Raw genomic sequence first — 57,671 nt, forward strand, 5'->3', positions numbered from 1 at the left:
AAGGGAAAAGCAGCTTAATGATATACGAAAAATGGGGGAATATGAAATATAAGTATAGAAATCGTCAGTTTTGGTGTAGGGGATATTTTGTGGATACGGTAGGCAAGGATGAGAAGAAAATAGCAACATACATACAGGAACAGCTGAAGGAGGATGAGCTATCTGAACAGTTGACGCTAAACTTTGAGGACCCGTTTACGGGTAGCAGGCAGTAAGATGCAAGGGACGGACCGTACAGGCGCTGTAAAGCGCAGCTGGCAACGGTGAGGCCTTATAGGCCGTAAAACTAAAACCCCCGGCTGTGCCGGGGGATATTTATTTCTATAGAAAAGCTGTAGGTCTAAAGTACCAAAAAATATTAAGAATACATTGGAAAACAATTGCAAAGGGCATGGAAATTCATTAAAATATAATAGTCGGTTGTGACTTTGTAAAAAAAGAAAGGTTTAGAAGGTTAAAGAAAGGCTAAAGAAATGTGGAGACTAAGAAAAAAATATCTTGACGCTGGCATGATGGCATGTCTGGATGCGTTGGTGATTGCCCTGACGGCTTTTGCCAGCCTTTATTTAAGATTTGACAATGCGGATGCCGTGCAGGTAGTCTGGTTCTGGCAGTACGTGGATGTGCTCTGGTTCAGCCTGCCGGTACTGACAGCATGCTATTTGTCAGCTCTGGCTGTTACGCATATTTATGGCAGGGTCTGGCGCTATGCGGAGATGCGCGATTATCTGGTTCTGGAAGCGGCCTGCGTGTTGGGAATGGGGATGTTCCTCCTTTATACGAGGGTTTTTGAGGTCAGTTTCCCGCGCTCATTTTATGTGATAGACTTGTTGTTGACGACCCTGCTGCTGGGCATCGGCCGCAGGCTCATCCAGACCATGGAGCTCAGGGCTTCACGCAGCTATGTTGAGGAAAAGAAGCCGGTGCTCATTGTCGGGGCAGGTGATGCGGGGGTAATCCTGGCCAGGGAAATCATGAAGCTGCACACCGGTGAGAGAAGGGTGGCAGGCTTCGTAGATGATGCGCCACAGAAGCAGGGCAAGCGCATCGTGGGAATTAAGGTGCTGGGCGGTTGTGAGGATATTACCGCTCTGGTCGCCGAATACCATATCCGCGAATTGATCATCGCGATGCCTTCGGTACCGCCCAAGGATATCAACAGGATTGCGGACATCTGCAAGAAGACGTCCTGTGAGGTAAATATCCTGCCGGGCATCTATCAGATGATTGACGGCTCGGTCTCGGTGAAGTCCTTGCGTCCCCTGCAGATAGAGGATTTGCTGGAGCGTGACCCGGTCAAGCTGGACCTGAAGAGCATTGCCGGCTACCTGACAGGCAAGAGGGTGCTGGTGACGGGAGCCGGCGGTTCCATTGGTTCGGAGCTCTGCCGCCAGGTCATGCGCATGAAGCCTGCGCAGTTGGTGCTGTTGGGGCGCGGTGAGAACAGCATTTACCTCATCAATCAGGAGCTGACGGAGAAATACGGCAAGGAGAAGCTGGTGCCGGTCATTGCCAATGTCTGCAACAGGGACCGTTTGGAGGATGTCTTCCGTGCATACCGGCCGCAGGTCGTTTTCCACGCTGCCGCCCACAAGCATGTGCCGCTGATGGAAGTGAGCCCCAAGGAGGCTGTCTACAATAATATCTACGGTGGCATCAACGTGGGGGATGTGGCAGGACGTTACGGCGTGGAAACCTTCATCACCATATCTACGGATAAAGCGGTAAACCCGACCAGCGTGATGGGCGCTTCCAAGCGCGTGGTAGAGATGGTCATGCAGGTTATGGATAATCGCTATGCGACCAGATACGTCACGGTGCGCTTCGGCAATGTGCTGGGCAGCCGCGGCAGCGTGGTGCCGCTCTTCAAGAAGCAGATTGCCGCCGGCGGTCCGGTGACGGTTACGCACCCGGAGATGAAGCGCTATTTCATGACTATTCCGGAGGCCAGCCAGCTGGTGCTGCAGGCTGGTGCCATGGGCAAGGGTGGCGAAGTCTTCGTGCTGGATATGGGCACGCCGGTCAAGATTGTGGATCTTGCCAAAAATATGATCAGATTGTGCGCGGGGCCGCAGCAGAATGTACCCATTCAGTTCACGGGGCTGCGCCCGGGTGAGAAGTTGTTCGAGGAACTTCTGACTGCCGAGGAAGGCACAGAAGCAACCAAACACAAGAAAATCTTTGCTGCCAGATTGAAAGAGGTCGATGAGGAGTCCTTTAAGGCTTATCTGGCGGAATTTGCGAACTGCCAGACTGATGAGGAGTTCATAGCAGTCTTTAAGAAGCTGATACCGACTTATCACCCTAACCATCTGGGTACGGAACTGGTAGACGAGAAGAGACAGAGCGAGTTGCTGGAATCCATGGAAGAGAAGGAGCTTCAGGATAAGCTGGCGTGGGAGTGCTAGGTAAATGATACATAAGAAAAAAATTGTATTTGCGGGGTTGCTCCTCTCCTTGCTGCTGATGCTGCCGCAGGCAGAAGCGCGGGATGAGGGGTACCTGATGACACCGGGCGATGTGCTGGACATCAGCGTGGCGGAGCAGGAGGATCTGCAGGAAGATAACAAGCGCCATGGCTATATGGTCCGCCCGGACGGCATGGTGGATTTTCCGATGGTCGGCACCATAGATACCAAGGGGCTGACCATTGAGGAATTCACGGCAGAGCTTGAGGTCCGCCTGTCCAGATATTTCGTGGACCCCAAGGTCAGCGTGAATATCGTGAAGCTCGGCACGGTTCGCGTGCACGTGCTGGGAGAGGTAAGCAAGCCAGGCACTTATGAGCTGACCAAATCACACCGTCTGGCGGATGCCATCGGCGCTGCCCAGGGATTCACCCGCGACACGGCGAAGAAGAAAATTTTCCTGATACATAAGAATCAGGAAGGCGAGCCGGTCAAAATCAATTTGAATGACCTGCTGAAAAAGGGCGATGTGAGTCAGAACGTAGAACTGGCTGAGGATGATATACTCAATCTGACCCGCAATGGACGCATTGATTTCTCCAGGGATATCCTGCCGTTCATCAGTGGTACTTACATGATTGATAACATCGTCAATAATCATGATTATGGCAGTCGTTGAGGCAGAGCGAAGGGGAAATATTGTTGAACAAGAGCATGATTAACGTGCGCGGGCTGCTTTTCCAGCTTAGGCAGGGCTGGAAAAGGATACTGGGCTGCGTGCTGGCATCCTGCCTGCTGTCACTGGCATATCTCGCCATGGCGGAGCCAGTGTATGAGTCTGACGCCTTGCTGCGCATCAAGCAGCAGCAGGGCAACCCGTCCGTGACGGGGCTGGTGGAGTCGCTGGGGGGAGGCACTGTGCCCACGCGCAAGGAGCGCATGAGCACCTATGCGGAAATCCTCAGGAGCCGCAATGTGATGGAGCCGGTCATCGAGGCAAACGGCGGGGGCAGCTATGAAGCCTTTACCGGCCGTGTCATGACTACGCCGCTGAAGGATACGGAAATCCTGAAGGTGACAGTCAGTGATACCGACCCTGCCAGGGCTCAGGAACTCAATAAGGAAATCATGGACAGCTTTCTGTCACGCTTGACGGTGCTTTCACATGAAGAAAAGAAAGTCACGAAGGAATTTCTGGAGGGACGGGTGACAGAGGCTGACACGGCGCTGACAGAGGCGGAGGACAAGCTACAGAAATATCAGCTGGACCAGAAATTTGTGTCGCCGGAGGAGCATCTGAAGGAACTTATCAGCAGGCTCTCCAGCATCAAGAAGGAAGAAGAGGCAAACAAAGTCGATTTGGCGGCGGCGCAGGCGGGCTACCAGAGCGTCAGCGGGCAGCTGTCGAGCTACGGCAGCGCGCTGGCGGACAATGCGACCATCAGGCAGTACAACACTAAGCTGGCTGACCTGGAGGTGGAGCGCATCGGCTATCTGGAGAAATATACCGCTGAACATCCGAAGATGGTGGCCATAAATGAGAAGATTGCCGAGGCGCGCCGCGCGCGTGATGCGGAAGTGTCCCGTGTAGCTTCGCAGGCAGGCCCCTCAGAGAACTCTGTGCAGCAGTCGCTTTTAAGGGACGCGCTGATGAATCAGGCAAAGATAGCGGTGGACAACAGCAAGGCGGCGGCGTTGGCAGCAGCCAATGCTTCGGCAGAAGAAGAGCTTTCCGCCATGCCTGCCAAAGAGCAAGGCTTTGTCAGGGCGCAGAGGGATGTCAACGTGGCGCAGGATATCTACACCATGCTGTATAAGCGCCTTGAGGATGCCAAGATTGCTGAGGTCATGGTCCCTAATGAAGTACAGCTGATTGATGAGCCGACCCTGCCGGAATCACCAGTGCGCCCGCATAAGCGCAAGGTAATTATGCTCTTCGGCGTGCTGGGGTTGCTGGCTGGGTTGCTCTCTGTTATCGTGCCGCTGATGCTGCGCAGACGCATCGACAGCCCTGCGGATGTGGAGGCGTTCCTTGAGATGGAGGTTATCGGTTCTGTGCCGGACTTTGATTCGCTGGGACAGCCAGAGATAGGGCAGCCTGCCTGGTATAAGGGGCTGAGGAGGAAATGATGACAGATATAGAGCTTGTCACCAAGACGCAGCCGGATTCCTTTCTGGCTGAGGCGTACAGGAAAATCTGCGTATGGCTGAGCACCAGCCTGCAGGCAGGAGAAGGGCAGCGGGGCAGGGTTATACTTTTGACCAGCGCTCTGCCTAGGGAGGGCGTTTCTACCACCGCCGCCAATCTGGCGGCGGCAATGGCGCAGAATGACCGCAGGACGCTGCTCCTGGAGGCGAATTTCCGCAATCCGGTGCAGATGGGGGTGTTCCAGAACGCTTCCGTGGCGCAGGGCAAGGACAGCCTTGGCAGTTACCTTGCCGGGGAGATAGACTCGCTGGAGACGTTGGGCATCCTGGAGAACCTCTGGCTGCTGCCGGCTGGCAGAAAGCTGAAGCATGCGGAAACCTACCTGTCTGGTGGCAGGATGCGCGACCTTTTGGAGGAACTCCGCACTCAGTATGACTGCATCTTTCTGGATGTGCCGGCGGTTTTGCCGGTACCCGACGCGATGGTGCTGGCGGGGCTTGCTGATGAGGTCGTCATGGTGGTCTCTCCTGGTATCGAGGCACCGCATGTGGCTATGGAGGCCAAAAAGCGGTTGCTGAAAGCGGGAGCGTCCCTGCGCGGGGTAGTTATGAACCGTGTGCCCCATGGCTTTGACAGCGGCTACGAGGACTATGAGTATTACCGCAAGATGTAAGAGATTATGACAAGGAAGAAAAATCCCCCGCCTACATAGGCGGGGGCGCGGATTAGGGCGTGTTGATTAATTCACTCAGCCCATCTTCACGGGTCTTGACTGTCCCTGCGTCGTTGACAAATCCTCGACATAGCACCGCCCTAAAGGACTAGCTTTGCGTCGCTATGCCTGCGGTTTGTCGCCTAGCAATGGACAGCCAATCCCCGCAAATCTGGGCGAAGTTCATTTAATCAACACGCCCTAATATGTAAATTGGAGGAATTTTGGGATGTATCCTTTTTGGAAAAGGTTCCTTGATATAGCCCTGTCCCTGACAGGCATTATCATGACCTTGCCTTTGCAGCTGTTGCTGGCCCTGCTGATAAGGCTGGATTCGCCGGGTGGCGTTATTTTCAGGCAGGAGCGCCTGGGACGCGGCGGCAAGGTGTTCAAGATGTATAAATTTCGCTCCATGTGCGTGAATGCCGAGCATACGGGCAGCGGGGTCTATTCCTCGGAGGGAGACAGCCGTGTGACCAGGGTGGGCAAGTTCATGCGGGCAACCAGCCTTGATGAGCTGCCGCAGCTATTTAACATGCTCAAGGGAGATATGAGCCTGATAGGGCCCCGGCCGCCTCTTACCTATCATCCGTGGGAATTTGAGAAATACACAGAGGAAGAGCGCCACATGTTCGATGTGCGCCCCGGTCTCACCGGCTACGCGCAGGTGCATGGGCGCAACAATGTGCCCTGGCCTGAGCGCATAGCGCTCAATGTCTGGTATGCAAGGCATATGTCATTTGCTCTGGATGCGCGTATCTTCCTGACGACCATCTTCAAGGTCGCCCTGATGAAGGACCATTACTCCAAGGCACGGCAGTTAGAGGAAAGGTGAGAAATATGGCCTTGAAACTTATGTATATTACCAATCGCCCGGATGTGGCGAAGATTGCCGAGGAAAACGGCGTAGACCGGATTTTCGTCGATATGGAATATATCGGCAAAAAAGAGCGGCAGGGCGGCATGGATACCGTGCAGTCCCATCATACGGTGGCGGATGTAGCGAGGATGCACAAAGCTGTCAGCAAGGCAGAGCTTCTGGTGCGGGTCAATCCGATACACGCCGCCACAGAGGAATACTCTTCCTCAGAGGAAGAAATCGAAGCCGTTATCAAGGCAGGGGCGGATATAGTGATGCTGCCCTTCTTCAAGACCCCTATGGAGGTGGCGCGTTTCCTGCGCCTGGTCAGGGGGCGCGCACGCACCATGCTGTTGTTGGAGACGCCGGAGGCAGTGGATTGCCTCGACGAGATTCTGGCTCTGCATGGCATAGATGAGATGTTCATCGGACTCAATGACCTCAGCCTCGGTTACGGGAAAAAATTCATGTTCGACTTGCTGGCGGATGGGACGGTGGAGTCCCTGGCCGTAAAATTCCGGAGGCATCATCTGCCCTTTGGCTTTGGCGGGATTGCAAGGCTGGGGCAGGGGGCCCTGCCTGCCGAGCGCATTCTGGCGGAGCATTGTCGTCTGGGCTCCTCGGCGGTCATTCTGTCCCGTTCCTTCTGCAACGTGGATAAGGTAGAGGGCATCTTTCAGGTAAGGGACATTTTTGCCAAGGGCGTACCGGCTATCCGTGCCTGTGAGGCAGAGAACGAGAAGCACTTTGCGTTTTTTCAGGATAATATCCGGGCTATCAGGGAGATAACGGAGATGATAGGATGAGCAAAGTATTATACCTCAGTTCTAAATATATTCCCGGTGCCGTGGGCAATATACATGTGGACCTCGTAGATGAGTTCCTGCGCCACGGGCACTCGGTGACCGTCATCACGCCGGTGGAGCGCAAATACAAACAGCAGACCAGCGTGTCAGAGGACGGGAACCTTACCCTGATACGCGCCCGCAGCCTGAATTTTTTGGGCGCGGTCTCGCTGGCAGAGAAGGGGATAGCCACGCTGCTCTTTGGCTACTGGTACCGCCGTATTGTCCGCAAGTACCTGCGTGGCAAGGACAATTTCGATTTGGTTATCTGCGCGACCCTGCCTATCACCTACGCGCCGGTGATGGATTATTTCCATCAGAAATATGGCAGTTACGTCTATCTGCTGCATAAGGATTTCTTTCCGCAGAATGCGGTGGATTTGGGCATCCTGAAAAAGGGCTCGTTGCCCTACAAACTGTTCCGCCATATCGAGAAGGGGCTGTATCGCAGGAGCGACATGATTGGCGTCATCTCCCCGAAGAACATTGAGTTCATCTACGAGCAGAACCCGGCGCTTCCTGAGGGGAAAGTCGAGGTCTGCCCAAATGGCATGCGGCCTACGCTCTGGGAGGAGATTGAGGCGATGCGTGCAAGGCGCGCAGAGGTGCGCCGCAAGTACAGTCTGCCTGAGGACAAGGCGATTTTTGTCAACGGCGGCACCATCAGCCGTGCCCAGAACATCGAATTTATCGTGCAGGTGGTGCAGAGGGCGGCGGAGGTGCCGGAGGCATTCTTCCTGTTCGTGGGCAGGGGTGCTGCCTTCAAGCGCCTGCAGGCGGCAGCGTCTGCGGCAGCTGCCGAAAATGTCAGGATTCTTGAGTACCTGCCCAAGGCGGATTACGACACGCTGCTTGCCGGCTGTGATGCCGGCATGGTCTTCCTCGACGAGCGCTTCCGGGTTGCCAACATACCCTCCAAGACCCTCAGCCACATGAATATGGGGCAGCCCATCGTCAGTGCTACCGATACCTACACTGATTACCGTGAGCTGCTGGAGGAAAATGAGATGGGTCTGTGGTCTTCGGCTGATGATGTGTCGAAGTTCCTCGCCAATGTGCGTCGCCTGTCAAGGGAGCCGGAACTTCGGCAGCGCTTCGGCAGGAATGCCCGCAGGTATCTTGAGGAGTACAGCACGGCGGCGGTTACTTATGAGACTATTATCGGGCATATTGCCTGAGCAGGCATAGATAGTATTTAAGGCAAACTTCTGGAGGCAATGACTTTGAGTATTTTTCAGAATAAGACGCTTTTGATTACGGGCGGCACGGGTTCCTTCGGCCATGCGGTGCTGAACCGCTTTTTGGAGACGGATATCGGGCAGATACGCATTTTTTCCCGCGATGAAAAGAAACAGGATGATATGCGCCATCAGTACAAGAGCGATAAGATACAGTATTACATAGGCGATGTGCGCAAGGCGCAGAGCGTGAAGGACGCGCTGCACGGCGTGGATTACATCTTCCATGCGGCGGCGCTGAAGCAGGTGCCATCCTGTGAATTTTTCCCGATGGAGGCGGTGGAGACCAACGTCATCGGTACGAACAACGTGCTGACGGCGGCCATCGAGGCCGGAGTGAAGAAGGTTATCTGCCTGTCTACGGACAAGGCCGCCTATCCTGTGAACGCCATGGGTACCTCCAAGGCGATGATGGAGAAGGTCTTCGTGGCGAAATCCCGCACGGTGGACCCGGAAAAGACCCTCATCTGCGGTACCCGCTATGGCAATGTGCTCTGCTCCCGCGGCAGTGTCGTGCCACTCTTCATCGAGCAGATCAAGGCAGGCAAGCCCCTGACGGTTACGGAGCCGACGATGACCCGCTTCATCATGAGCCTTGAGGAGGCTGTGGAGCTGGTGCTGTTCGCCTTTGAGCATGCGGAGGCAGGCGACATCATGGTGCAGAAAGCACCCGCCTGCACCATCGAGACCCTCGCCAAGGCCACAAAGGAAATCTTCCATGCGGACAATCCCATCAAGGTCATCGGGATTCGCCACGGTGAGAAGATGCAGGAGACTCTGCTCACCAATGAGGAATGCTCCCATGCCATCGACATGGGCAACTTCTACCGGGTGCCGGCAGACAACCGCAGCCTGAACTATGATAAGTATTTCAACGTGGGCAATGAGCAGCGCGACAAGCTGACCGAGTTCAATTCAGGCAACACCGAGTTGCTGGATGTGGAGGGTGTCAAGGCGGCACTTCTGAAACTGCCTTATATCCAGCAGGAACTGGCTGCCTGGGAGGAAGAGCGCAGATGAAGATACTGGTGACAGGCGCCCGGGGCTTTGTGGGCAGCAATCTGGTTGCCACTCTGGAAAATATCCGCGATGGCAAGGACAGGTTCCATAAGATTCAGGGACTGGAGCAGCCGGAGAAACTGGAAATCGTCAGCTATGACTGTGAGAGCACGCAGGAGGAACTGGCATCCGCTTGTCGTGACTGCGATTTCGTTTTCAATCTGGCAGGTGTGAACCGCCCCAAAAATGAAGAGGAATTCATGGCGGGAAACTTCGGCTTTGCCAGCACTTTGCTGGAGACGCTGAAAAAATACCATAACAACTGCCCTGTTCTGCTTTCCTCCTCCATTCAGGCGTGCCTGCAGGGGCGCTATGCGGAGTCTGGCTACGGCAAGTCCAAATTGGCAGGGGAGCAGCTGTTTTTTGACTACGGCGCGGAGACCGGGGCAAAGGTGCTGGTCTACCGCTTCCCAAACCTCTTTGGCAAGTGGTGCCGCCCGAACTATAATTCGGTAGTTGCTACCTGGTGCCATAATGTGGCCCACGGCCTTCCTATACAGGTCAACGGCAGGAAGACAGAGCTGACCCTGCTGTACATTGATGATTTGGTAGATGAAATGCTCAGGGCGCTGAACGGGCAGGAGCACCATTGCGAGTGGGAGGGAACGACGGCGCTGCCGCAGGCAGAGGGACGTTATGCTTATGTGCCCACCCTGCATCAGGTGCAGCTTGGGGAGATTGAGGACTTGCTGCGCTCTTTCCATGAGGAGCCGGCGACCCGCCTGTTGCCGGAAATTCCCGCGGGAAGCTTTGCGGCGAAGCTCTACAGCACTTATCTTTCTTACTGCGAGCCTGTGGCGACCCCTATCGCGGGGAACGCGGACGCGCGCGGTGTCTTTACGGAAATCCTGAAGACCGGCAGCTGCGGTCAGGTCTCCGTGAACGTCAGCCTGCCGGGCATCACCCGCGGCGAGCACTGGCATCACAGCAAATGGGAAATCTTCATCGTAGTGAGCGGAGAAGCCCTGATACAGGAGCGTCGCATCGGCAAGGACGCAGAGGGAAAAAAATATCCCGTGCATGAATTCCGCGTGAGCGGCGAGAAACTGGAGGCAGTGGCGATGCTGCCGGGCTACACCCACAATATCATCAACCTGAGCCAGACAGAAAAGCTGGTGACCGTGATGTGGGCCAATGAGGCTTTTGATCCGGCACGCCCGGACACTTACAGGGAGGAAGTGGAGACAAAGTGAAGGAAATGAAACTTGACTATAGCGATGTGCATTTCAAGGATAATGGCAGGCTGAAGCTTCTGATTATGGTGGGCACCCGTCCTGAAATCATCCGCCTTTCCGCTGTCATCAAGTCCTGCAGGCGCTATTTTGATGTCATTCTGGCGCATACGGGGCAGAACTATGACTACAACCTGAACGGCGTGTTCTTCCACGACCTGGAGCTCGATGCCCCGGAGGTCTATATGGACGCCGTGGGCGACGACCTCGGCGCCACCATCGGCAACATTATCAACTGCTCCTATAAGCTGATGACGGCAGTTAAGCCTGACGCCCTGCTCATACTCGGCGATACGAACTCGGCCCTCGCGGCTATCCCTGCCAAGCGCCTGAAAGTGCCTATCTTCCATATGGAAGCGGGCAACCGCTGCTGGGACTGGAACGTGCCGGAGATGGTGAACCGCACCATCGTCGATCATATCAGCGACATCAATATGCCCTATACGGAGCACAGTCGCCGTTATCTTTTGAGCGAGGGTGTGGACGGCAAGACCATGTTCGTGACGGGCTCCCCCATGCGCGAAGTGCTGGCGGGGCATCTGGATAAGATAAAGAAGAGCGATGTGCTCTCCCGCCTGGGGCTGGAAGCCGGCAAATACATGCTGCTCTCCGCCCATCGTGAGGAGAATATCGACCAGGAGGAGCATTTCTTCTCCCTGATGCAGTCCGTGAACGAGATGGCAGAGAAATACCAGATGCCCATAATCTACTCCATGCATCCGAGGAGCAAGAAGTTTGTGGAAAAGCGCGGCTTCAAATTCCATCCGCTGGTGCAGGCGATGCAGCCCTTTGGCTTCCTTGACTACAACTGCCTGCAGATGAACGCTTTCTGCGTGCTCTCGGACAGCGGCACGCTCTCGGAGGAATCAGCCATGCTGAATTTCCCAGCGGTGCTGTTGCGCACCTCGACGGAGCGCCCGGAGGTTCTGGATAAAGGCACTATCGTCGTTGGCGGCATCAAGGGTGCAGACGTGGCTCAGGCGGTGGAACTGTCTGTCAGCATGCATAAGAACCATGAGCCGGTGGAAATGGCAGAAGACTACCATGATACCTGCGTCAGCACGAAAGTCGTGAAAATCATCCAGAGCTATGCCAAGATAGTCAAAATCACCACCTGGGGGCAGAGATGAATATTCTGGTCTACGATGTGGCGGCGAGCCGTTCCGGCGCACTGTCGGTGCTGAAGGACTATCATAGGAAGGTCTGCGAGCATCCTGATGGCAATCACTATTTCTTTGCCGTCAGCACGCCTGAGTTGGCAGAAACCGGACAGGTCACAGTCCTGCGCTTCCCGGGAATCAAGAAAAGCTGGCTGCACAGGCTGTTTTTCGACTATTTCAAGGCCCCGGGGCTGGTAAAGAAGTATAAAATAGACAAGGTGTTTTCACTGACAAATATCACCCTGCGCGGTGTGGAGGTGCCACAGGAGCTTTACCTGCATCAGCCGGTCCCGTTCGTGCCACAGAAGTTCAGCTTCTGGCAGAACAAGCGCCTGTGGGTGATAAAGAATATCATCAGCCGCATGATTTACCGCTCAGTGCGGGCGGCTGACAAAGTTATCGTCCAGACACAGTGGATGAAGGAGGCCTGCGTGCGCATCTGTCAGGTGCCCGCCGAGAAAATCGTGGTAGAGGCTCCGGAACTGGACAGGCGCCTGCTCGCAAAGTACAGGGAAAGCCCTGGGGCGAGGCGGACATTTTTCTTTCCGGCGACGCCTTTTTCTTACAAGAACCACCGCCTTGTCATAGAGGCGGCAAAGATACTGGCAGTCAGGGGCGTCTCTGATTACAAGGTTATCTTTACTTTTCGCGGGGATGAAAGCCCGCTTGCCATAAGGCTCAGGAAAGAGGCGGAGGGGCTGCCGATAGAATTCCACGGGCCCTTTCCGCGTGAGGAAGTATATGGGCTCTACGCGCAAAGCACCTTGCTGTATCCCTCGTATATCGAAACCTTCGGGATGCCGCTTCTGGAAGCGCGCCTGACGGGAGCGCCGATTTTAGCGGCCAGGACGCCTTTTGCTGAGGAAATCCTGTCCGGCTATGAAAGGGCGGGCTTTTTCGCAGCAGATGACGCGGAGGGGCTGGCTGACAGATGGATGGAATATTTAGGACAGGGGAAATGAATGAGTAAGCTATTTTGGGTCAAAGCCAGCATCAGAATACGTAATCTCTTATTGTCAGTACTGGAATTCCTTCTTTACAGGAAACCGGGAAAGGATTTCAAACCCAAAAACATTTGCGTCTACAGGATTGGCAATATCGGTGATTTCCTGTGCGTCATTCCAGCTTTATGGGCAATACGCCGCCAGTACCCTGAGGCGCATATCACCCTGCTGTCCAGCCCCGGGAGCCGTCAGGCAGTGTCAGCCCGTACGGTTCTGGGAAATATTGGCTGCATAGATGAGCTGGAACTTTATTATGCTGACGAGATGTCTACTTTTAGCAAGAAGAAGGAACTCTTCAAGCGATTGCGGGCATTCCATTTCGATTATCTGATTCAGTTGCCGCCGGTGGGCATACGCTTTGCCAGCCAGTTCCGGAACCTTGTTTTTTTTCGCTTGCTGGGGATTGAATATGCCACTGGCTTTTATGTCAGCGACAGCAGACTATTTCTGCATGCACAGCTGCCATGGGTACGTCCAAATGAGGTGGAGCGCTGCCTGCAGCACCTGCCCTTTGAGACTGAGGGGGCAGACTTTACTTATGACCTGAGTGAAGAAGACAGATGTGTCGTAAATCAAAAGGCTGTGGAGCAATTTGGCACGGCTGATGCACCTATCATGGCCGTGTCCGTAGTGGGCAAGATGGGGCATAAGGCGTGGCCGAATGAGAACTTTGCTCAAATCGTCAGTCAGTGGATAGCCGATAAAAAAGGGAAGGTTGCTTTTGTCGGTGGCAATGACCAGTTGCCCAGGGTGGAAAAAATCATCGGGATGCTTTCGGAAGAGGAAAGGAAGTCCGTCAGGGTCATGTGCGGCTGCTTTTCCATCAGGCAGTCTATTTATTTTTTGGAGAAATGTGCTCTGCTTTTGACTATTGACACAGGTACGGCGCACATGGCGCCGCTTAGCAATACGCCCTGCATTGATCTGATTTCAGGTGTGGGCATACCTTTCCAGTTCCATCCGTATGGTCAGAATGTACGCGTTCTGCGCAAGAATCAGGCATGTTCGCCCTGCATACTTACCGCCTGCCCATACGGCGACCCGGGCTTGTGCATGCAGGCTATTACACCGCAGGAGGTTTGGCAGAAAGTGGATGAATTGGTGGCAGAGATATGATAGACAGCAGGATGCTGGTAGTGCACGGCATAACCTTTATGCTGGTCTTTTTGTCCCTGCTGATGCAGGAAACGGCTGTGCTGGATGGCGAAAACGTGTTTATCAGCTTACACGTTATCATGGCGCTTTATCTGCCTGTAGTTTTGCATGATATGCGCCGGCAGTCGCGTACAGGCTTGTTTACACTTTTGGCTATCTTTTTTGTCTGCCAGTTCGTAGGACAGGTCTGGCTGGGAAATTTTTCCTACTTATGGGGGACTGAGGAGCATAACAGCTGGCACTATATGAATAAAGCCATGATGCTGTGCTTTTTGTCAGTGCTGGGGCTCAGTGCCGCTGCGCATGTCAGGAGATTTGCCGATTGGGGCAGCAGGCTGAACAGGCGTTTTTTCCCTAATCTGCAGTCAGAGGGCATCTATCTGGGGCGCAGCTTTTTGTTGTTTGCCTTAGGCATGGGCGTTTCCCTTTTCATGGTGATAAGCGGCTTGTCAGGCTATGGGCAGGGCGCTCCTGACGGCAGCGTCCCGTTAGGAGGCATGACGCAGTATCTCGGCTATTTGTCCGGCGGCGCGAATATAGTGCTTTATCTGCTCTTCTATGAATGCCTGTGCCGTCCCACCATTGCCAAAAAAATCATGTTCGTCTGCTTCCTGACTATGCAGATGGGGATGGCTTTGAGTTCGGGCATGAAGAAAGATACCCTGGCTATCTTTTTATGTATGTTCCTGATTTATTATCTGGTCAGAAATAAGGTCAATCTCTGGTTTATTGTGCTTATTGTGCTGGCTGTTATGGGGCTGTACCAATTTGTCAACATGTACAGGTCGGCTCTGATGTCAGAGTCATTTAATGGCGACCGCTTCCAGACCCTGATAGATGTCATTACCATCAGTGTGGATAAAAGCGGCCTGTACGATGAGGGCATGGCTGCCGGGGATGTTTTGGACGCCTTTATGGTACGCCTCAGCCTGGTGGACGCTTTTTCACTGATTGTTGAATATAATGATGAAGTCGGGCTGGGGGAGGATGATCCGACCTTCCTGCAGGATTTGCTGCTCACGCCGATTACAATTTTTGTGCCTCGCTTTCTGATGCCTTTCAAAGCCATGTCTACCTACGGGATGTGGGTATCACATACGGTTATGGGCATGTCTGAAACGATTATTTCGTCATCTTATGTGACGGTAGAAGGTTTCTTATATCTGGCAGGCGGTGCATTGATGGTCTTGGCAGGCTGCTTCGTGGTAGGGGCGGTTCTGCTCTTCTGGAGCGGTTTCTTCCGTCTTGAGGAGCGCAATCCGCTGATGGTCATCGTCTTTTTCCTGCTGGCGTTGCGCATAGTGGAGCCGTCCACACCAATAGATATGATTACGACTGTGACCCGTGGCGCTATCATCTTCACCTTGATGGGGTGGTTTTTGCTGAAATGGCGGGCTACAGAGTCTGTCCCTCAGTCAGAGGGGACCGAGGTTGTTATGCCTGCAGAAGCTGCGGCGGTCAGCCTGCCAGCCCCTGCCAGGCAGCCTGCGCCCCCCGCGGGCAGGCTGGTCAGGAGAGGCATCGCCAGTATCGGCGTTATGCCTGTCCTGCCGTCAGTCAGGCGCATTGGCCGCGCCCTGAAGCAGATTTTTGTGCCTGAGAAGCTTTCCGGAGAGCAAAAACGCCGGATAACGGAACTTCTGGAACAGGGGCTCGACAACAAGCGTGTGGCCGAACTCGCCTGCCAGAGTGAGACAGTGGTAAGGAATCTTGACCTGGAGCGCCTGAAGAGCAAATACACTGTGGATGGCAGGAAGCTCAGGATGCCAGAGCGACAGGCAAAATATCTGGGAGTCGAGGAATTTGTGCTTGCCGGGCGCAGGTTAGCCACGCATATCATAGATTTGGAAACTGGCAGTATACTCTGGGTCGGCGGCGATAAGGCAGCGGCTGTGGCTGATTTCCTTGAATATGCAGGCAATGACTGGCTGGGCAGGGTCGAGGCTGTAAGCTGCGACCTGAGAGCCCGTGAGGTATTGAGCGAGCACGCTCCGCAGCTGCATGTATTTCTTGACCGTGCGAGCATTGGCAGGGATCTGGAGGAACATGTCATCGAAGGGGCGCGCCTTGATGAAATCAGGCATCTCGAAAGGGAAGGTTGGCACGGCGTTGCCGAAGAGCTGGAGAACAGCAAGTACATTCTCAGCACAGATGATTTGCGGAGACATGAGAAAAATAAGAGTGTGCTCGGCAGGTTGAAATCCTTCCTCAGGTTCTGCCGTGGCAGGGATTGTGATGAGCATTTCAGAACCTTGATGGAAATGAACCAGATTTTATTCAGCGCAGACCTTATCAAGGCAAAGCTGGAAGAGGCATTGAAGCTTGGCGATAAGGCAGAAATGGTACACGCCTTGCGGAATCTGACGGCATTCTGTGAGGGCAGCGGCAACAGGCACTTCGCAGAGTTTGGCAGCCTTTTGGGCAAGAGCCTTGAGGATATTGCCGGTGCCGACAGCCTGCCGGTCGCTCCTGACAGAGTAGAAAGAATCAGGGCTCAGGTGGAGGCATGGCAGCAGGAAGTTGACAGCTATCTGGTAGATGATTATTTTTGCCTGAAAATGATGGATAAGAGCCGTCAGGAAAAATTATCGCTGACGGAGGATTAGGGCGTGTTGATTAAATGAACTTGGCCCAGATTTGCGGGGATTGGCTGTCCATTGCTAGGCGACAAACCGTAGGCATAGTGGTGCTATGTCGAGGATTTGTCAACGACACAGGGACAGTCAAGACCCGTGAAGATGGGCTGAGTGAATTAATCAACACGCCCCAAGCCAGATTTACTGGGAGGAGAACAGACGTGAAGATAACAGTCGTTGGCAGCTTCGGCACGGAGAATTTCGGGTTGCACATCGCGGAGAACCTTGAGGCGATGGGGCATCAGGTGCGGTGCTGCGAGTCCTCGCGCAAGCGTGATTCCTTTGGGCGTTATGGAAAGCTCAACAGCGCTTTGAGAGTGCTCGACCGGGAGCTCCATTATGTGTCCCGCAGGACGCGCGCCTATGTGCAACGCCCTGTTTTGGCGGATATATGCATGGAAAAGGCGGATTTAATCATCACGACCTTTGACTTTTTCCGCAGGGATGAGCTGGAGGAAATCCGCTCAGCCATGCCGGGCGTGAAGATTACCATGTGGTTCCCGGATCATGTGAAATCCTTCGGGCGTGCCTTTTTCATGGCGGCAGGCTATGATGCGCTGTTCTTCAAGGACCCGTTCATTGTCCGCAATCTTCATGATATCTATGAAATGAATGCCTACTATCTGCCGGAGGCTTTCAGTCCCAGCCGTCATCATGTGACAGATGATTTTGAGCGGCGCCGCGGGGAGTATGACTGCGATATTGCCATGATTGGCAGCCAGCATTCCTTCCGTGTGCCGCTGCTGGAAAAGCTTGCGGATTATGATATCCGCCTTTACGGTGTGGGCTCCCCGTGGTGGCTGGATGTGTCGAAGATACAGAAATTCTATACGGGCAAGTTCGCGGCTTATGAAGAAAAAGCCAATATCTTTGCCGGTGCCAAAGTGGCATTGAATACCTTGTACTTTGCCGAGGTAGAGGGCGTGAATGTGCGTGCCTTTGAAATCGCGGGAGCGGGCGGCTTTCAGCTGCTGCAGTGGAAGCCGGGGCTGCCTGATTTATTTGTGCCGGATAAGGAAGTCGTAGTCTATAATTCCTTTGCCGAGCTGCGCGAGAAGCTCGATTATTATTTGCCGCGTGCCGGGGAAAGGCATGCCATCGCAGAGGCTGGCAAGCTGCGCGCTTATCTGGAACACACCTATGAGAAACGCCTGCAGAGGCTCATCAATATGACAATGGATGGCAAGCATGAGCGTCAGGTGCATCTTGACTATCATCTTACGAAGTGAGGATTAGTTTACAGTGGAAAATAAAGATGTGACATTGCTCAGTGTCTACAGCGATGCCAAGATTGCCAATGCGGCAGTGGCAAGGGCTGATGCAGAGGAAATACTTTCTGGCTATAATTTTCGGCTGATGCATAATTATCTGGCGGGAAACGGTCAGCCGCGCAGGACTCTGCGCCATTTTCTCAGCCGGACTTGGAACGGCCTGCGCATGTATCGCAGTTTCAGCAGGCAGAAGCCGGGTTGCATGGTGATACAATATCCTTTTGTGCCCAAGGGATTCAGCGGGCTGTTCCGCAAGGCGCTGAAAGGGCAAAAAATTATCTTCCTCATCCATGATGTGGATTCCCTGCGCAGTTCCCTGCTCCATGCCAGCCAGGTTTCCACGGCAGAGGACATAGACTGGCTCAACAGGGCAGCCGTGCTGATAGTGCACAACCATAAGATGGAGGAAAAACTCCGCGAAATGGGAGTAAACAGGCCGGATTTTGTGGAGCTGGGGGTATTTGATTATCTGATTGAAGGAGAGCCGCAGCCCAAAAAATTCCAGCGCCGGGTGACGTTTGCGGGCAATCTGGGCAAATCTGCGTTCCTTCCTGCCTGGCTGGCTGCTGACCGGGATTATGACATTGACCTTTATGGTATGAACTGGCGTCCGGAAGAGCATCCTGCGGAAAAGGTATCTTATCATGGCAGTATGCCGGCGCGCCAGTTGCCGACCGCCTTTACAGGCGGCTTCGGTCTGGTCTGGGACGGTGACAGCATCGAGACCGAGTCCGGCATGATGGGAGAATACAATAAATATAACAATCCGCATAAGTTTTCATTGTATCTGGCAGCGGGATTGCCTGTCATTGTCTGGAAGCAGGCGGCTGTGGCAGAGATAGTTGAGAAATACGGCATAGGTTTTTGCGTGGACAGCCTGCAGGAAATAAATGACTTGCTGGCTGGATTGACAGAGCAGGAGTATCAGGCAATGTGCAGGCGCATTGAGCCTTTGCAGCATAAAGTTGTCAGTGGTGGCTACTTGAGCAACGCTATGGATAAATCTCTAGCTACGGTATATGCATTGTAATTCATTTTTTTTAGGGGAGTTTAGCAGCTAAAAATGGCACTAGAGAATGATAAACGCGTTCAAGGAAGGCAAAGCAACTGGGAATTAATGCGCATGATTGCTATGCTATTAATTATAGCCTGGCATTTTGGAAGACAAAGTGGATATTTTGAATCGGCGACAGGTTTTAATTATTGGGCCTTCTGCTTGTTCGGACAGTGCGGTATCATAGCAGTAAATATGTTTTTGATTTTGGGCGTATGGTTCATGGTGGAGGCAAGATTTAAGGCCAGGCGCCTATTGGGCTTGTACTTCCAACTGTGGATTTATGTTGCTCCGATTACTGTGCTTCTTCTTGTTTTGGGCTATAACGTTTCTTCTATAGAATTACTCAGGTCATTTATGCCATTCTGGGGAAGAAGTCTCTGGTTTGTCAGTTCTTACCTTGCTTTGATTCTTTTGGCGCCTTTTCTGCATAAAATATTTACATGGCCGAAGGAAAGAATAAAAAAATTGCTGATACTTTCGTTTTTGCTGACCTCTGTTTGGAATGTTGTCCATCCCTTTCACGCACTGACTAATAATTGGATGGATACTATAACTTGGTTTGCTTTTATTTACGTTTTGATTGGTTATTATAAATTCTATTGTTCAGCAACAGTGGATTGGAATAAGTGGAAGGTATTGCTGCTGGGGATTTCCCTGTACATGGGCATGGCAATAATAAATGCTTACGCAGCCAAGCAAGGGTATGCCGGCATGGCAGGCACTTTAGGAGGCTTTTGCAAGCACTGGCTGGAAGACTATAAGGCTGTTCCCAATTTGCTTATTTCCTTGATGTTCTGTTATTTTTTTCAACGCTTGGATATTGGCGTTAATAAATTTATAAATTTCTGGGCTGCAGGGGCATTGGCTGTTTATGTAGTACATCAAACGCCGGCTTTTATAAATGTGCTGTGGATTGATATTTGCAAGACCCCTGAATGGGCACAAAGCAGTCAGGCAGTGCTGTATTCCTTGTTGATAATAATTGGCGTGTATCTATCAATCGCCTTGCTTGATAAGCTGCGGAGCTTTTACTTGCAGCCGATGTTTATGAGGCTGCGAATCGTAAAGTGCTTAGAGAAAAAATTGGACAGCTTTTACAGGGATGTATGAGCATGGTCAGGAAAGAGGAGTGTGGATGAATCAACGCAAAGCAGGCGTGCTGCTGACCTATTTCAATAAGTTCATGAGCATTGGCATCAATCTGGTCTATGTGCCGTTGCTCCTCTTTTATATGGGGAAGGAGGAGTACGGCTTATATCAGTTGATGGGCTCTGTCATAGCCTACATTGGCATGATGGACTTTGGCTTTTCTGTGGCAATTACGCGCTTTTATACGAAGTACAAGGCGTTGAACGACCATAAGAGCATGGAAAACCTGCTGGCTACGTCAGCTGTTATCTACATTGTTTTGGGAGCCATCATCACCGCGGCGGGGGGCGTGGCGTATTGCTTCCTGGAGGACATCTTTGGCGGGGCACTGACACCTGCGGAGATGGCTAGCGCCAAACAGATATTTATCATTCTGGTGCTTGGGGTGCTGGTATGTGTGGAGGCGCAGATTTTTACGGCTGTGATAGTCTCGGCTGAGAAATTCCTGATTCAGCGCGGCATTACTACTGTTTCCGTGATTTTACAGCCGATTGTTGTTCTGCTGGCGATGCAGTCCAGCCCTTATGCAGTTACCTTCGTTCTGGTGCAGACGATATTCTATACTCTGAGCACTCTGTTTCAGATTTACTATGCCTTCAGGTATTTGCATATCAGTTTCAGGTTTCACGGCTATGATAAAGAGCTAGTCAAGGGCATCACAGGCTTTTCTTTGGCCGTGTTCCTGATGACAGTTACAGACCAGATCTTTTTCCGCTCCAATCAGTTGATTTTGGGCGCCATGTCTGGTACGCTGGCAGTAGCGGTTTATGCCATCGGCTCACAGATATATATGAGTTATATGCCGCTGGCAGGCATTATTTCAGGGGTGTTCTTCCCTAAAGTAACGGAAATGGTGGCTAAAAAGGTGCCCATGGAAGTCTTTTCGGAACTTTTCATCAGAATAGGCAGATTGCAGTTCCTGCTGCTGGGGCTGATTCTCAGCGGTTTCGTGCTCTTTGGGCGTCAGTTCATACATTTCTGGGTCGGGGATGACTTTCTGGATGCCTGGTGGGTGGCGCTGCTGGTGATGACGCCTTTTACGGTAGATATCATTACCGGGCTTGGGCTGACTATCATGCAGGCAAGAAATGATTTCTGGTTCCGGGTGAAGGTCGGCCTGACGGCAGCAGTTATGAATGTATGTCTGGCTATTCCGGCAGCCAGGTATTATGGCGGTGTCGGCTGCGCGGCAGTGACCTGCCTGAGTTTGTCGCTCTGTTACTGCCTCGCCATGAACTGGTATTATGCCCGCAGGCTGCATTTGGAAATCAAATGCTTTTGGAATCATATAGCTGGCATATGCTTTTATGTAGTCATGGCAATGCTTTTGGGAGAGGTTTTTGCCAGAGGGATGTCTTTGCTGCCGTTGCCGGCGTTTGTCGGTTTGATTTTTGATATTGTATTTTATGTTGCCGTTTATGTGCTGTTGCTTTATCACAAGGCGTTCAACGTCTATGAGCGCGGCCTGCTGCAGGAGGGGCTGCGCAGGCTGAGGGGGAACAGGGGATAAATGGTGCTTTGAAAGCCTACAAGATGAATGAAGGGGATTTTTATGGAGAAGCCATTAGTCAGTGTCATTGTTATTGCCTATAATCTTCAGGATTTAATCGGGGAATGTCTTGATTCTGTATGGAAGCAGGATTATGATAATTTTGAGGTAATTGTGGTCGATGATGGTTCCAGGGATGATACCCTGGCTGTTATCAAAGAAAAGTGCCAGTCAGGCAGGGCAATTATTGTTGACAAGGAAAATGGAGGTGTTGTGTCTGCACGCAAGGCAGGACTGTCTGCCGCTAACGGGGATTATGTGACTTTTGTGGACGGTGATGACTGGCTGAATAAGGATATGCTGTCCAATTTCGTGCGGGAAATAGCACCTGGGTCTGAACCGGATATTATCATGACACGGCGCTTCAAGCAGAGAAAAGATGGCAGTATTGTTACTACCTGTGATGAGGCGGAATACCTTGCAGGCAGCAATCCGGACCAGTATTTTTTGAACATCATGCAGGGCAGGCTGGACCATATGATGACAGCTAAATTTTACAAGCGTGAGTTCCTTATCAGGGCACGCTTCTTGGAATATCCTGAGACTTCCATGGGGGAAGACCTGATGTTTAATGCCTGCCTGGGCTGTTATCAGCCGAAGGTCGTGTATGGAAAGAGTGTGAACTACTATTACAGGTATAATCAAGGGAGTCTGATTAGAAGGGGAGGGGCTAAACTTCTCAATCAAATCCAGAGCCTTGAGAATATAGAGGCGGTCCTGCGGCAGACAGGTTATGCGGAAAAATATCCGGGTATCACGCAGGGGCAGTGGCTGACATACTGTGAGGCTTATCTTATCAGCCCTCATACGTCTTTGCGGGTGAAAAATAAAATTATTGAATCATGCCGCAGCAAGCTGAAGGGCATAGAACGCAATCCCTATTTTCAGGACAGGAGCAAGGGCTGGTTCCGCCGCACGAACCTCAAAGTATATCACTATTTCCCCTGTTGGCTGGTCGGGCCGGTTTCTGAAATGCTGTTCTATTTGAATAGAGCCGTGACAGGCCGTAATTGGGCAGCATGATGAGGAGGATGGATATGGATTCGGCAAATATCAAGCTCAGCCTGATTGTGGCTGCCGCTACAGGAACCGCACAAAGGCGTCTTTGACTTCGGATTATCGTCCTAGGGCGTGTTGAAAAACTCACTCCATGAAGACTTTTGTCTATCAACCCCACCCGCTTCCAGCATCCTGTGGCTGGCTGCTACAAGAAGGACTGCATCGAGAATGGCAAGAAGTACTTCTCCGTTGCTTCCGGCGGCGGCACCGGCCGTACCCTCCATCCGGACAACATGGCTGCCGGCCCTGCTTCTTACGGCATGACCGACACCATGGGTCGTATGCATGGCGATGCTCAGTTCGCAGGTTCCTCCTCCGTGCCGGCTCACGTTGACATGATGGGCCTCATCGGCGCAGGCAACAACCCCATGGTCGGCATGACTGTGGCCGTGGCTGTGGCTGTGCAGGAAGCTATGAGCAAGTAAGATAGCCAATGGCTTGATCAAAGGCGCAAGTTCCTTATTGGGGCTTGTGCCTTTTTCTTGCGGAAAGAAATCGTAGATGATAAAATAATTTGAAAGAATTTTGCAAAATAGATGGTACGTACCTCAAGGAGAATTAGATATGTGTTTGGAAGCCAAAAGCGTAAAAATGGTGATACTGGCGGCAGCCTTTTGTGTGTGGTTCGTGTCCTTGCCAGGCTCGGGAGAGGCTGCCTATGAACCATCATTCAGCATGAAGGACGCTTTACATGATGCAGCAAAGGAGGTGCCAGAGCGAGAGAAAATGACCCGTCCCGCAGGGGCGGTGCTGTCCTATCCTGGGCGGCAGGCCCGTTTTGCTGTGAGTGATCCGGAAATTGCGGAGATCCTTCAAGAGAAGGGCGAGTATATTGTGCGCCTGCGCAAGCCTGGTAAGGTGCTGGTGCATGTCATTTTTCCTCGGGGGAATGGGGCGCTTCCTTTAGTGCGGCAATTGCAGTGTGAGGTGACTGGCAGTCAGGCCGAAAGGACTGACACGGCTGCCAGTCAGTATGCCAGGCAGGTACTGGAACTTTGCAATGCGGAGCGGAAGCAAGCCGGGCTGGCGCCACTGAAATTGGATGAAGAACTGGCGGGCTATGCGGAAATCAGGGCGGAGGAGGCTACGCGCAAGTTTGCACATGTGCGGCCAAATGGCAAATATTGCAGCAGCGTCGTGCCTTTTTCATATTTTAGCAGATTTCGTAAATATGGCGAGAACCTGGCGGGGGGACAGCTTACACCGGCTGAGGCGGTGCAGGGCTGGATGAATTCGCCAGGGCACAGAGCTAATATCCTGAATCCGCGCTACAAGCTGTTGGGGGTGGCCTATGTTTACAGGCCGGATAGCAAGTATAAGCATTATTGGGCGCAGCAATTCGGCACACGCTGACATTAGGGGAAAATAGAAAAATGCATGAGATGTGCTTTCTTATTATGGCGTATTCTGATACGATTTATCGTAATTAATCCTTGTTTTTCCTGAACATTACTGCTATACTATTACATGGGTGTAACAACAATTCTGACATTTCGTTTTGTATTGGAGGTCACATCATGAAAAAAATCATCAACGCAGTGGAAAAAGTCGAGGAGCAGATGGTGCTGGGGCTGGTGAAGTCCAGGCCGGAGAAGCTTCGCAAGCTGGACTCAGGCAATGTGGTGGTGCGCCAGCCCAAGAAAGAGGGCAAGGTGGCACTGGTTTCTGGTGGCGGCAGCGGACATGAGCCTGCTCATGGCGGCTTCGTGGGCACCGGCATGCTGGATGCGGCTGTGGCTGGCGCGGTCTTCACTTCTCCTACTCCTGACCAGATCCTTGAGGGTATCAAGGCTGTGGCCACTGATGAGGGTGTGCTCTGCGTGGTGAAGAACTACACGGGTGACGTGATGAATTTTGAAATGGCTATCGACATGGCTAAGGATGAGGATATCAAGGCCGATTATGTGGTAGTCAATGATGATGTGGCGGTGAAGGACAGCCTTTATACCACGGGGCGCAGGGGCGTGGCAGGCACTATCCTGGTGCATAAGATTGCCGGGGCCAAGGCAGAGGAAAGGGCCAGCCTGGAGGAAGTGAAGGCTGTGGCTGAGAAGGTCATAGCTAATGTCCGTACCATGGGCATGGCCATCACTCCCTGCACTGTGCCGGCTGCCGGCAAGCCTGGCTTTACCCTCACTGATGAGGAGATGGAAATCGGCATCGGCATCCACGGGGAGCCGGGCACCCATCGGGAGAAGCTCCAGCAGGCTGATGAGATTGCCAAGCAGCTCTTGGACAAGATTCTGGAGGATATCGACTTCAAAGGCAGCGAAGTGGTGCTCATGGTTAATGGCATGGGGGCTACGCCCTTGATGGAGCTCTGCATCGTGAATAATTTCGTGCAGGATTACCTGCAGGAAAATGGTGTCAAGGTCTATGATACCATGATGGGGAACTATATGACTTCCATTGAGATGGCAGGGTTCTCCCTCACCTTGCTGAAGCTTGATGATGAGATGAAGAAGTTGTATGATGCTCCGGCTGATACGGCGGCACTCCATAGATAAGTTTCGGCTGTTCATTTTCTTTATAGTAAAGAAAACGAACCAAAAGAAAGCGTGGCCTTGCCTTTCATCCTTGAAAGCCAACGGCCACGGGACGCCCATCCATGGGCTGAAGTTTGAATTGCTTGGGTTACCTCCTGTATGAAATAATCACTAGGGGATGAGGTTTATGATCGATAATAAGAAGATGTGTGAGATTCTTGGGGCTATGGCTGAGAAAGTCCAGGAGCAGAAGGATTTCCTTACGGAGCTGGATAATGAGATCGGTGATGGGGATCATGGCATAAATCTGGCTCGTGGGTTTGCTGCTGTGAAGGAGAAAATGCCTTCTTTTGCTGATAAGGATGTGGGGGCTATCCTCAAGGAAACGGGCATGACTTTGGTTTCTACGGTGGGGGGAGCTTCCGGGCCTCTCTATGGTACTGCCTTCATGAAGGCTGGCATGGCCTGCAAGGGCATGGCTGAGATTGGCGGGAAAGAGTTCCTGGCAGCCTTCTCTGCTGCTGTGGCAGGCATCAAGCAGCGGGGCAAGTCCGAAGAGGGTGAGAAGACCATGCTGGATGCTCTTTGCCCTGCCGAGCGGGCTCTCACTGAAGCCTTGGGTGGCGGCGCTGACCTTAAGGAGGCTTTGGGCAAGGCTGTAGACGCAGCTGAGGAAGGCCTGGTGCATACCAAGGACATCATAGCTACCAAGGGCAGGGCCAGTTATCTGGGGGAGCGCAGCCTGGGCCATCAGGATCCGGGGGCCACATCCTCCCTGCTCCTGCTGCAGGTTTTTGAAGCTGCACTCTGATAAATAGTTCCATACATAGCAATACAGGCAGCAGATATACAGGAGGTAATACTATGGTGGGGATTGTGATTGTGTCCCACAGCCAAAAGCTTGCTGAGGGTGTGGTGGAGATTGCCAAGATGATGGCGGACAAGGATGCTCCCATTGTGGCGGCAGGCGGCATGGAGGACGGTGGCCTGGGGACCAGCTTTGAGAAAATCAGCAGGGCGGTGGATGAGGTCTACTCGGATGAAGGCGTGGCTATCCTCATGGATATGGGCAGTGCCGTCATGACGGCAGAAATGGTTATCGAGGCCATGGAAGAACGCCGCATCAAGCTGATAGACGGCCCTGTGGCTGAAGGCGCAGTGCTGGCCGCTGTGGAAGCCAAGATGGGCTCCTCTTTGGAGGTCATTGCTCAGCGGGTGGAGGAAGCCAGGGGCATCAAGAAACTCAGCGAGTGATTTAAGGAAGCATTAAGAAAATAAACTTTTGCAGGCAGGAAATAACGGGCCTTAGCACGAATAAGTGCAAACGAAGGGGCTTGTTGGTTCCTGCCTCTTTTTTCCTTTATTTTTGAGAATTGTTTGCCATCGGAGTTCTGTTGAGGACAGGTAAAGAGGTGAGACTGTGAAAAAATTCATCAATGGGCCGGAGAATCTGGAGGCGGAGATTACCAGGGGGCTGGCCCTGTCAAAGCCGGGCCTTCTCCGCCAGCTGCCTGGCAGCAATGTCCTTGTACGGCAGAATCTCAAGAAGGACAAGGTGGCACTGGTTTTTGGCTGTGGCAGCGGGCATGAGCCGGCTCCTGGCGGCTTCGTAGGCTTTGGCATGCTGGATGCCGGGGTTCCGGGCAAGATTTTTTCTTCTCCCACCCCTGACATGATTTTGAAGGGCATCAGGGCGGTACGGACGAATGCAGGAGTTCTTTGCCTGATTGTGAATTATACGGGAGATCTGCTGAACTTCCGCATGGCCATGGAAATGGCCCAAATGGAGGGCATTGCCGTGGAGTCCGTCATTGTGGCTGATGATGTGGCTACCCAGAAGAGCAAGTCTGTTGGCCAGCGCGGCCTGGCAGGAGTGGTACTGGTAATGAAAATTGCCGGGGCCGAAGCGGAGATGGGAACAGATCTATATGGTGTGAAGGAAACCGCCAAGTGGGCTGCTTCCGGGCTTCGTACCGTGGGAGTTGCCTGCCGGCCCTGTGTAATTCCTGCAGATGGCGAGCCCAGCTTTGAGCTGGGGGAACTGGAGATGGAGATTGGCATGGGGCTGCACGGAGAACCCGGGGTCATGCGGTGCCCCATGATGAGCGCCCTCGACACCGCCCGTCAGATGCTGGAGCTGATCCTTCTTGACTGCAATTATGAGAACAGCGAAGTGGTGGTCCTCATCAACGGCCTGGGAGGAACTCCCATCATGGAGCTCTATGTGGTCAATGAGTTTGTTCATCAGTACCTGGCCGAGCAGGGCATAGTTGTTTACGATACTATGATAGGCAATTACATGACTTCTATGGAAATGGGAGGCTTTTCCATCAGCCTCATGCGGGTAGATCCGCACCTGAAGGCTCTTTATGATGCAGCAGCGGTGACACCCGTCATCAGGCGTTAGGAGGTGGCTGCATGACAGGGAAAGAATATATGATTGCGGCCCTGGAAGAGGTCAGCAGAGTCATCATGGAGCATGAAGCAGTGCTGAACCGCCTGGACAATGCCATAGGCGACGGGGATCACGGCACCAACATGGCCAGGGCGTCACGCATGATGCTGAAGCTTCTGCCGGAGCTGGGAAAAACCAGAGATGATATGGGGGCCATCCTCCATCAGGTGGGTATGAGCTGCATCAGCGAGATTGGCGGCTCGGCCGGACCGCTTTTTGGTACCTTTTATTTGAGGGCGGGCATGGCGAACCGCGGCAAGACTTCCATGGAGCCAGCGGACTGGGTGGCCAGTTTTGAGGCCGGGGCTGTGGGAGTTTCCCAGCTGGGCATGAGCGCAGAGGGTGACAAGACCATGTTGGATGCGCTTTTCCCTGCGGGCAGGGCTATGCAGGAGGCGCTGGAGGCGGGGAAATCCTTCCAGGAAATCCTGGCAGCAGGAGCCGAGGCGGCGAAGGATGGGGTGGAGTATACCAAGACCATCCAGGCCAGCAGGGGCAGGGCTGCTTATATAGGCGAGCGCAGCATTGGCCATCAGGACCCGGGGGCTACGACCATCATGCTCATGCTTCAGGCCATGCATAAGGTGGCTGAGGAAATGAAGGCTGAATGACAATTTTGGGACATGACATCTGGCTGTTCGATTTCAGCATAATTTTTACTGATGACGGTCACTTTTTGCCATGAATCAAAGCAATAAATTTGAAGCAATTTGCATAAGAAAAAAGTTTTTTCTGAAAATATTTTTTTCAGCCCAAAACCCTTGAAAATGTTTTACTTATGGGGCTAAAACGTGTAGAATAGTTCTTGCAAAAGGGGTGGGGAAATGTTCCCATCCATGAATCTAGGCCGAGACAGGGCACTACGAAGCGACGCCATGGAACAGGAAAGCAAGCGGCTTTCCGCGGCAGTGCCCGTCTATATATTATGTTTTATTTAAGGTGGGGGTTAACACATGTTAAAGAAGACGAAAATCATCTGCACCCAGGGACCTTCTACGGAGAAGCCGGGCATCATCGAGCAGCTCATTGAGAACGGCATGAACTGCGCCCGTTTCAACTTCTCCCATGGCGACCATCAGGAGCATCTGGGCCGCATCAACATGGTGCGCGAAGCTGCCAAAAAGGCCGGCAAGGTGATTTCCCTGATCCTTGACACTAAGGGCCCTGAGATGCGCCTCGGTGAGTTCAAGGACGGCAAGGTTATGCTGGAGAAGGGCAACAAGTTCACTTTGACCTTCGAAGACATTCCTGGCGACGAGACTCATGTTTCCGTAAACCATAAGGGTCTCTACACTGAAGTTAAGCCCGGCGATACCCTGCTCCTTTCCGATGGCCTCGTGGCTTTGAAGGTGGACGAGATCAAGGGCAAGGACATTGTCACCACCATCCAGAACAGCGGCAAGATGAGCACCAAGAAGCGCGTAGCTGCTCCTGGCGTTTCCCTGGGCCTGCCTCCCATCTCCGAGCAGGATGCCAAGGACATCGTCTTCGGCTGCCAGCAGGATATGGACTTCGTGGCTGCTTCCTTCATCCAGCGTCCCGAGGATGTGCTGGCTATCCGCAAGCTCATCGAGGAGAACAATGGCCATATGCAGATCATCCCCAAGATCGAGAACCTTGAGGGCGTGAAGAACTTCGACAAGATTCTTGAGGTTTCCGACGGCATCATGGTTGCCCGTGGCGACCTGGGCGTTGAGGTTCCCGCTGAGGATGTGCCTCTGATCCAGAAAGAGATCATCAAGAAGTGCAACAAGGCCGGCAAGCCCGTTATCGTTGCTACCCAGATGCTTGACTCCATGGAGCGCAACCCCCGTCCGACCCGTGCAGAGGTTTCTGACGTTGGCAACGCTATCCTGGACGGCACCGATGCCATCATGCTCTCCGGCGAGACCGCTTCCGGCGACTATCCGGTAGAGGCTGTTTCCACTATGAACCGCATTGCTACCCGCATTGAGAGCTCCCTTGAGTACAAGGATCTCTTCATGGAGCGCGGCTTCGAGCATCTCCAGAGCCGTACCCGTGCTGTGGCTCACGCTACTGTGCAGATGGCTTACGAGCTGGATGCAGCAGCTATCATCGCTCCTACCGAGAGCGGCTACACTGCTGAGGTTATTTCCAAGTACCGTCCGAAGGCAGCTATCGTGGCCTACACTCCTGACGAGCGTGCTGTCCGCCAGCTGAACCTGCGTTGGGGCGTATATCCCATCCTGGGCAACCAGTGGAGCGATGTGAACGAGATGACCAGCGGCGCCACTTCAGCAGCTGTGAAGCATGACTATGTGAAGCGCGGCGACTGCACCATCATCACCAGCGGCATCAAGACCAGCGAAGGCAACACCAACTCCATCCGTATCTACACCATCTGATTTCGGGTAGAGCATATAGAGAGGCTCCGGCTTTGCCGGGGTCTTTTTTCTTGCAGGTTGCCAGCCTTTGTGTTATTATATGTAAGGTTAAATGGAGATGTTGCGCAAGGGAGGCTTGAAACTTGCTTACTTTGATGATGGTGCTGGATGCTATCGTGGCTATCGTGCTCATTGCTTCCATCCTGGGCCAGGAGGCTAAGTCTGCTGGCATGGGCGGCATGGGTGGCGGTGCCGATACGGTGTTTTCCAGCAAGGCGCGGGGCATGGATGCGCTGCTGGCGCGGGTGACGGTGGTTTTTGCCATCTTGTTTGCCGTAATCACTATCGTGATTGCCCGCATGACCAACTAATTGAAGCTTCTTTGAGCGTTCCCGGATCACCGGGGGCGCTTTTAGATTTAGATTACCTAATAAAAATGTTATTTACGTTGTGGGAGGGTGACAGGGATGATCGTGCCTGGGGCGGAACCCTTTTTCTTGCCCGGTGGAAAGCGCGGTGTACTTTTGATTCACGGCTTCACGGGATTGCCGGCGGAGCTTTTGCTCATGGGCAAGTACCTTCAAAAACGTGGATATACGGTGTTGGGAGTGCGCCTGGCGGGACATGCTACTAAAGTAGAGGATATGAGCCATATGACCGGGGAGGACTGGATGGACTCTGTGCGGGATGGCTACGCCTTGCTTTCGGGGCTGTGCGAGGACATTTCCGTGGTGGGGCACTCCATGGGGGGGCTCTTGGCCTTGCGGCTGGCGGCGGAAAAGCCCCTGGAGCGGCTGGTGACCCTGGCGGCCCCTGCCATCATCCATCCTGGCTGGGGGGTGGAGAAACTGCCTCCCCGGGAAGAGTGCGTGGGACAGTACGTGCCCAAGGCCCGGCGGAATCTGAAGAATGTGCCGGAGGCGGTGAACCGCACTTATAGGAAGATGCCTTTGATGTGTGTACACGAACTGCTGGAAGTCATGAAGAAGGCTAATGCCTGCCTGGAGAATATCGAGGTGCCTATCCTTATTGTGCACAGTTATGGGGATCACACGGCAGATCCCAGGAGTGCCGATTATATCTATGAGCATGTGAAGAGTTCGGAGAAAGAGATTTTTTGGTTGGAGAAGGCGGGGCACCTTTTGCCCCTGGAGCCGGAGCGGGAGCTGGTCTTTGCAAGGACGGCTGCTTTTTTGGATGAAGAAGGCTAACCTTCTATTTTCATTTTCGGTTGTTCATTTTCTTTGGCGCAAAGAAAACGAACCAAAAGAAAACGCGGACTGAAATCACATCGTGTGATTTCCGCGTCCGCGGGGCCCATCCATGGGCCCTGGGGTTCGGATAGTACGAGTGTTTGATAGTACGAGTGTTTGTGTGGTACGGATTGTACGGAATTTTATTTTGGAGTAAGAACGTATGGAATTGAAAGAACGTATTTTGGCTTATATGCGCGAGGATGCTTATAAGCCGCTTTTGGCAGAGGAGCTGGCGGAGAATCTGGAGCTTAGCGAAGAGGAGCAGGTGGCTTTCTCTGAGGCTTTGGAGGAGCTGGAGCAGGAAGGGGCCATTATCAGGAACCGCAGCGACCGCTATGGCACCCCTGCCCGGATGCACCTGGTGGTGGGGCGGATTTCCATGACTGCCAAGGGCTTTGGCTTTATTATTCCCGATGTGAGGGAGACTGAGGAAGAGACGGATGTCTTTGTGCCGGGGCCTGCCATTGGCTCTGCCATGCACGGTGACCGGGTGGTGGCCCGGGTCACGCCCTCTGAGCAGGAGGGGCGTTCCCGTGAAGGAGAGATCCTGCGGATCCTGGAGCGGGCCAATGAGAAGATAGTGGGCACCTTTGAGAGCAGCAAGACCTTTGGCTTTGTGACGCCGGACAATACCAAGCTCACCCAGGATATCTTCATCCCCAAGAAGCAGATCCATGGGGCCAAGACCGGCAGCAAGGTAGTGGTGGAAATCACCAAGTGGCCCGACGGCCGCCGCAGCGCTGAGGGTAATGTCATCGAGATCCTGGGCAAGGTAGGGGATCCTGGCGTGGATGTGCTTTCTGTCATGCGCCAGTATGACCTGTCAGAGACCTTCCCCAAGGAGGTTCAGAAGGCTGCCGATGGGGTGGAGCAGGAACCTTCCCCCGAGGAGTACCGCGGCCGCCGCGACCGCCGCAACTTCCCCATTGTCACCGTAGACGGGGAGGATTCCAAGGATTTGGACGATGGCGTCTATGCCTACAAGAAGGAGGACGGCTCCTACTTCCTGGGTGTCTACATCGCTGACGTCAGCCACTATGTGCGGGAGAACCAGCCACTGGATATCGAGGCCCGTGAGCGCGGCACCAGCGTTTATTTGGTAGACCGCGTGATTCCCATGCTGCCCAAGGAGCTTTCTAATGGCATCTGCAGCCTGAATGCCGGTGTTGACCGCCTTTCCATGGCCTGTGAGATGCATCTTTCCCCTGAGGGCGAGATCACCAGCTACGAGATTATCCCCACGGTGATCCATGTCTACCGCCGCCTTACCTACAATATGGTGAACAAGGTACTGGTGGAAAAGGCAGAGCCCTATGTGTCTGACAATGAGGACATCAGGGAGATGCTGGAGACTCTGGCAGAGATCAGGAACCTTCGCAAGAAAATCCGCCATGCCCGCGGCTCCATTGATTTCGAGCTGCCTGAGGTGAAGGTGAAGCTGGACGAGCAGGGGCACCCGGTGGCGCTCATCAAGCGCGAGGGCTCTCTGGCTGAGTCCATTATCGAGGAGTGCATGCTCTCCGCCAATGAGACCGTGGCCAAGCACATGGATCTCAGGCATAAGCCCTTCATTTACCGTGTCCATGAGCAGCCCAGCGAGGAGAAGATTGAGCGCTTCAACAACCTGCTGGCAGCCTTTGGCCTCTTTGTCCGCAAGGATGAGGCTGGCCATATCAAGCCCATGGATGTGGAAAAGGTGCTGGAGAAGGTGCAGGGCAAGCCCGAGGAGCGCATCATCTCCACCGTGGCTCTGCGTTCCATGCAGCAGGCCCGCTACAGCGAGATGTCCCTGGGCCACTTCGGCCTGGCAGCCCGTTACTACACCCACTTCACTTCGCCTATCCGCCGCTACCCTGACCTCATTGTCCATCGCCTCCTGCGTGAGGAAATGGCTGAGGGAGGCATGCCCATGGAACGCGAGGCCAGGCTCAAGTCCATGCTGCCGGAGATTGCCGACCATGCTTCTGCCCGTGAGCGGGTGGCCATCGAGGCTGAGCGGGAAACTACGGATATGAAGAAAATCGAGTACATGGCCCAGTTCGTGGGTGAGGAGTTCACCGGCGTCATCAGCGGCGTCACCGCCTTCGGCATCTTCGTAGAGCTTGATAACGGCGTGGAGGGACTGGTACATGTCTCCACCATGATCAACGACTTCTACGAGTACCGTGAGGACCTCTACGCCATGGTGGGTGAGCGCACCCGGCAGCAGTACCGGCTGGGTGATGAGGTGCAGATCGTGCTGGTGCGCGCCAATGTGGAAGAGCGCAACCTTGATTTCGTGCTGAAGGACAATGGCGCCGATGATGCCCAGGCTCTGAGAAATGCCGTGGGCGGCGGCCGCAAGAACAGTGGCAAGCCCAAGGCTGACCGCAAGGAACGCGACAGGAATCGCGGCGGCAGGAAGCGCGGCCCCAAGGATGGCGACCTGGTTGCTTCCGTGCTGGAGGAGATTCCCGATGACGGCAAGAGCAAGAGCCAGCATAAGGGCCACCGCCCAAAGCGCCGCGGCTCTTCGGGAGAGAAGATTTCCCGTCCTGCCGGAGACAAGCCAGCCAAGGGCCGTGCTTCCCGGGCACAGGAGCGCAGCACCGACCGCACGGGACGTGCAGAGCGTGCCACCAGGGAAACCCTGGGCAGGAAGCGCAATGGCGGCAAGAGCCGTGAGGAGCGCCGGGAGGGTGATTACCATCGGGTGAAGATCACGGGCCTGAACTCTGCTGTCTGGCCAGATCCCCCCGGCTACCACGAGCGCAAGGAGCAGGAAATGCGCCGTGAGGGCGCGCCAAAAGGCCGCCCCCATCTCAATCGCAAGACAGAGGGCGGCACGGGTAACTCAAAGTGAGCAAAGTAAGTGAGGGGCAAGGACGCAGCATAAGCGTAACGTGTGAAATTTTTCCGCAGGAAAAATTTCAAGTGAAGCGTTGCTGTGCCCTTGTCCCGAACGCCTTAACATAAGTCAAATCTCAAGAAGAAAGGTGGAGGCTATGGGAAAGCAGAACGCTGCCATCAAGATTGTCTGCGAGAACCGCAAGGCTCGCCATGACTTCTTCATACATGAAACCTTTGAAACCGGCCTGGAACTCAAGGGCACTGAGGTCAAGAGCCTCCGTGCAGGCCGTGCCAACCTCAAGGACAGCTACGCCTTTATCAAGAACGGCGAAGTCTTTGTAGAGCACATGCATATCAGCCCCTATGAGCAGGGCAATATCTTCAACCATGACCCTCTGAGGGTGCGGCGCCTGCTCATGCACAAGGCGGAGATAGTGAAGCTCTTCAGCCAGACGAGAGAGAAGGGCTTCACACTGGTGCCCCTGAAGATCTACTTCAAGCATGGCCGGGCCAAGCTTGAACTGGCCCTGGCTTCCGGCAAGCACAACTACGACAAGCGTGCCGATCTCCAGGCCAAGGCTGCCAAGAGGGATATTGAAAGGGCCTTGAAGGACAGGCAAAGATTTTAAAAGGATTCAATCATCTACAGCATCTGCTGCTTTGGGCGGCAGGTGCTTTTCTTTTTGCTCATGGGCGGGGGAGGGAGATGCAGGGACGGTATCAAGCTTGGGCAGCAGCAGGGAAAGTATTTCTTCTACCTGTGTGGACATGCCAATTCCCGTCTTGCACCAAAGGGCGAAGTGCTCGCAGTTGTTGCTTACTAGATTGTAGCCTTTTTCCCCAATCTTGCTGCGGGCCCGGGCTACCGTCTCTTCCGGGGAAAATGACTGGAAGTCCTCTCCCCAGATACGCTTGATCAGCCAGTCCAGGAGCTGCTTGTGGTTGCTGTCCCCGTTCAGCACATAGAGGGTGTTGCTGCCGGACATGAATTCGGAAAGGCTGGTTTCCCTGATGATACCGTCGGACACCAGCGGGTTCTTTTCTTTGTAATAATGGACGACACGATCATTGCCTGTGTAAACACCGAAATGCTGATAGCCCCGGTGCTTCACATAGACGATGTCGCCGCTTTCTGCTGTTGCCATAGGTTTCGCTCCTTTGCGTGTTTCGTTTATATAACTATTCTAGGTGGATAAAGGTAAATCCTTGCAGGCCTCTGCTTGATTTTTATGTGTAATGTTGTATAATAAAACCTGTCTACTTACAGGAAACAAATATTACAAAAAGGTGGGGATTGATATGTTAAGCGTAAAAAAACTCAAAGGGATGGTTGCGGCGGCTCTGTTTGCCACGGCAGCCCTGACGGCTGGCTGCGGCGGCGGTGACCAGGCTGCTGGCAGCGGGGAGAAGACTTATCATGTGGGCATTGTCCAGTTGGTGGAGCACAATGCTCTTGATGCTGCCAACAAGGGCTTTGTGGACGGCCTGAAGGAGCGTGGCTTTGAGGAGGGCAAGAACCTCACCATTGACCGCCAGAACGCACAGGCTGACCAGTCCAATCTGCAGAATATCGCCCAGCGCTTTGTAAGCGCCAAGCTTGATCTGATTTGCGCTATTGCCACCCCGGCGGCCCAGACCATAGCCAATGCCACCAAGGATATTCCCATCCTGGGCACGGCTATCACCGACTATGAGGGTGCCAAGCTGGTGAAGAGCAACAAGGAACCCGGCGGCAATGTTTCCGGCACCAGTGACATGAACCCCATCAAGGAGCAGATCGACCTGCTGCTGAAGCTCAAGCCTGATGCCAAGGTCATCGGCACCATCTATTCCTCCAGCGAGGTGAACTCCGAGGTGCAGATCAAGGCCATGACTGAATACGCAGAGAGCAAGGGGCTCACTGTGAAGGTGGCTACTATCTCCACCGTCAACGATATCCAGCAGGCTGCCCAGAGTCTCATTGGCTCTGTAGATGCATTCTATGAGCCCACGGATAACGTGATTGCTTCCGCTTTCCCCACTCTGCTCGATATCACCAACAGCGCCAGGGTGCCTGTCATCTGCGGCGAGCCGAATATGGTGAAGGTGGGCGGCCTGGCTACCTACGGCATTGACTACTACAAGCTGGGTGTCCAGACGGGCCACATGGCAGCTGATGTGCTGCAGGGCAAGGCCAAGACCGCTACCCTGCCCGTGGAGCTGGCCAAGGACCTGAAGGTCTCCGTGAACAAGAAGAATGCAGAGCTCCTGGGCATCAAGCTGCCTGAGGATGTACTGAAGGATGCGGAGGTCGTTGAGTAAATGGATCTGGTTATTTCAACCGTCTCCCAGGGCCTTCTGTGGGCCTTGCTGGCGATTGGAGTTTATCTGACTTTCCGGGTGCTGGATATCGCTGACCTGACAGTGGAAGGTTCCTTCCCCCTGGGGGCGGCGGTGGCGGCATCCCTGCTGACGGCGGGCTGGCAGCCCATCCCCGCCATCTTCATGGCCTGTGTGGCTGGCATGATTTCCGGTGTGGTGACGGGCTTTCTCTGCACCAAGCTGAAGATTCCGGCCCTGCTGGCGGGCATCCTTACCATGATTGCCCTTTATTCCGTGAACCTGCGGGTCATGGGCAAGGCCAACCTGCCGCTCTTGCAGCAGGAAACCATCTTCACCATCTTCCCCGTGGGGGGAGACAAGAGCATGACGGTGCTGATCATCGGCGCTGTGGTCGTGCTCCTGGTGTCCCTGGCCTGCTACTGGTTCTTCGGTACGGAAATTGGGGCAGCAGTCCGGGCTACCGGCAATAACCCTCACATGATCCGTGCCAACGGCATCGACACTGACGTGATGATCGTGCTGGGCCTGCTGCTGTCCAATGGACTGGTGGCTATTTCCGGGGCCCTGGTGGCCCAAAGCAACGGCTTTGCTGATGTGGGCATGGGGGTAGGCACCATCGTCATCGGCCTGGCGTCCGTGATTATCGGCGAGGTGCTTTTCGGTACCCGCAGCTTCAAGAACTGCCTGATTTCTGTCATCCTGGGCTCCATTGTCTATCGCGGCGTCATTGCCATTGTCCTGCAGATGGGCATGCCGCCTAATGACCTGAAGCTTTTCACGGCGGTGCTGGTGGCCATTGCCCTGTCCCTGCCGCTGATTCAGTCCCGCTGGCGCAAGATGCGCAGGGCATAGGGAAAGGACGAATATGTTAGATATCAAGGATATTTCCAAGACTTTCAATCCCGGCACCATCACCGAGAAGCTGGCCCTCAGGAAACTCTCCCTGCATCTTGCACCGGGGGATTTCGTGACGGTCATCGGCGGAAATGGTGCGGGCAAATCAACGCTCCTGAATTCCATTGCGGGAACTTTTCCGGTGGATACAGGCAGCATCACCATTGCGGGCACGGATATCACCAAGTGGCCGGAGTACAAGCGGGCCAAGTTCATCGGCAGGGTTTTCCAGGACCCCATGATGGGCACGGCGGCCAATATGATGATAGAGGAAAACCTGGCCATTGCCTCCCGGCGGGGCAAGCGTCCTACTCTGCGCTGGAGTTCTTCCGACAAGGAGCGGGGGCAGTTCCGGGAGCTTCTGGCAGGTCTGCACCTAGGACTGGAGGACAGATTGGAGTCCAAGGTGGGTCTTCTTTCCGGCGGCCAGCGCCAGGCACTGACCCTGCTCATGGCTACTATGGTGCGGCCCCAGCTCTTGTTGTTGGACGAGCATACGGCAGCCCTTGACCCCAAGACGGCGGAACAGGTGCTGAGCCTCACGAAGAAAATCGTGGAGGAACAGCAGCTCACCACCCTGATGATCACCCACAATATGCGCGATGCTTTGCGGCTGGGGAACCGGCTGATCATGATGTACGACGGGCGCATCCTGGTGGATGTGGCAGGGGAGGAGAAGAAGAACCTCTCCGTGAAGGATTTGCTGGCTATGTTTGAAAAGGCGGCAGGCAGTGAGCTCACCAGTGACAGTCTGCTGCTGAGTTAAAAACTGGATAATAAAGATTGGCAGTGCCTCCGGGTGGCGGCACTGCTTTATTTATTGTATAATATCATTCGTGTCAATTTATTTTAGAAATGGGATGAATCAATGAGTCAAGCGAAAGCAAGCAAAATGCGGCGGGGCCTCAAGAACCGTCACCTGCAGATGATTGCCCTGGGAGGCGCCATCGGCACGGGGCTGTTCTACGGCTCTGCTTCTACTATCGCCCTGGCGGGACCTTCGGTGATGTTGGCCTATCTTCTGGGGGGCATCGTGATTTTCTTCATCATGCGCATGCTGGGAGAAATGGCGGTGGACGAGCCGGTATCAGGTTCCTTCAGCTATTATGCCAGCAAATACTGGGGCAGTTTCCCGGGGTTCATGTCCGGGTGGAATTATTGGTTTAATTATGTCATTGTTTCCATGGCAGAGCTCACGGCGGTGGGCATTTACATGAATTTCTGGCTGCCAGACCTCCCCCAGTGGGTCAGTGCCCTGGTGTGCCTCATTGTCATTACGGCAGCCAATTTCATCAACGTGCGCATGTACGGCGAGATGGAGTTCTGGATGGCGCTTATCAAGATCACTGCCATCCTGATGATGATTGTGCTGGGGCTGTACCTGCTCTTTGGCGGCACCATGTCCTTCCCGGAGAACGTCTCCAACCTCTGGTCACACGGCGGTTTCCTGCCCAATGGCTGGTGGGGGCTGGGCCTGTCGCTTACGGTGGTCATGTTCTCCTTTGGCGGTATTGAGCTTATCGGCATCACTGCCGGTGAAGCTGATGACCCTGACCGTACCATCCCCCAGGCCATCAACGGTGTCATCGTGCGCATCCTGCTCTTCTATGTGGGCACCATGGCGGTGCTCATGGCTCTCTGGCCCTGGAATGAAGTGGGCATGGAGGCCAGCCCCTTTGTGCAGATTTTCTCCAATGTGGGCATCCCGGCAGCTGCCCATATCCTGAACTTCGTGGTGCTGACGGCGGCCATTTCTGTCTACAACTCCGCCATTTACAGCAACAGCCGCATGCTTTACGGCCTGGCTGCTGATGACGATGCTCCCACCTTCCTGGAGAAGATTTCCGGACGCGGGGTGCCGGTGAACGGCATCCTGGTATCATCGGGCATTACCCTGTTGGTGGTCGTGCTGAACTACATGTTCCCGGGCCATGTCTTCATGTACTTCATCTCCATAGCCACGGCAGCGGCAGTGGTAGACTGGATTGTCATCTGCATCACCCACCTGAAGTTCAAGGAATACTGCAGAAGGGAAGGCAAGGATACCAAGTTCAAAGCCATCCTCCATCCCTGGACCAATTACCTCTGCCTGGCGTTCCTCTTAGGCGTGGTCTTCATGATGACCCAGATCCCCGACATGCAGCTGGCAGTAATAATCACGCCTTTGTGGTTGTTTGCACTGTGGCTCGGTTATAAATATAAAAATCGGTAACTCATCGAACCCCCGAACCCCCGACCCCCCGGCGCCCAAGGATGGGCGCTCCTGTGGCCGTTGAATTTAGGACAAATTCAAGGCCACGTTTTCTTTTGGTTCGTTTTCTTTGCGCCAAAGAAAATGAACAGCCGAAACCAAACAAAGAAAGCAAACCAAAAATCCCGAAGAAACTCATCTTAGAGCATCTTCGGGATTTACTTATTATTAGCAACTCTAGTAATAGCCGCCGCAATATCCGGCAGCGGCAGCTGTTCACACACCGCCCCCTGATCAAAGGCCGCCTTTGGCATGCCGTACACCACGCTGGTGGCCTCATCCTGCCCCAGGGTATAGGCCCCTTGGGCCCTCATCTGCGAGAGTCCGTCAGCCCCGTCGCGTCCCATGCCTGTGAGGATTACCCCCAAGGCTTTGTCCCCCACATATTTGGCTACTGTGTCAAAGAGCACATCCACGGCAGGACAGCAGCTGTGGACAGGCGGTCCAGGGGTGCAGTCCAGCACCAGGGGGCCTGAGCCTGTGCGGCTGAGGGTCATGTGCTTGCCGCCTGGCGCAATATAAACATGGTTTGGCTCCACCTTATCCCCGGTCTCTGCTTCCTTGATGGAAAGGGGACACTCTTCATTGAGCCGGTTGGCCAGGAGCTTCGAGAACATGGCCGGTATATGCTGCACAATGACGATGCCGGGCAGTGGAGGTTTCAGCCCGTGCAGCACCACGGACAGGGCTTCCGTACCGCCAGTAGAGGAGCCGATGGCAATGAGCTCGATGGGGCCGCCCCGACGGGGAGGCGGCATGGAGGGGGGAGCGGCAGGCGGGACAGCTGCTGAAGGTGTGCGGCGGGCCAGGGGAGAAAGGCCCGGACGCGCTGCCGGACGGTTGAAGGAAGAGACAGGGCGGGGAGCTGCTGCCCCTTCGCCAGGACGGGCTGAGGCAGGGGCATTTCTCAAGGCCTGCAGGTCATCTGCCAGCAGGTGGTAGAAGTGATCGGACAGCAGAGGGTCCGAGGACTTGACCATGTATTTGAGAGCACCCATGCGCTGGGCGGTCTGCTGGCTGGAATTGACCCTGCCGAAAGCGATGGTGGGAATCTGCATCTTCTTGGCCAGCAGGCTGATGAGCATTTCGCCTTCGATGCGGGTGAGGGCCATGGAGAAATTCAGCACCACCGCATTGGGCTTGAACTGGCGCGTCTTCTCGATGGCTTCAGCGGCACCAGAAGAAAACTCCACCTGGCTGTCTTTAGGCAGGCGCAAAGCCAGCTCTTGTGCAATCTTGTTGTCGCCCAATATTTGGTTGCCTATGACTAAGACGCGCAGGGCTGGCATGGCGCCGCCTCCTTACCAATTAGCTTGATGTATGTTTCTGCACAAACTACACTATATTGTATATTCTACGCCTGAATGGAAAAACCTTCTCAATATGTGCTCTGGTTTGGCACCAATAGGCTGACTGCCTTATAAGTTTTGCCAATGAGGTTAGAGGAAATAAAAAAATATATTGACAGAGAGGCAGAGATGGATTATAATATAACCCGTCAGTTGCGCAAGTAACGGATATGCTAGCTTAGCTCAGTTGGTAGAGCAGCTCATTCGTAATGAGCAGGTCACAGGTTCAAGTCCTGCAGCTAGCTCCATTGAGATTTCAGCTCCCGAGGAATCGGGGGCTTTTTGCATTATCTAGGGCAAATAAAATTCTTTTCTAAACAGGATTTAATGCTATTGTCAAAGAAATAACTTAAAATATAGGATGAAAATGCCGATATATGCTATATAAGATTGGATTTAGTTGATAAAGACAGAGGGTTGATAGCATGGCCAAAAAAATATTATGCCTTACTATGCTGATGGGACTGCTGTTTTCCTGTGCCTGCGTGAGCGCTGCGCCCCAGGTGATACATGCCACGGGGGTCTATGTCATGGGGGATAATGATTCGCCCAAGATTGCCAAGGATGCGGCCCGGCAGGAGGCTATGCGGTCAGCAGTGGAGCAGGCAGGGGTATATGTGGAAAGTTACTCCCGCACGCAGAACTACGAGCTGACTGAGGATGATGTGCGCATGATTTCCGGGGCGGTGCTGAAGGTCACCCATGAGAACTCTGTGCCGGAACTCACGGGCAATGTGCTCAAATATACAGTGAATATCACCGCCGAGGTGGACACGGATACCATCGACTTGCAGAATATGATGCAGAAGCGGCAGGAACTGGAAAAGCTGCAGAAGGAGCGGGACGAGCTCAAGAAGCAGAATGAGGAGCTGTTGCAGAAATACGAGCACGCCAGCGGCAGGGAAAAGCGGGAAATCGGCCATCAGCTGGAAAACCAGTACACTCTGGGGCAGATTTTTGACGAGTGCGTGGCCCTCATCCAAAGGGGGGAGCACAATGCTGCCATTACCCGGCTCACCAAGGTTATCCGCGATACCAGCGTCACGGACAGCCCCCTGGCCTATGCCTATTATCTGAGAGGTCGGGCTTATTACGGCCTGCGCTCTGATGACAATGCCATGCTGGATTTTGACAGTGCCCAGAATACGCCCCATGATGATGCCATCTATCCCATCTGGAAGTGCCATCGCTATCGCGGCCTGATCTACTATGACAGGCAGCGTTACCAGGAGGCCTACAACGAGCTGAAGTGGGCCTGGGAGGCCTCACCCAAGGATGACCGGGAGCTTTGGAACGAGCTGCAGCGGGCAGATGAGATGGCCAACAAGCGGCAGGACCCTCCGCCCCAGCAGCCGCCTGCCCAGTCCGGTGACAACATGGAGGATATGTGGAAGCAGGTCATAGGCAATATCCTCATCGATGCTATCAAGGGTGAGATCAGCAAGGGACAGAACCGTGGCCATGAGGTCTACCGGGGTACGCCCCGGGCAAGGATTCCGGTCTGAAAATCTGAGAAACGAATAGCAGAGTCTGCCCCATGCGCCTTTTGCGGTGCATGGGGCTGTTTATCTGCTGTATTTGTGTTATGATAGTATGGCAAGTTTGTTTGATTTACTAAGGAGTGCGTTTTGGCTATGAAAGCCACTGAACTTGATATGACTCACGGGTCCCTGTGGGACAAAATCGTGAAATTCGCCCTGCCTTTGGCCCTGACGGTGTTTTTGCAGCAGCTCTACAACGCGGCCGATGTGGCGGTGGTGGGGCGCTTTGTGGGCACGGAAGCCATGGCGGCGGTGGGCACCAATGTCTCCATCATCGGCCTGCTGGTGAATCTCTTCATGGGGATTTCCCTGGGGGCCAACGTCATGGTGGCGCGCTTTATAGGGGCCAGGGATATGGAGAAGGCCGGCAGCGCTGTCCATACTGCCTTCCTGCTGGCTCTGGCGGTGGGGCTGGGGCTTATGGTCCTGGGCGAGCTGCTGGCTGGGCCTGTGCTCACGGCTCTGGCGGTGCCGGAAAGCGTCATGCCTCTAGCAGAGATGTATCTGCGGGTGTTCCTGCTGGGCATGCCCTTTATGGGACTTTACAACTTCCAAGCTGCCATCTTCCGCAGTCGGGGAGATACCAAGACTCCCTTGCAGGTCCTGGCGGTGACCAGTGCCGCCAATGCCCTGCTGGATCTCTTGTTTGCCGGTCCTTTGGGCTGGGGCATTGCAGGGGTGGCAGGAGCTACGGTGCTGGCCCAATTCATGGCGGCAGGCATGCTCCTGCATGTGCTGCGCCATACGGAAGGTGTCATCCGCCTGGACCTCAGGCAGCTGCACTGGCAGGGGCAGAGGATAAAGGAAATCGTGAAGATCGGCCTTCCTGCAGGCATCCAGGCCATGGTTTTCTCCCTGTCAAATATTGTCATACAGGCCGCCATCAATAGCCTGGGGGCGGAAACCATGGCAGCTTCCAGCGCCGCCTTCACCATTGAGATCAATGTCTATTGCATTGTTTATTCTTTCTCCCAGGCGGCTACCACCTTTGTGAGCCAGAACTATGGGGCGGGGAAGCTCTTCCGCTGCCGTCGGGCCACCTGGCTGTGCTTTGGATTGGGGCTTTCCTTTATGACCACTGTCTCCCTGCTGGTGCTTTTCTTCGGGGAGACACTGCTGGCCCTTTTTGACAGTCATCCCGAGGTCATCGCCTTGGGCATGGTGCGCATCTGGTATGTGGTGGTGCCTGCCGGCATCAACGGCATTGTGGATATTTTCTCAGGGGCCCTCAGGGGCTACGGTTTTTCTCTGCAGCCTGCCGTGCTGGCCCTGGTGGGCATCTGCGGGGTGCGGCTCACCTGGGTCTATACGGCTTTTGCCCAGAATCCTGACTTTGCCACCTTGATGTTCTGTTATCCCCTGAGTTGGACGGTGACCGCGGTGTTCATCGCCATCGCCTACTGGTTCTATACAAAGCATGTGAAGGTGCTGCGCCTGCGCGTGGCTAGATAAACACTCCCGGGAAAGGAGTTTTTCCATGAACGAAGTAAAGAAGCCCGAGCGGCCCATTATTTTTTACTATATTGTGACACTCATACTGCTGGTGGCCTTCAACCACCTCTTCATGCCTTACTTTGAAGCCAAGAAAGTGCAGGAGGTGGAATACAACACCTTTATCCAGCAGACCGAAGCCAGGAATGTGGAGAAGGTTTCCATCAAGGAAAACCAGATCATCTTCACGGAAAAGGAAGACGGCAATACTTATAAGACGGGCCGCATCAATGACCCGGACCTCACCAAGCGGCTCTACGAGTCAGGGGCGGATTTCTCCGGGGAAATCGTGGAGGAGATGTCGCCCTTCATGAGCATCTTGCTGTCCTGGGTGCTGCCCCTCTTGATTTTCTTTGCCATCGGCCAGTATATGTCCCGCAAGATGATGGAGCGCATGGGGGGCGGCCGTGACTCCATGATGTTCGGCCTGGGGGGCTCCAAGGCGAAAGTCTACATCAAGAGCGCCCAGGGGGTGAAGTTCAGCGATGTGGCAGGGGAGGAGGAGGCTAAGGAGAATCTTTCCGAGATTGTCTCCTACCTCCATGACCCTGAGAAATTCAAGGCCATCGGCGCCTCCATGCCCAAGGGGCTCCTGCTGGTGGGGCCTCCCGGCACTGGCAAGACCCTGCTGGCCAAGGCCGTGGCAGGCGAGGCAGATGTGCCCTTCTTCTCTATGTCCGGCTCTGAGTTCGTGGAGATGTTCGTGGGCCTGGGGGCTTCCAAGGTCCGGGACCTTTTCAAGCAGGCCAAGGAAAAGGCTCCCTGCATCGTCTTCATTGACGAGATTGACGCCATCGGCAAGAAGCGCGACGGCCAGATTGGCGGCAATGACGAGAGGGAGCAGACCCTGAACCAGCTGCTGACGGAAATGGACGGCTTCGAGGGCAATTCCGGGGTCATTATCCTGGCGGCTACCAACCGGCCTGATTCCCTGGACCCTGCCCTCACCCGTCCCGGCCGTTTCGACCGCCGGGTGCCCGTGGAGCTGCCCGACCTCAAGGGCAGGGAGGAAATCCTCAGGGTCCATGCCAAAAAAATCAAGGTGCAGGCAGAGGTGGACTACAACAAGGTAGCCCGCATGGCTTCCGGAGCCTCCGGGGCGGAGCTGGCCAACATCGTCAACGAGGCGGCCCTCAGGGCTGTCCGGGACGGCAGGAACGAAGCCAGCCAGTCAGACCTGGAGGAAAGCATAGAGGTGGTCATCGCCGGCTACCAGAAGAAGAATGCCATTCTCTCTGACAAGGAAAAGTGGACAGTGGCCTATCACGAGGTGGGGCATGCCCTGGTGGCTGCTCTCCAGACCCATTCCGCCCCTGTGCAGAAGATCACCATCATTCCCCGCACCTCCGGGGCCCTGGGCTACACCATGCAGGTGGAGGAGGAAGGAAACCACTACCTCATGAGCAAGGAGGAACTGGAGAACAAGATTGCCACCTTCACGGGAGGGCGGGCGGCCGAGGCCCTGATTTTTGACACCATCACCACGGGGGCTTCCAACGACATCGAGCAGGCCACCAAGATGGCCAGGGCCATGATCACCCGCTACGGCATGAGCGAGGAATTCGGCATGGTGGCTCTGGAGACTGTCACCAACCGCTATTTGGGCGGCGATACCAGCCTGGCCTGCTCCATCGAGACCCAGACTGCCATCGACCATCAGGTCATGGCGCTGGTGAAAAGGCAGTATGAGAAGGCTTACAAGCTATTGGAAGACAATCGCGAAGCGCTGGAGAAGATCGCCAGGAAGCTCTATGAGCAGGAAACCATCACCGGGGATGAGTTCATGGAGCTGCTGGATATGGATGACAAGGGCAAGGAGGAAGAAACTGCTCCTGAGCCTGCAGCTGCTGGTGTGGAAGAATCCCTGCTGGAAGAAAGTTTTGAAGAAAAATTGGCCAGGCAGCAGGAAAACGTTGATATACAGGAGAATATCAGAGAATAAGAGTAAGATTGCCCATGATACGGATGTCCGGGCTTGTTTTTAGGAGGTCAACAAATCATGTTAGGACTTAGCATACCGAAACTTTTATTGATACTGGCAGTAGCTCTCGTGCTCTTCGGCGGCAAGCGCCTGCCACAGCTGGGCAGAAGCATCGGTGAAAGCATCAAGGGCATCAAGGACGGCCTGGCAGCAGAGCCGGTGCCCATTGATGATAAGAAAGAACAGAAGCTTTGAGTTATGTGGCCGCGCCGAAAGGCGCGGCTTTTTTGATAGCCCTCCCCTATGGGGAAGGCTTTACAGGTTCACAATTTCATAGTATAATATTCTGCGTTAATGCTTTATCACACTAAAGAAAGTTGGTAGAATATAGATGAACCTGCTGGATATGATCCTCCAGATGGCAGAGGGCAGCAAAGTCACGCTGGAAATTTTCTTCGTGACTTTGCTGCTGGCACTGCCACTTGGTATGCTGGCTTCGCTGGCCAGGCTGTCCTCCTGCCGTCCTTTGTCCCTGCTGATGGAATTTTATATATGGCTGATGCGCGGGACGCCCTTGATGTTGCAGCTCTTATTCGTGTATTTTGCCCTGCCCATGGTGGGCATCATGCTGCCGGATCTGGCGGCGGCGCTCCTGGCCTTTACCCTGAACTATGCCGCTTACTTTGCGGAGATTTTCCGCTCCGGCATCCAGGCGGTGCCCAAGGGCCAGTATGAGGCGGCCAAAACTCTGGGCATGAGCTATACCCAGACCATGCGCAGGATTATTCTCCCGCAGGTTATCCGCATCGTGCTGCCTCCCATCAGCAACGAGACTATAAACCTGGTGAAGGATACTTCCCTTATCTATATCCTGGCCATGAATGACCTGCTGAGGGTGGCCCGCACTATCGTGCAGCGTGATTTTGACATGATGCCCTTCCTGGTGGCGGCGGTGTTCTATCTGCTCATGACCTTTGTGCTGACCTGGGGCTTCAAGCGTTTGGAGGTGCGTTATGGCAGATATGCAAAATAAAGGCGACGTCATGCTGCGGGTTTTGGACGTGAAGAAGTCCTTCGGGGACCTTGAGGTGCTGAAGGGCATTGACCTTACTGTAAGGCGGGGGGAAGTGCTGGCCATCATCGGTCCTTCCGGCTCAGGCAAATCCACTCTCCTGCGCTGTCTGAACAAGCTGGAAACCATTGATTCCGGTTCCATTGAGATTGAGGGCAAGCCTTTGGTCAGGACCGGGGCAGAGGGGACGGCCCAGTATGTGGACGGCAAGGCGGAAAGGGAAGTCCTCTCCCGCATGGGCATGGTGTTCCAGCAGTTCAACCTTTTCCCCCACATGACGGTGCTGGAAAACCTCATCGAGGCGCCAGTGCAGGTGCAGGGCATGAAAAAGGCAGATATTCTCCCTTATGCCAGGGAATTGCTGAAGAAAGTAGGCCTCAGCGACCGTGAGGACTACTACCCCAGCCAGCTCTCCGGCGGCCAGCAGCAGCGTGTGGCCATCGCCCGGGCTCTCTGCATGAAGCCTGATATCATGCTCTTTGACGAGCCTACCTCGGCCCTTGACCCGGAGCTTACCGGCGAGGTGCTGAAGACCATGCGGGAGCTTGCTGCCGAGCACATGACCATGGTGGTGGTGACTCACGAGATGGCCTTCGCCAGAGAGGCCGCCAGCCATGTGATATTTATGGCGGATGGGAACATAGTCGAAGAAAACTCACCTAAAGAGTTCTTTGGGAGTCCGAAGGAAGAACGGACAAAATTGTTCTTGAAGAATATGCTTTGATTGATGGACAGTCGACCCTCTTTGCCAAGGGCGGCTGTTCATTTTCTTTGGCGCAAAGAAAACGAACCAAAAGAAAACGTGGCCTTGCATTTCATCCATGAAATCCAACGGCCACATGACGCCCATCCATGGGCTGAAGATTGAGTAGTCTTGGGATAGCACAAAACGCCAATTGTCCGGATTTCGCCTATGGCGAAATCTGAACAATTGCGTTATAATAGAGCCTGTAGTGTGTGTGGAAGCGTTGGTGTACATAGAAATAATGTTCACATTTCCAAGTAGGAGGTTTCTATGAGACACTTAAGGCTCTTGATATTTATGCTTTTGGCCTTGACCCTCTTGCCCTTGCAGGCTTCGGCTTCGGACTTTGGGGAGCGGGTCAGCGGCATGGCGGAGGTCACGGGGGTGCGCATCAGTAGCCATAGTGACAAAGTCCGCATCGTGGTGGAAGCCACGAAAGATATGGCCTTCAAGCAGATAATCCTTTCCAACCCGGACAGGGTGGTGGTGGATTTGCCCAATGCCTGGCTCAGTCCCAAGGCCAGGAAGGATATTGATTTAGACAGTCCCTTCGCCGGAAGGCTTAAGGTGGCACAGTTCGACAAGCAGACTGTGCGTATCGTGGTGGAAACCAAGGTGGGCAGGAACAACTACAATGTGTTCAAGCTGACAGGCGGAGCTGCGGCCTGCCGTATCGTGTTGGACTTCGGGGACATCTCGGAAAGCTCGGATAACCGCAAGATAGATCTGCCGGATGGAAGTGCCCAGCAGCCTGAGCCTGCCTATATGCCGCCGGCTTCCGAGACGGATGAGGTGGAGCAGGAGATGGCTTCCCCTGACAAGTCCGAAAGAACGGAGGAGCCTCAGGACACTGGCAAGAAAGAGGCTGAAAAGAAAACGTCCATCAAGGTGGAGGAAACTCCCAGCGGGGGCATCTTTGAAGGCAGTGACAAGGACAGCGGCGATGAGCTGGACAAGATCACAGGACTCAAAGGCAGGAAGATTGCCATTGATGCCGGCCATGGCGGCAGTGATTCCGGCGCCATCGGACCCACGGGGGTCATGGAAAAGACCATTACCCTGAAAGTCGCCACGGAACTCAAGAATCTCTTGGTGGCAGAGGGGGCTACGGTCTATATGACCCGTACCAAGGATACGGAAGTGTCCCCCAAGAAAGGCCGGGCTACAGACATTGAGGAACTGCAGGCCCGTTGTGATATTGCCAATGCAAAGGACGCAGACATCTTCATTTCCATCCACATGGATTCCTTCACCAATGCTGCCGCCAAGGGCACCACGGGGTATTATTACGCCAGGGGCTCCAAGAAGTCCCGGGAATTGGCGGATAAGATCCGCCAGGGGGTCATAGACCAGATAGGCACCCAGAGCCGCGGCACCCAGAGCTGCAACTTCTACGTGGTGAAGCATACGGATATGCCTGCCACGTTGGTGGAGCTGGCCTTCATCTCCAACCGTGCGGAGGAGAAGCTCCTGTACAGCGATGCCGGCGCCAAGAAGGCTGCCCAGGGGATACTGGATGGCATAGAGGATTATTTCAATTAAGGTTTTTCAAAAAGACCAACCTCAGTAAATTTGCGAGGTTGGTTTTTGGATTTTCAAGGTAGAGGAGTAAGTACATTGCAGGACAAGAATTTCGAGAATCCCGCGGAGATGCTGGAAGCGGAAATGAAGGCGGATGCTGAGGCGCGCAGGGCCCAGCTTTACAGAAGGAAGCTGCCCAAGGAGCTCAGCCTGGCGGCGGCGCTGGGGGAGATGACCAGGGCAGAGCTGGATGATATCCGCTACAACCTGAACGTCACGGGCACCAGCTCCCTGAAGAAGGCGGAGCTGATTGAGCGCCTGGTGCCGGAAATCACCGCTTTTGCCCGCCGCTGGCTGCCCTCCGCCCTGGTGGAGCAGCGTCAGTGCTTTGAGCATCTGCTGGAGAAGCAGGGCCTTTCCACGGAGCTGCGGGACGATGACCTGCGTCTTGACTATCTTAGGGGCATTGGCCTGCTGGCCTGCGGCGTGGACAAAGAATCCGAAAAGCTGGCCTGGTATCTGCCGGCAGAACTGCAGGAGGAAATCAGGAAGATCAGCGGCGGCGCCTACAATTCCATGACGGAGCTCAATACGGAAATGGCCCGTCTGACCGCAGGCCTCCTGTTCTACTATGGCTATCTGAACTTCGAGCAGCTTTACGGAATGGTCATGGGCTATCTGGACAAGGCCGCTGCTGCCGAGGTCACCTTCCAGGATTTCGTGGGGGTCATGCTGAACGCTTCCTGCTGGCTGCCACAGATTGATGCCCTGCCCCAGGGCATGCGCTATTATGCCCTGCTGGATGTGGAAAAGCTGGAGGACGAGCAGCATGCCCGGGAGGCTCTGGGCTTTGCGCCCCTGGCTTACGACAAGGTCTACGAGGCCGGTGAGGAGAACTACATCGAGTCCACCAACGAGTACCGCGCCTTTGCCCAGTATCTGATGAAGGAATGCGGCTACGAGGTGCTGCAGGCGGCTGATGTGGTGGGAGAGATTTACATCCTCCTGCAGAATAGCGGCGATATCAATGAGGCGGCTGATTATCTTTCCGGCCTGGGCCTCATGGAAGATACGGAAAAGGCCAAGGTGCTCTTGATGCTCACGGCTGCTTTCAACAACAGCACCCGCATGTGGCGCCTCAAGGGCTATACCCCGGACGAGCTTTCTGCCAATGAGGAGGGCGGCTCTATGGGCAAAGTCATTCCCTTCGGCAGCCACAGCAAGGCTGCAGGCCGCAATGATCCCTGCCCCTGCGGTAGCGGCAAGAAGTACAAGAAGTGCTGCCTGAAAAAGGACGAGGCTAAGCTGAAATAAATAGCTTGCATTTCTCCGTCCTTCATGCTAAAATAGCAAGGTACTGAAATTTCGAGGGGGGTGAATCGTTTGCCGAATATCAAAGCATCTATCCTTAGTGTTAAGACTGACGCGAAGCGCCATGCTAAGAACGCTGCTGAGAAGTCCCGTGTCCGCACGGCTTCCCGTAAAGTGCTCGACGCTGTTGAGGCTGGTAACGCTGAAGAAGCGAAATCCCTCCTTACGGTTGCTTGCAAGACTATCGACCAGGCTGCTGCTAACCATGTGTATCACAAGAACGCTGCCAGCCGCAAGAAGTCCCGCCTTGCCCGCAAGGTCAACGCTATGGCAAAGTAATTCTCGCGATTACGATACAATGGAGCCGCCTGTGCTTTTCGCATGGGTGGCTTTTGTAATATTGAAAGGAAAATGTGAATGGAAAGCAAGCATATCCGCAACTTTTCTATCATTGCCCATATAGACCACGGCAAGTCCACCATTGCCGACCGCCTCATCGAGTACACTGGCACTCTGACCCAGCGTGAGATGGAGGCCCAGGTGCTGGACAATATGGACCTGGAACGGGAGCGCGGCATTACCATCAAGGCACAGACCGTGCGCCTGGACTACCGGGGCAAGGACGGGGAGATGTACCAGCTGAACCTCATCGACACCCCGGGCCATGTGGACTTCACCTACGAAGTCTCACGTTCTCTGGCTGCCTGTGAGGGCGCTCTCCTGGTGGTGGATGCTGCCCAGGGCGTAGAGGCCCAGACCCTGGCCAATGTCTATATGGCACTGGAGCACGACCTGGAAATCATCCCTGTCATCAACAAGATAGACCTGCCCAGCGCCGAGCCTGACCGGGTGAAGCAGGAAGTGGAGGACACCATCGGCCTGGATACGGAAAACGCCATCCTGGCCTCGGCCAAGGCGGGCATCGGCATTGAGGAAATCCTGGATGCAGTGGTGGAGCATATCCCTGCCCCGGAGGGGGACAAGGATGCTCCTCTGCAGGCTCTGATCTTTGACTCTTATTTCGACTCCTACAAGGGAGCTATTGCCCATATCCGGGTGAAGCAGGGCCGCATCAAGAAGGGCATGAAGCTCAAGATGATGGCTACGGGCAAGGTCTTCGAGGTCACGGACGTGGGCTGCTTCAAGCCCCAGCCTGTGGAGCTGGGTGAACTGAACGTCGGCGAAGTTGGCTTCGTGGCTGGCTCTCTGAAGGACGTGCGGGATGTGCGGGTGGGTGACACCATCACCACCGCCGAGCGGGGAGCCAAGGAGCCTCTGCCCGGCTACCGTGGCGTGACTCCCATGGTCTACTGCGGCCTTTACCCCGTGGACAGCGCCGATTACGACAACCTGAAGGATGCGCTGGAAAAGCTGCAGCTCAATGATGCTGCCCTGGTCTTCGAGCCTGAGACTTCCGTGGCCCTGGGCTTCGGTTTCCGCTGCGGCTTCCTGGGCCTCCTGCACATGGACGTCATCCAGGAACGCCTGGAGCGCGAGTACAAGCTGAAGCTCATCATCACTGCTCCTTCTGTTATCTATCACGTCTACAAGACCAACGGCGATATGGTGAAGGTCAGCAACCCTGCCGAGCTGCCGCCCCAGACGGAAATCCAGCACATGGAGGAGCCTTATGTGAAGGCCACTGTCATTGTGCCCAACGACTTTGTAGGCGCAGTCATGGAGATTTCTCAGGACAAGCGCGGGGAGTTCAAGACCATGGACTACCTGGACACCAACCGGGTGCTGATCACCTACCATATCCCCCTGAACGAAATCATCTACGACTACTTCGACCGCCTGAAATCCGCTACCCGGGGCTATGCTTCCCTGGACTACGAGCTGGCAGACTATCAGGAGTCCAAGCTGGTGAAGGTGGATATCCTCTTGAACGGCGATGCGGTGGACGCCCTGTCCACCATTGTCCATCGTGACCGGGCTGCTATCCGGGGCCGTCAGCTGGCTGCCAAGCTGAAGGAGATCATCCCCCAGCAGATGTTCGAGATTCCCATCCAGGCCGCCATCGGCAGCAAGGTCATCGCCAGAGAGAACGTAAGAGCCCGCCGCAAGGACGTGCTGGCCAAGTGCTACGGCGGCGATATCTCCCGCAAGAGGAAGCTCTTGGAAAAGCAGAAGGAAGGCAAGAAGCGCATGAAGGCCGTAGGCTCCGTGGAAATCCCCCAGGAGGCATTTATGGCCATATTGAAGATAGACTAAAACTAAAAAGCCTTCTCCGCAAGGGGAAGGCTTTATTTGGAGGTTTTGACAAGTGCAATGGGGCGTTTATGTGCACATTCCCTTCTGCAAGCGGAAGTGTAATTACTGTGACTTTGCCTCCTACGGAGGAAGAGAAGAAGCCAGAGAGGCCTATGTTGATGCCCTGGGGGTAGAGACGCTGGTGCGGGGGCAGGAAATGGTCTTGAAGCATGGTCGTCCTGCTACCCTTTACATGGGGGGCGGCACTCCCACGGCCCTGACTCTCGAACAGATGGGCACCGTCATGGCCCTGATGAAAAGCGTCTTCGGGGAGCCGGAGGAATTCACCGTAGAGGTGAATCCCGGCACCGTGGACGAAGAATACCTGAAAAAACTCCGGGAGTGGGGGGCCAACCGCCTGAGCATCGGTGTCCAGAGCTTCGATGATGATATCATCAAAAGGCTGGGCCGCATCCATACGGCGGCGCAGGCAGAGGAAACCATCAGGGCCGCCCGTGAGGCAGGTTTTGAGAATCTCAGCCTTGACCTCATGTACGGCCTGCCGGGGCAGACCATGGAGATATTGAAAGACAGCGTGGAGAAAGCCCTTGAGCTCGCTCCTCAGCATATCTCCATCTACGGCCTGCAGGTGGAGGAGGGCACTCCCTTCTATCGTGACCAGCAGGAAGAAAAGCTGGCCTTGCCGCCAGAGGCAGATACTGAGGCCATGTACGACTACATGACTGAGTTCCTGCCTGAGAAGGGGTGGCGCCGGTATGAGATCTCCAATTTCGCCAAGCCCGGGCTTGAGAGCAAGCATAACCTCAGCTATTGGCAGGATGTGCCCTATCTGGGCTTAGGCGCTGCGGCCCACTCCTATCTTGACGGCATGCGCCTGGAGAATGTGGCTGACCTGGATGAATACATCAATACTATCAAGTCCGGCAGCCTCCCCCTGCGCTCTGAAGAAGAACCCAGCGAGCAGCACCACATGGAAGAATTCGCCTTCCTGGCTCTGCGCACTGCCAAGGGCATTGACAAGAAGAAATTCAAGGAAACTTTCGGCAGGGACCTGCGCTCTGTCTACGGCAAGAAAATCAACCGCCTGGTGCGGGAGGGCCTCCTGCAGGAGAACAAGAAGTCCATCTCCCTCACCAAAGCCGGTGCAAAGGTAGGCAACCAGGTCTTCGCAGAGTTCCTGCTATAAAAAACACTTAAGTTTTCCCCGCAAAACATCGATAATAAGGGTAACACGGAAGTGTTTTACTAGGAGGTGCGCCTATGGGTGACAATTACATGAGCATTGCGGCCATGTCCGTGAGCATGCATCAACAACAGGCAGCTCAGGACCTGGGCACCGCGGTGCTGAAGAAAGCGATGGAGACGGCCGAGAGCGGCACGGAGCAGCTCTTGGGCGAACTCAGCTCAGATCCGAATCTGGGCGCAAATGTAGACATACTGGCGTGAGTCCAAAAAGGGCGGGAGCAACAATGCTCCCGCCTAAACCATTTTATTTTGAATTTTGAAACACGCTATTTTTACCTTGTGGTGGCTCTTGAAATTTTTCCTGCTGTTGTCCATAATATGTTAGGGACAATGGCAGGATTTTTTTCTGCTGCAAAGAAGATAGAAGATGTTTCGGGGGGGATTTGTTTGGCTAGATTGGGCGGCGGCAGCGGTCTTTGTGCCTTGTATGTGGTGGTAGGTGCCATTCTGGGGGGGCTTTTGGGTGAGCTTATCAAGATGAGTGATATGCTCTCCGGGGTGGCTCCCTATCTGGTAACTACTTATCAGGTGTTCGACATAGCACCTGTGACGGTGAATCTTTATGTATTGCAGTTCACTTTGGGGCTTTCTTTTGCACCGAACCTCATGAGTATCCTTGGTGTGGTGCTGGCTATCTATTTGTTCAAGAAATATTGAGGGGGAAGGATTTTGTTTATTTTGGCTTCGGGTTCTCCCAGGCGGCGGGAGCTTTTGAAACAGATTGGCGCCAGGTTCCGGGTGGCCATCAGTGATGCGGCAGAGCTTAAAGGTGACGGTTACGAGCCTTTTCAGCTGGTGAGGCACAATGCAGAGGCCAAGGCCGAGGCTGTGGCCCGCATTCACAAGACTCTGCCGGTGCTGGGAGCTGATACGGTGGTGGCTCTGGAAGGAAGGATTTTCGGCAAGCCCCGTGACGAGGAAGAAGCGAGGGAGATGCTGAAGGCCCTGTCCGGGAAAGTCCATGAGGTGCTGACAGGCATTGCCTGGGTGAAGGATGGCCATACTTTTTCCGAGGTCATTTCCACCAATGTGAAATTCGCCCAGCTGGCAGAGACGGAAATCGACAGGTATGTGGCAGGCGGCGAGCCTTTGGACAAGGCTGGGGCTTATGCCCTGCAGGGCGAGGCCGCTGTCTTCATTGAAGGTATCGAAGGTTCTTACAGCAATGTGGTGGGGCTGCCCCTCTTTGCCACGGCGGCCCTGGCCCGGAGAGCGGGGGTCGATATTTATGGCAGAGACGATTATGGTCAGGGATTTGCCCCTTGAGGAGAGGCCGAGAGAAAAACTTGTAAGCTACGGGCCGTCAGCTCTTTCTAATGCAGAGCTTTTGGCCATCCTCCTACGGACCGGCACCAGAGGGGAATCTGTGCTGCGCATGGCAGAGAGGGTGCTGGCCTACTGCAAGGACAGGGGCCTTGCAGCCATGGTGCACATGTCCGTGGAGGAGCTGGCGAAAATCAATGGCCTGGGCCCAGGCAAGGCTGCCACAATCCTGGCGGCAGTTGAGCTGGGCAGGAGGCTTTCTGTGGCAGAAGCCAGGATAGAAGTGATACACGGGCCGGAGGACGCGGCCCGTTTTGCTATGCCTCATTTTCGCCATGAGACGAAGGAACACTTTGCGGTGCTGCTGCTGAACACCAAGAACCACATCCTGGCCATGCCCCTTATCTCCCAGGGAAGTCTGACGGCTTCCGTGGTGCATCCCCGGGAGGTATTTGAGGCTGCGGTGCGGCACTCGGCGGCCTCCATGATACTCCTGCACAATCATCCCTCAGGCGACCCCAGTCCCAGCCGGGAGGATATTGCTGTCACACAGCGTTTGGTGAAGGCAGGACAGGTCATGGATATACCTGTACTGGACCATGTAATAATAGGAAATAATTCCTTTGCCAGCCTGAAGGAAAAAGGACTTATGGGGAACTGAGGAAGTGACTGCAGAAAAAGTGCCTGCATTTGCAAAAAAAATCCCCCAAAGCTTCATAAGTTGTGCTACAATGATGCTTGTATTATTTGTCTATGAATGAATTTCTGAAGGGAGTTTATAAATCAACATGTGGAGTCTTTTTGGTGGTTTTTCTCACGATATGGGTATCGATTTGGGTACCGCAAATACGCTGGTGCACGTGAAGGGCAGGGGCATTGTGCTGCGTGAGCCTTCTGTGGTGGCTATCAAGAGCGATACCGGCGACATTCTGGCCGTAGGTGAGGAAGCCAAGCGCATGATCGGCCGTACCCCCGGCAACATCGTGGCTATCCGTCCCATGAAGGACGGCGTCATTGCAGACTTCGATGTGACTCAGGCCATGCTGAAGTATTTCATTGCCAAGGCCATGAATTCAAAGACCTTGATTTCCAAGCCTCGGGTAGTGGTGGGTGTGCCTTCCGGCGTCACCGAGGTGGAGAAGCGTGCGGTCATCGATGCTGCCCAGCAGGCTGGTGCCCGTGAGGCTTACCTGATTGAGGAGCCTATGGCAGCAGCAATCGGCGCAGGCCTGCCGGTGGAAGATGCTACCGGTTCCATGGTAGTTGACATCGGTGGCGGCACTACTGAAATCGCAGTGATTTCCCTGGGGGGCATTGTCACCAGCCGCTCTATCCGCGTGGGCGGCGATGAGATGGATACTTCCATCGTCCAGTACATCAAGCGTATGTACAACCTGATGATTGGCGAGCGCACGGCTGAGGATATCAAGATTGAGATTGGTACGGCCATTGTCACCCCTGAAACTGACCGCACCATGGACATCCGCGGTCGTGACCTGGTCAGTGGCCTGCCCAAGACCCTGACCATTCAGGCCAAGGAAATCCGCGAGGCTCTCAATGAGCCCATCTACAAGATCATCGATGCTGTCAAGAGCACTCTGGAGAAAACTCCTCCTGAGCTGGCAGCTGATGTCATGGATCACGGCATCATGATGACCGGTGGCGGAGCCCTGCTCACCAACCTGGACAAGCTTCTTTCCAATGAGACGGGGATGCCGGTGCTGGTTTCCGAGGATGCACTTTCCTGTGTAGGCGAGGGCACGGGCAAGTCTCTTGAGAATATTGAACTCCTGAAGCGCGTCGTCATGACGAGCAAGAAGCTGAACTCGTGAGCCGGGTAAGACGTGATAAAAAGTCCCCTAAGAGGTTTTGGGCACTGCTGTTTGTCCTCGTCAGCCTGTTCTGCCTGATTCTTTTTGCAGCCAGGGGGCGCTTCCAGGTGCCTGTAGCCAGTCAGACGGTGTCTCTGATTCTTTCTCCTTTTCAGCAGGCTGTGTCCTGGGTGGGGGGCGAGATCAATTACGTCACCAGCAATATCTGGGAGATTGTCACTGTCCATGAGCAGAACAAGATGCTCAGGAATGAAGTGAACCAGCTGCGCCAGCAGAATCTCCAGGCCAGCGACTTTGCGGCAGAGAATGCCCGCCTGCGTGAGCTTTTGGGCTACAAGCAGGCTGCCACCCAGTTTGACCTGGTGGCAGCCAGAGTCATTGGCCGTGAGTCTGCTACCTGGTCCAGCATGGTGGTCATCAACAAGGGCCTGGTAGACGGTGTGGACAAGGATATGGCTGTGGTGACGGAAAAGGGCCTGGTGGGCCGGGTAATAGAAGCCGGTCCGAACTCTTCCAAGGTGCAGCTGATCCTTGACCCCCGTTCCTCCGTGGGCACACTGGTGCAGCGGGCAGAGTCCCGGGTCACTGGCATTGTGGTGGGGGATATGGATAATCCCACCATGCCGGATATGGTGAATATCCCGAAGACTGCCGACGTGCAGGAGGGAGATCTCATCATCACCTCCGGCTACGGTGGCGTGTTCCCCAAGGGACTGCCTGTGGGGCTGGTCACTACCTTGAAGAATGATGACGGGGGGCTTTTGAAGATTGCGGTGCTGGAGCCTG

At 54.3% G+C, this 57,671-nt stretch carries 53 protein-coding genes, 1 tRNA gene and 1 pseudogene (1 of these 55 running past the window's edge); 53 read left to right on the plus strand and 2 right to left on the minus strand.

Annotated features, from left to right (window positions below):
* The 31 genes and pseudogenes from BLW59_RS10010 to smpB all read left to right on the plus strand — a co-directional run.
* Positions 1 to 215: transposase (locus BLW59_RS10010; protein WP_074697666.1), on the plus strand; the 215-nt coding region annotated here is incomplete at its 5' end.
* A gap of 258 nt (positions 216 to 473) precedes the next feature.
* Positions 474 to 2,408 carry a polysaccharide biosynthesis protein gene (locus BLW59_RS10015; protein WP_081348483.1) on the plus strand — a complete coding sequence of 645 codons (1,935 nt, stop codon included), beginning with the start codon at positions 474 to 476 and terminating at the stop codon, positions 2,406 to 2,408.
* Positions 2,409 to 2,412: 4 nt separating this feature from the next.
* Positions 2,413 to 3,087, plus strand: coding sequence for a polysaccharide biosynthesis/export family protein (locus tag BLW59_RS10020; protein ID WP_217634616.1), 675 nt, complete (start codon positions 2,413 to 2,415; stop codon positions 3,085 to 3,087).
* Between the two features lie 23 nt (positions 3,088 to 3,110).
* Positions 3,111 to 4,538: a Wzz/FepE/Etk N-terminal domain-containing protein gene (locus BLW59_RS10025; RefSeq protein WP_081348484.1), complete on the plus strand. Its 1,428-nt coding sequence runs from the start codon at positions 3,111 to 3,113 to the stop codon at positions 4,536 to 4,538.
* Positions 4,538 to 5,230, plus strand: a complete 693-nt coding sequence (locus BLW59_RS10030; RefSeq protein WP_074697668.1) for a CpsD/CapB family tyrosine-protein kinase — start codon at positions 4,538 to 4,540, stop codon at positions 5,228 to 5,230. Before BLW59_RS10025 ends, BLW59_RS10030 begins: the two co-directional genes overlap by 1 nt.
* A 268-nt stretch (positions 5,231 to 5,498) precedes the next feature.
* A complete protein-coding gene (locus BLW59_RS10035) occupies positions 5,499 to 6,104 on the plus strand; it encodes a sugar transferase (protein WP_074697669.1) in 606 nt (201 codons plus the stop codon).
* Positions 6,105 to 6,109: 5 nt separating this feature from the next.
* Entirely contained in the window at positions 6,110 to 6,934 is an 825-nt protein-coding gene (locus BLW59_RS10040; RefSeq protein ID WP_074697670.1) for an aldolase/citrate lyase family protein, read from the plus strand.
* Entirely contained in the window at positions 6,931 to 8,151 is a 1,221-nt protein-coding gene (locus BLW59_RS10045) for a glycosyltransferase family 4 protein (RefSeq protein ID WP_074697671.1), read from the plus strand. Before BLW59_RS10040 ends, BLW59_RS10045 begins: the two co-directional genes overlap by 4 nt.
* A 45-nt stretch (positions 8,152 to 8,196) precedes the next feature.
* Entirely contained in the window at positions 8,197 to 9,231 is a 1,035-nt protein-coding gene (locus BLW59_RS10050) for a polysaccharide biosynthesis protein (protein ID WP_318258486.1), read from the plus strand.
* Positions 9,228 to 10,463: an NAD-dependent epimerase/dehydratase family protein gene (locus BLW59_RS10055; protein WP_074697672.1), complete on the plus strand. Its 1,236-nt coding sequence runs from the start codon at positions 9,228 to 9,230 to the stop codon at positions 10,461 to 10,463. The genes BLW59_RS10050 and BLW59_RS10055 overlap by 4 nt, the downstream gene beginning before the upstream one ends.
* Before the next feature lie 5 nt (positions 10,464 to 10,468).
* The gene (wecB, locus tag BLW59_RS10060; RefSeq protein WP_074697713.1) at positions 10,469 to 11,632 is read left to right on the plus strand and encodes a non-hydrolyzing UDP-N-acetylglucosamine 2-epimerase; all 1,164 of its coding nucleotides are present in this window, start codon (positions 10,469 to 10,471) and stop codon (positions 11,630 to 11,632) included.
* Positions 11,629 to 12,624, plus strand: coding sequence for a glycosyltransferase (locus BLW59_RS10065; RefSeq protein WP_074697673.1), 996 nt, complete (start codon positions 11,629 to 11,631; stop codon positions 12,622 to 12,624). Before wecB ends, BLW59_RS10065 begins: the two co-directional genes overlap by 4 nt.
* On the plus strand, positions 12,625 to 13,782 hold the full coding sequence (locus BLW59_RS10070; protein ID WP_074697674.1) for a glycosyltransferase family 9 protein: 1,158 nt from the start codon (positions 12,625 to 12,627) through the stop codon (positions 13,780 to 13,782).
* Positions 13,779 to 16,427, plus strand: coding sequence for a transposase (locus BLW59_RS10075; RefSeq protein ID WP_074697675.1), 2,649 nt, complete (start codon positions 13,779 to 13,781; stop codon positions 16,425 to 16,427). Before BLW59_RS10070 ends, BLW59_RS10075 begins: the two co-directional genes overlap by 4 nt.
* 191 nt (positions 16,428 to 16,618) lie before the next feature.
* Positions 16,619 to 17,686: a CgeB family protein gene (locus BLW59_RS10080; protein ID WP_074697676.1), complete on the plus strand. Its 1,068-nt coding sequence runs from the start codon at positions 16,619 to 16,621 to the stop codon at positions 17,684 to 17,686.
* A gap of 13 nt (positions 17,687 to 17,699) precedes the next feature.
* Entirely contained in the window at positions 17,700 to 18,758 is a 1,059-nt protein-coding gene (locus BLW59_RS10085; protein ID WP_081348487.1) for a hypothetical protein, read from the plus strand.
* 33 nt (positions 18,759 to 18,791) lie between these two features.
* Positions 18,792 to 19,895: an acyltransferase family protein gene (locus BLW59_RS10090; RefSeq protein ID WP_074697677.1), complete on the plus strand. Its 1,104-nt coding sequence runs from the start codon at positions 18,792 to 18,794 to the stop codon at positions 19,893 to 19,895.
* A gap of 25 nt (positions 19,896 to 19,920) precedes the next feature.
* Positions 19,921 to 21,444, plus strand: a complete 1,524-nt coding sequence (locus BLW59_RS10095) for a lipopolysaccharide biosynthesis protein (protein WP_074697678.1) — start codon at positions 19,921 to 19,923, stop codon at positions 21,442 to 21,444.
* Between the two features lie 42 nt (positions 21,445 to 21,486).
* A complete protein-coding gene (locus tag BLW59_RS10100; RefSeq protein WP_175463402.1) occupies positions 21,487 to 22,506 on the plus strand; it encodes a glycosyltransferase family 2 protein in 1,020 nt (339 codons plus the stop codon).
* A 140-nt stretch (positions 22,507 to 22,646) separates the two neighbouring features.
* Positions 22,647 to 22,967, plus strand: a pseudogene (locus tag BLW59_RS10105) (GGGtGRT protein); the annotation flags it as partial.
* Between the two features lie 139 nt (positions 22,968 to 23,106).
* The gene (locus BLW59_RS10110; protein WP_074697680.1) at positions 23,107 to 23,895 is read left to right on the plus strand and encodes a CAP domain-containing protein; all 789 of its coding nucleotides are present in this window, start codon (positions 23,107 to 23,109) and stop codon (positions 23,893 to 23,895) included.
* 164 nt (positions 23,896 to 24,059) lie between these two features.
* Complete coding sequence (gene dhaK, locus BLW59_RS10115) at positions 24,060 to 25,049, plus strand: dihydroxyacetone kinase subunit DhaK (RefSeq protein ID WP_074697681.1); 990 nt, start codon at positions 24,060 to 24,062, stop codon at positions 25,047 to 25,049.
* Positions 25,050 to 25,215: 166 nt separating this feature from the next.
* A complete protein-coding gene (dhaL, locus tag BLW59_RS10120) occupies positions 25,216 to 25,839 on the plus strand; it encodes a dihydroxyacetone kinase subunit DhaL (RefSeq protein WP_074697682.1) in 624 nt (207 codons plus the stop codon).
* A 53-nt stretch (positions 25,840 to 25,892) separates the two neighbouring features.
* Positions 25,893 to 26,282 carry a dihydroxyacetone kinase phosphoryl donor subunit DhaM gene (gene dhaM, locus BLW59_RS10125; RefSeq protein ID WP_074697683.1) on the plus strand — a complete coding sequence of 130 codons (390 nt, stop codon included), beginning with the start codon at positions 25,893 to 25,895 and terminating at the stop codon, positions 26,280 to 26,282.
* Between the two features lie 166 nt (positions 26,283 to 26,448).
* Positions 26,449 to 27,435: a dihydroxyacetone kinase subunit DhaK gene (locus BLW59_RS10130; RefSeq protein WP_074697684.1), complete on the plus strand. Its 987-nt coding sequence runs from the start codon at positions 26,449 to 26,451 to the stop codon at positions 27,433 to 27,435.
* Positions 27,436 to 27,446: 11 nt separating this feature from the next.
* The gene (gene dhaL / locus BLW59_RS10135) at positions 27,447 to 28,094 is read left to right on the plus strand and encodes a dihydroxyacetone kinase subunit DhaL (RefSeq protein ID WP_074697685.1); all 648 of its coding nucleotides are present in this window, start codon (positions 27,447 to 27,449) and stop codon (positions 28,092 to 28,094) included.
* Between the two features lie 342 nt (positions 28,095 to 28,436).
* Positions 28,437 to 29,849: a pyruvate kinase gene (gene pyk / locus BLW59_RS10140; RefSeq protein ID WP_029540903.1), complete on the plus strand. Its 1,413-nt coding sequence runs from the start codon at positions 28,437 to 28,439 to the stop codon at positions 29,847 to 29,849.
* 137 nt (positions 29,850 to 29,986) lie between these two features.
* On the plus strand, positions 29,987 to 30,199 hold the full coding sequence (gene secG, locus BLW59_RS10145) for a preprotein translocase subunit SecG (RefSeq protein ID WP_074697715.1): 213 nt from the start codon (positions 29,987 to 29,989) through the stop codon (positions 30,197 to 30,199).
* A 96-nt stretch (positions 30,200 to 30,295) separates the two neighbouring features.
* Positions 30,296 to 31,039, plus strand: coding sequence for an alpha/beta hydrolase (locus tag BLW59_RS10150; RefSeq protein WP_029540878.1), 744 nt, complete (start codon positions 30,296 to 30,298; stop codon positions 31,037 to 31,039).
* Positions 31,040 to 31,244: 205 nt separating this feature from the next.
* Positions 31,245 to 33,926: a ribonuclease R gene (gene rnr / locus BLW59_RS10155; RefSeq protein ID WP_074697686.1), complete on the plus strand. Its 2,682-nt coding sequence runs from the start codon at positions 31,245 to 31,247 to the stop codon at positions 33,924 to 33,926.
* Between the two features lie 142 nt (positions 33,927 to 34,068).
* Complete coding sequence (gene smpB, locus BLW59_RS10160) at positions 34,069 to 34,542, plus strand: SsrA-binding protein SmpB (protein WP_029540873.1); 474 nt, start codon at positions 34,069 to 34,071, stop codon at positions 34,540 to 34,542.
* A gap of 6 nt (positions 34,543 to 34,548) precedes the next feature.
* Here smpB and BLW59_RS10165 read toward each other — a convergent pair whose 3' ends face one another.
* Positions 34,549 to 35,058, minus strand: coding sequence for a lecithin retinol acyltransferase family protein (locus BLW59_RS10165; RefSeq protein ID WP_051650050.1), 510 nt, complete (start codon positions 35,056 to 35,058; stop codon positions 34,549 to 34,551).
* 181 nt (positions 35,059 to 35,239) lie between these two features.
* Between BLW59_RS10165 and BLW59_RS10170 the strand changes: the two genes are divergently transcribed.
* The 4 genes from BLW59_RS10170 (at position 35,240) to BLW59_RS10185 (ending at position 39,341) form a co-directional block, all read left to right on the plus strand.
* Positions 35,240 to 36,214 carry an ABC transporter substrate-binding protein gene (locus tag BLW59_RS10170; RefSeq protein WP_318258495.1) on the plus strand — a complete coding sequence of 325 codons (975 nt, stop codon included), beginning with the start codon at positions 35,240 to 35,242 and terminating at the stop codon, positions 36,212 to 36,214.
* Positions 36,215 to 37,087 (plus strand): ABC transporter permease, encoded by an 873-nt coding sequence (locus BLW59_RS10175; RefSeq protein ID WP_074697688.1) that lies wholly within the window; start codon positions 36,215 to 36,217, stop codon positions 37,085 to 37,087.
* A gap of 13 nt (positions 37,088 to 37,100) precedes the next feature.
* Complete coding sequence (locus tag BLW59_RS10180) at positions 37,101 to 37,895, plus strand: ABC transporter ATP-binding protein (protein WP_074697689.1); 795 nt, start codon at positions 37,101 to 37,103, stop codon at positions 37,893 to 37,895.
* A 102-nt stretch (positions 37,896 to 37,997) separates the two neighbouring features.
* Positions 37,998 to 39,341 (plus strand): amino acid permease, encoded by a 1,344-nt coding sequence (locus tag BLW59_RS10185; protein WP_074697690.1) that lies wholly within the window; start codon positions 37,998 to 38,000, stop codon positions 39,339 to 39,341.
* A 197-nt stretch (positions 39,342 to 39,538) separates the two neighbouring features.
* Here the strand turns inward: BLW59_RS10185 and BLW59_RS18140 are convergent, their stop codons facing one another.
* Positions 39,539 to 40,669, minus strand: a complete 1,131-nt coding sequence (locus BLW59_RS18140; protein WP_318258488.1) for a CheB methylesterase domain-containing protein — start codon at positions 40,667 to 40,669, stop codon at positions 39,539 to 39,541.
* Between the two features lie 232 nt (positions 40,670 to 40,901).
* Here BLW59_RS18140 and BLW59_RS10195 point away from each other — a divergent pair.
* The 18 genes from BLW59_RS10195 to mreC all read left to right on the plus strand — a co-directional run.
* Positions 40,902 to 40,977: transfer RNA gene (locus BLW59_RS10195), tRNA-Thr, on the plus strand.
* Between the two features lie 177 nt (positions 40,978 to 41,154).
* A complete protein-coding gene (locus tag BLW59_RS10200; RefSeq protein ID WP_074697691.1) occupies positions 41,155 to 42,234 on the plus strand; it encodes a hypothetical protein in 1,080 nt (359 codons plus the stop codon).
* A 129-nt stretch (positions 42,235 to 42,363) separates the two neighbouring features.
* Positions 42,364 to 43,722, plus strand: a complete 1,359-nt coding sequence (locus tag BLW59_RS10205; RefSeq protein WP_074697692.1) for an MATE family efflux transporter — start codon at positions 42,364 to 42,366, stop codon at positions 43,720 to 43,722.
* A 25-nt stretch (positions 43,723 to 43,747) separates the two neighbouring features.
* Entirely contained in the window at positions 43,748 to 45,703 is a 1,956-nt protein-coding gene (gene ftsH / locus BLW59_RS10210; protein ID WP_074697693.1) for an ATP-dependent zinc metalloprotease FtsH, read from the plus strand.
* A 57-nt stretch (positions 45,704 to 45,760) separates the two neighbouring features.
* Positions 45,761 to 45,937, plus strand: coding sequence for a twin-arginine translocase TatA/TatE family subunit (gene tatA, locus BLW59_RS10215; RefSeq protein ID WP_074697694.1), 177 nt, complete (start codon positions 45,761 to 45,763; stop codon positions 45,935 to 45,937).
* Between the two features lie 136 nt (positions 45,938 to 46,073).
* Positions 46,074 to 46,715 carry an amino acid ABC transporter permease gene (locus tag BLW59_RS10220; RefSeq protein WP_029540849.1) on the plus strand — a complete coding sequence of 214 codons (642 nt, stop codon included), beginning with the start codon at positions 46,074 to 46,076 and terminating at the stop codon, positions 46,713 to 46,715.
* On the plus strand, positions 46,696 to 47,478 hold the full coding sequence (locus BLW59_RS10225; protein ID WP_074697695.1) for an amino acid ABC transporter ATP-binding protein: 783 nt from the start codon (positions 46,696 to 46,698) through the stop codon (positions 47,476 to 47,478). Before BLW59_RS10220 ends, BLW59_RS10225 begins: the two co-directional genes overlap by 20 nt.
* A gap of 291 nt (positions 47,479 to 47,769) precedes the next feature.
* Complete coding sequence (locus tag BLW59_RS10230; protein ID WP_074697696.1) at positions 47,770 to 49,041, plus strand: N-acetylmuramoyl-L-alanine amidase; 1,272 nt, start codon at positions 47,770 to 47,772, stop codon at positions 49,039 to 49,041.
* A 75-nt stretch (positions 49,042 to 49,116) separates the two neighbouring features.
* On the plus strand, positions 49,117 to 50,334 hold the full coding sequence (locus tag BLW59_RS10235) for a YecA family protein (RefSeq protein WP_318258490.1): 1,218 nt from the start codon (positions 49,117 to 49,119) through the stop codon (positions 50,332 to 50,334).
* A gap of 69 nt (positions 50,335 to 50,403) precedes the next feature.
* Entirely contained in the window at positions 50,404 to 50,670 is a 267-nt protein-coding gene (rpsT, locus tag BLW59_RS10240; RefSeq protein WP_029540836.1) for a 30S ribosomal protein S20, read from the plus strand.
* A gap of 78 nt (positions 50,671 to 50,748) precedes the next feature.
* Entirely contained in the window at positions 50,749 to 52,545 is a 1,797-nt protein-coding gene (gene lepA / locus BLW59_RS10245) for a translation elongation factor 4 (RefSeq protein ID WP_029540833.1), read from the plus strand.
* Between the two features lie 52 nt (positions 52,546 to 52,597).
* Entirely contained in the window at positions 52,598 to 53,731 is a 1,134-nt protein-coding gene (hemW, locus tag BLW59_RS10250; protein WP_074697697.1) for a radical SAM family heme chaperone HemW, read from the plus strand.
* 74 nt (positions 53,732 to 53,805) lie between these two features.
* Positions 53,806 to 53,991, plus strand: coding sequence for a YjfB family protein (locus BLW59_RS10255; RefSeq protein ID WP_029540826.1), 186 nt, complete (start codon positions 53,806 to 53,808; stop codon positions 53,989 to 53,991).
* A 186-nt stretch (positions 53,992 to 54,177) separates the two neighbouring features.
* Positions 54,178 to 54,447, plus strand: coding sequence for a DUF4321 domain-containing protein (locus BLW59_RS10260; RefSeq protein ID WP_074697717.1), 270 nt, complete (start codon positions 54,178 to 54,180; stop codon positions 54,445 to 54,447).
* Positions 54,448 to 54,459: 12 nt separating this feature from the next.
* Complete coding sequence (locus BLW59_RS10265; protein ID WP_074697698.1) at positions 54,460 to 55,056, plus strand: Maf family protein; 597 nt, start codon at positions 54,460 to 54,462, stop codon at positions 55,054 to 55,056.
* Entirely contained in the window at positions 55,019 to 55,714 is a 696-nt protein-coding gene (gene radC, locus BLW59_RS10270; protein ID WP_074697699.1) for a RadC family protein, read from the plus strand. Before BLW59_RS10265 ends, radC begins: the two co-directional genes overlap by 38 nt.
* 127 nt (positions 55,715 to 55,841) lie before the next feature.
* Positions 55,842 to 56,885, plus strand: coding sequence for a rod shape-determining protein (locus tag BLW59_RS10275; protein WP_029545605.1), 1,044 nt, complete (start codon positions 55,842 to 55,844; stop codon positions 56,883 to 56,885).
* A protein-coding gene (gene mreC, locus BLW59_RS10280) for a rod shape-determining protein MreC (RefSeq protein ID WP_074697700.1) crosses the window boundary here: on the plus strand, positions 56,882 to 57,671 show its 5' portion. Its footprint extends 152 nt past the window's final position; 790 of the gene's 942 nt are visible here — the first part of the coding sequence; it begins with the start codon at positions 56,882 to 56,884; its stop codon lies beyond the right edge, outside the window. The genes BLW59_RS10275 and mreC overlap by 4 nt, the downstream gene beginning before the upstream one ends.

Source organism: Selenomonas sp. KH1T6, from assembly GCF_900108415.1.
GTDB lineage: Bacteria > Bacillota > Negativicutes > Selenomonadales > Selenomonadaceae > Selenomonas_B > Selenomonas_B ruminantium_A.

Excerpts from the sequence above, each read along its gene's own strand:
- BLW59_RS10205 (WP_074697692.1), top strand. The coding sequence starts at position 42,364 with ATGAAAGCCACTGAACTTGATATGACTCACGGGTCCCTGTGGGACAAA.
- pyk (WP_029540903.1), top strand. The coding sequence starts at position 28,437 with ATGTTAAAGAAGACGAAAATCATCTGCACCCAGGGACCTTCTACGGAG.
- BLW59_RS10040 (WP_074697670.1), top strand. The coding sequence starts at position 6,110 with ATGGCCTTGAAACTTATGTATATTACCAATCGCCCGGATGTGGCGAAG.
- BLW59_RS10035 (WP_074697669.1), top strand. The coding sequence starts at position 5,499 with ATGTATCCTTTTTGGAAAAGGTTCCTTGATATAGCCCTGTCCCTGACA.
- BLW59_RS10095 (WP_074697678.1), top strand. The coding sequence starts at position 19,921 with ATGAATCAACGCAAAGCAGGCGTGCTGCTGACCTATTTCAATAAGTTC.
- BLW59_RS10090 (WP_074697677.1), top strand. The coding sequence starts at position 18,792 with ATGGCACTAGAGAATGATAAACGCGTTCAAGGAAGGCAAAGCAACTGG.
- BLW59_RS10220 (WP_029540849.1), top strand. The coding sequence starts at position 46,074 with ATGAACCTGCTGGATATGATCCTCCAGATGGCAGAGGGCAGCAAAGTC.
- BLW59_RS10075 (WP_074697675.1), top strand. The coding sequence starts at position 13,779 with ATGATAGACAGCAGGATGCTGGTAGTGCACGGCATAACCTTTATGCTG.
- BLW59_RS10045 (WP_074697671.1), top strand. The coding sequence starts at position 6,931 with ATGAGCAAAGTATTATACCTCAGTTCTAAATATATTCCCGGTGCCGTG.
- BLW59_RS10030 (WP_074697668.1), top strand. The coding sequence starts at position 4,538 with ATGACAGATATAGAGCTTGTCACCAAGACGCAGCCGGATTCCTTTCTG.
- dhaM (WP_074697683.1), top strand. The coding sequence starts at position 25,893 with ATGGTGGGGATTGTGATTGTGTCCCACAGCCAAAAGCTTGCTGAGGGT.
- BLW59_RS10020 (WP_217634616.1), top strand. The coding sequence starts at position 2,413 with ATGATACATAAGAAAAAAATTGTATTTGCGGGGTTGCTCCTCTCCTTG.
- BLW59_RS10225 (WP_074697695.1), top strand. The coding sequence starts at position 46,696 with ATGGCAGATATGCAAAATAAAGGCGACGTCATGCTGCGGGTTTTGGAC.
- secG (WP_074697715.1), top strand. The coding sequence starts at position 29,987 with ATGGTGCTGGATGCTATCGTGGCTATCGTGCTCATTGCTTCCATCCTG.
- BLW59_RS10175 (WP_074697688.1), top strand. The coding sequence starts at position 36,215 with ATGGATCTGGTTATTTCAACCGTCTCCCAGGGCCTTCTGTGGGCCTTG.
- BLW59_RS10180 (WP_074697689.1), top strand. The coding sequence starts at position 37,101 with ATGTTAGATATCAAGGATATTTCCAAGACTTTCAATCCCGGCACCATC.
- BLW59_RS10150 (WP_029540878.1), top strand. The coding sequence starts at position 30,296 with ATGATCGTGCCTGGGGCGGAACCCTTTTTCTTGCCCGGTGGAAAGCGC.
- ftsH (WP_074697693.1), top strand. The coding sequence starts at position 43,748 with ATGAACGAAGTAAAGAAGCCCGAGCGGCCCATTATTTTTTACTATATT.
- BLW59_RS10100 (WP_175463402.1), top strand. The coding sequence starts at position 21,487 with ATGGAGAAGCCATTAGTCAGTGTCATTGTTATTGCCTATAATCTTCAG.
- BLW59_RS10055 (WP_074697672.1), top strand. The coding sequence starts at position 9,228 with ATGAAGATACTGGTGACAGGCGCCCGGGGCTTTGTGGGCAGCAATCTG.
- BLW59_RS10275 (WP_029545605.1), top strand. The coding sequence starts at position 55,842 with ATGTGGAGTCTTTTTGGTGGTTTTTCTCACGATATGGGTATCGATTTG.
- BLW59_RS10255 (WP_029540826.1), top strand. The coding sequence starts at position 53,806 with ATGGGTGACAATTACATGAGCATTGCGGCCATGTCCGTGAGCATGCAT.
- dhaL (WP_074697685.1), top strand. The coding sequence starts at position 27,447 with ATGACAGGGAAAGAATATATGATTGCGGCCCTGGAAGAGGTCAGCAGA.
- lepA (WP_029540833.1), top strand. The coding sequence starts at position 50,749 with ATGGAAAGCAAGCATATCCGCAACTTTTCTATCATTGCCCATATAGAC.
- tatA (WP_074697694.1), top strand. The coding sequence starts at position 45,761 with ATGTTAGGACTTAGCATACCGAAACTTTTATTGATACTGGCAGTAGCT.
- BLW59_RS10200 (WP_074697691.1), top strand. The coding sequence starts at position 41,155 with ATGGCCAAAAAAATATTATGCCTTACTATGCTGATGGGACTGCTGTTT.
- dhaK (WP_074697681.1), top strand. The coding sequence starts at position 24,060 with ATGAAAAAAATCATCAACGCAGTGGAAAAAGTCGAGGAGCAGATGGTG.
- radC (WP_074697699.1), top strand. The coding sequence starts at position 55,019 with ATGGCAGAGACGATTATGGTCAGGGATTTGCCCCTTGAGGAGAGGCCG.
- BLW59_RS10065 (WP_074697673.1), top strand. The coding sequence starts at position 11,629 with ATGAATATTCTGGTCTACGATGTGGCGGCGAGCCGTTCCGGCGCACTG.
- BLW59_RS10230 (WP_074697696.1), top strand. The coding sequence starts at position 47,770 with ATGAGACACTTAAGGCTCTTGATATTTATGCTTTTGGCCTTGACCCTC.
- BLW59_RS10110 (WP_074697680.1), top strand. The coding sequence starts at position 23,107 with ATGTGTTTGGAAGCCAAAAGCGTAAAAATGGTGATACTGGCGGCAGCC.
- smpB (WP_029540873.1), top strand. The coding sequence starts at position 34,069 with ATGGGAAAGCAGAACGCTGCCATCAAGATTGTCTGCGAGAACCGCAAG.
- dhaL (WP_074697682.1), top strand. The coding sequence starts at position 25,216 with ATGATCGATAATAAGAAGATGTGTGAGATTCTTGGGGCTATGGCTGAG.
- wecB (WP_074697713.1), top strand. The coding sequence starts at position 10,469 with ATGAAACTTGACTATAGCGATGTGCATTTCAAGGATAATGGCAGGCTG.
- BLW59_RS10165 (WP_051650050.1), bottom strand. The coding sequence starts at position 35,058 with ATGGCAACAGCAGAAAGCGGCGACATCGTCTATGTGAAGCACCGGGGC.
- BLW59_RS10170 (WP_318258495.1), top strand. The coding sequence starts at position 35,240 with ATGGTTGCGGCGGCTCTGTTTGCCACGGCAGCCCTGACGGCTGGCTGC.
- BLW59_RS10015 (WP_081348483.1), top strand. The coding sequence starts at position 474 with ATGTGGAGACTAAGAAAAAAATATCTTGACGCTGGCATGATGGCATGT.
- BLW59_RS10185 (WP_074697690.1), top strand. The coding sequence starts at position 37,998 with ATGAGTCAAGCGAAAGCAAGCAAAATGCGGCGGGGCCTCAAGAACCGT.
- BLW59_RS10070 (WP_074697674.1), top strand. The coding sequence starts at position 12,625 with ATGAGTAAGCTATTTTGGGTCAAAGCCAGCATCAGAATACGTAATCTC.
- rnr (WP_074697686.1), top strand. The coding sequence starts at position 31,245 with ATGGAATTGAAAGAACGTATTTTGGCTTATATGCGCGAGGATGCTTAT.
- BLW59_RS18140 (WP_318258488.1), bottom strand. The coding sequence starts at position 40,669 with ATGCCAGCCCTGCGCGTCTTAGTCATAGGCAACCAAATATTGGGCGAC.